The organism is Shewanella sp., from assembly GCF_041630135.1.
Taxonomy (GTDB): domain Bacteria; phylum Pseudomonadota; class Gammaproteobacteria; order Enterobacterales; family Shewanellaceae; genus Shewanella.
This window is the reverse complement of the sequence record NZ_JBFKLW010000015.1, coordinates 1-57,671: the sequence shown is the minus strand read 5'-3', so window position 1 is coordinate 57,671 and position 57,671 is coordinate 1. Positions and strand designations below refer to the sequence as shown.

Genomic DNA, 57,671 nt, shown 5'->3' with positions numbered 1-57,671 from the left:
TAAAAAGTGCATTGTCGAATCCAAGCATCTCGGCGGCCATGGCCTCCAGACGGTTGACCGTGGGATCATCACCATAAACATCATCCCCCAACGGTGCCTCAAACATAGCGCGGCGCATGGCCTCGGTTGGCTGAGTCACGGTATCACTTCTGAAATCCACTGGCATTGGTTATCCCCCGCTAAGTAAAATCAATGCCGATTATCAAGGCTAATGCCATGAAAGGCCAGCATCGCAAAACAGGCTGGCGGATGACCACTAATAAACTCCGAAATACGACAATCCATTTCATTACATAATCTAATGCAAACACAGAACTAATCTTGGTTGAAAAGGCCAAAGATTCAGGCAAAATGCAGCGCTTTTCACCCTATTGGAGCGCCACCGTGGCACAAACAGAATTCATTATGATCCTTTGGCTTATCGGCGTGCTCGCCGAGGCCATGACCGGCGCCCTTGCGGCCGGTCGCAAGCAGATGGATTTGTTTGGGGTGGTGATTATCGGTCTGGTCACCGCCGTGGGCGGCGGCACCCTGCGGGATATGCTGCTTGGCAACTACCCGCTTATCTGGATTGCCAACTGGCACTATTTGATTGCCATTGCGGCCGCATCGCTGTTGACCGTACTGATTGCCCCGCTGATGCGCTATCTGGGCAGGTTATTTCTGGCCATTGATGCACTGGGGCTGGCGGTATTTTCCATTACCGGTGCCCAGAAAACCCTGATGCTGGGCTTCAGCCCTGTGGTAGCTGTGGCCATGGGCGTTGTCACCGGCGTGTTTGGCGGCGTACTTCGTGACATTCTCTGTAACGAAATCCCGTTGATTTTCAGGCGCGAATTCTATGCGCTTGCGTCCGCATTGACGGCTTCTGCCTATGTCGTACTGGCGATAAGTGGCTTTGGTGGCTGGCCAAGCTTATTGGGCTGTCTGTTGCTTGGCTTTGGCCTGAGAATGTGCGCTATTCGCTTTCGCTGGTCCATGCCTACCTTTAATTATCAATGGGATCCCCATGCACATTAAGGTTCATCAGTATAAAAAACGCCGCTATTGCGGCGTTTTTGTTATTCATCACATCCAGTCAGCGACTACTGATATCAACAAGCGCCTTGAGCGCCGCATCATAATCAGGATGCTGGCTGACTTCTGCCACCAACTCGCTATACCTCAATACCCCGTCTGCGTCGACAATAAAGATACTGCGGGCAAGCAAACCCCGGTTTTCGATCAGCAGGCCATATTCTTTGGCAAAATTACGCCATACGGCATCTGAAAGCACCTGAATATTCTCAACTCCTTCTGTCTTACAAAACCGTTTTTGGGCAAAGGGCAAATCGGTACTCAGCGTCAGCATCACTACCGATTTTTCATCAAATTTACCCACTTCATCATTGAAGCGCTTGGTTTGCAGAGCACATACACCGGTATCGAGACTGGGCACCGCACTGATGAGTACGGTTTTCCCCTTAAAGTCACTGAGTGCGATGGGATTAAAACCACTGTCCACAACTCTGAACCCCGGCGCAGGCTGACCTATCTCAGGTAAACTGCCAGAAAGAGAGACAGGGTTCCCTCCCATGGTAACACTGGCGCGCTGCGCTGCGCCCGCATTGAGGGACAAAGCTACCAAAACTGTCATCAATAGGGTTCTTAACATAATGATGCTCCTAATCATAATCCCTGAGTGGGTGTGACATTTGAACCAATCTAAACCAGTATGCAGTGTTACAAAATCACATAACAACCGCCAGAGCAGAGCATGAAAAAGAGCCGGCTATTGCCGGCTCTTTAATGCACGATGTTACTTTGTGGCTGGCAGCTCTTTCACATGAATATCCATTTGTGGATAAGGAATGCCGATGTTATTCGCATCCAGCGCATTTTTGATCTGCTCTAAAAGCTCGAATTTTGCCGCCCAGTAATCACCACCTTTCACCCAGGGACGTACAACAAAATCGATAGAAGATGCACCTAACTCGGCCAAAGCCACAGTATAGGATGGGTCTTTCAACACAAACTGATTGTTGTCGAGAATGTCAGTGAGGACTTTTTTGGTCAGTGCGATGTCTGCATCGTAAGACACGCCGATCACCAAATCGACACGGCGCTTGTCCATGGCGGAGTAGTTGGTAATAGTGCCATTCATGATGGCTGAGTTGGGCGCGATGATAACTTTGTTGTCACCGGTACGCAGTTTGGTAGAAAAGATGGTAATTTCATCTACCACACCAGCAATACCTGCCGCTTCAATAAAGTCACCCACACGGCAGGGACGGAAGAGCACCATAAGCACACCGGCAGCAAAGTTTGACAGCGAACCTTGCAGCGCCAGACCGACGGCCAGACCGGCGGCACCGATTACTGCAACCAGAGAGGCAGTCTGCACACCTATTTGGCCCAGTGTGGCTATGATGGTAAATACAAACACCACCGCCCATGCCAGATTAGCCACAAAAGAAGTGACTGTCTGATCAATCTTGCGGTTGGTCATTACCTTGGTGGTAACTTTCTTCACCACGTTAGAGATGTATTTACCCACCAAAAAGATAATGATCGCAAAAACAACTTTGAGACCATAGGCCATCATAAGCTCGGGCGCCTGCTCGAGAAGTGCTTGGATATGTTCCATTAAATTACTCCCTTAAACTGTAGAAATACTTTTTACTCAACGATAATCAAAATGTCCACACGACGATTTTGTGCTCGGCCCAGCTCAGTGTCATTCGAGGCAACGGGTTCTGAATTCCCACAAGACTCCAGCATAATCCTCTCTCTGGCAATACCAAAATCCTGATTCAACACAGCTGCCACATTTTCAGCCCTGGCAAGGGATAGCTCTTTATTCAGATCATCCCTGCCAATTATGTCCGTATGCCCACGGAGCAGAACAGACACCTGCTTATCCTTTATATGTTCAACCAACTGCGCCAGCAAAGAAGAATCATCAAAGGGAACCAAAGCCGAACCGAACTCAAAATATATCGTGGGGATCTCTGCCTGCTCACAATCAGCCGGGTAAGGCTGCATGTCCAGTGTCAGCATACACACAGGTGGGGTTATGGGAAGCGGCACAATACATCCGTTTGCACCAACAAAACTACCGGCAGGTGTACCTGGACAAGCATCCTTATAATCAGGAACCCCGTCTGCGTCTTCATCGCCAACAGCCCAGACAGAGTGCACCGACAGACTCCCCAGCAGCAAACAATATTTTACCCACGGAACCATAGTGAAATCCCTGATGTATCATCTCAGACGCAGAATGATCCACGCCGATTCGGGCTCAATAGAGTCCATGATAAACAAAATATATTTTACTGTTTAATTTACAAAGAAAAAGTATTTTGTTTTACAGGAAATAAGGCTAGCAATTGCTGTGAGGAATTCAACCTAAGTCTTGCAGTCCTTCAACAGACAGGTCAAAACCTGCCTGAAGCCACCAGCCTCGCCATTGAGCCAGTCGGCAAAGTTCGGGGTCCGTATCAGCAGCAAGCGCTCGCATGCCACCGAGCAGCCGTGACAGCAGTAATTTATCTTCGTCCAGTCGGGAGTGAAACAGTGGCGCGTAAAAACCATAACGGCCACAAAGATCAAGCTGGGTATCAAAGCCACGGCGGATACCGCTGATACACAGGGCGCGCGCCTTAAATTGCCAGCGCTCAGGGCTTGGCAGCCCGAGCCGCTTTGGCACCAGAGTGAAGAGCAAAATCAGCGCCAGCATTCCGGGAGGAGTGGATTGCCAGTCATCCAGCTCGCCATTGGCGGCCTGTTGGATCAGTTCCCGCCAGTGGTTTGCCAGTGCGGCATCGGGCGCATCGCCCCCTTCCAAACTCTCAAACCAGGATGCCAAAAATGCCTGCATAGCTTACGCCTTCTGCTCTTAGCCTGTTCCGAAAAAGGTGGATTTCAGCGATATCTGAACATCGCTAAGGCCGGTGGTTGCGTAGTCCAGGCTTTAAAATCATCAGCCACCGGAAGCAAGCATAACAACCTGCCCTATGACGGGCTGCTCGACTTTGGTCGAGTGATACCAAGAAATCAATTAGCAGGTTTATTAGTTGTACGGTTGGCAACGACGCCAATATCGGCACTACGTCATTATCGAACCACAACTTGCCGCAGCGCTGTAAACCCAAAACGGTTTCCTTTTGATTAAATCTGTACAGCAAATCCATGACTGCGGCTTACAACCAAAGCATCTGGCGGATGCATGAATTTCGTCAAAGATTGATTCCAGGGCGGCCCATCCTTTTCAAACCCACAAAATGGCTGACCAATGTGAACATTAGGCTATGCAACCTGCTGATATCACCGCTGGGACAACATTTGCGGACAGCTCTGCGACTAAAATAACCTTGGCTATCAAGGGCATCAGCTACAAAAAAAGCGACCCCGGTCGCTTTTTGATTACTCAAGTATTGTATTAGCCTACAAAGGCTTACTGCTTTGCAGTTACTTGCCTTCAGGCTTGGGCGGATAATTCATCATCACACTGGAGACTGCTTCACGCACCTTGGCCTCGCGCTCCTGCGGGGTGTTTTTATCGCGAATGGTGTCAGCCACAGAGCCACGCCAAATCAGCTTTCCGGTTTTATTATCAATCAAATCAATGATGAGAGTTCCTACTTCATACTCACGCACAGTTGTTTGGGTCTGCACCTGGCCACCCCAACCCCAACCTGGGCCCCAGTATGGGTTGTAGCCGTAGTTGGTGTTGAAGGTATCTACATTGATTTTCTTATCAACCTTGGTGAGATAGTTCACCAGCAGATCAGCGCCGGCCTTGTCGGTTTTGGTAATGCCCTTTTGGTTAAGCTCGGATTCAATGGCATCCCGTACCCGCTGATCCATCAAACCATCCAGATGGTAACCGGCTTCATCGCCTTGTTTTTCAACCCAGGAATAGGTTTTGTACTGGTTAAAGCTGACACCTGGGTCGAAGTCCCAACTGGTATTCAGGCTGGAGCATGCACTCAGTGCCAGGGCAGCCGCTGCAATAATAAGTTTTTTCATAATAACTTCCCCGAAAAGCGATTCTTCTGCAGGGTAAGACAGAAGGACAGTAAATTGGTTTCAGCTTAACTGCCATTTTTGTGAGTAACAACTGAAAAATATCACGATTTTTAAGCAATGCTTGACCCTGACATAATGATAATTGATAATCATTATCAATCGCATTTTATAGGAGCTTGCTGATGTATTGGTTTATTGCTGCCATCGTAATTGGCTCGGGCATCTTCTTTTTTGCACCGGCTTCCAACAAAGTCAGTACCGAAATCAACACCCACAACCCCAGTCTCGCCAACCCTGGGCTGTTGCTGGTTTCTCTGCTGGTGACTAGTTGGCTGCTGCTCACCCAAATCACTCAGGAAAAGTTACTGCCTGCCAGTCTGGCTTTGGCAATGTTGGCACTGAGTGCCATTTTAACTGTGCCCAGCCTGCGCCGCTTTATGTTGCCTGCGCTGCTGCTGACCTCAGCACTGCTGCTGACCAATCTACTGCTGATGTTTTAAGCCCTGATTGTCAGACCTGATAGTAAGACAAGCCACCTGCGGGTGGCTTTTGTCATTTGTCCAGGAGCCAAATGCCCGTGCACTCTGGTAAACTGGCAAAAATGCCCCGTGGAAGAAGCATCGAAAAATGAGAATCGATCCGAACGTATTACTGGTCTACAGCACAGATAAAGGCAGAATCGATGAGCCCAAGGAACAGGCCGAAGTCCCCAAAGGGGATGGCGTAGTCCGTATTCACAAAGACAGCAAAGGCCGCAAAGGCAAAGGTGTCAGCGTGATTAAAGGCCTGGGGCTGGACGTTAGCGACCTTAAAGAGCTGGCGCAAAAACTGAAAAAGCAGTGCGGCTGCGGCGGTACGGTCAAAGACTTTGATATTGAAATCCAAACCGACAATCGCGAACAGCTTAAATCCCTGCTGGAAAAGCAAGGCTTTACGGTTAAACTCGCCGGAGGTTAGGCCTATGGACAGTCTTAAAAATCATTTGCTTATTGCCATGCCCAGCCTTAATGACGGTTTTTTCGACCGCAGCGTTATTTACCTGTGCGAGCACGATGCCAAGGGTGCCATGGGGCTTATTATCAACCGCCCAGTGGGCATGTCAGTCAGGGATTTGCTTGCCCAGCTTGAACTGTTACCTGATGAAGGTATTTTGCTCAGTGAGGCCCGCGATCAGGTGTTGGTTGGTGGCCCCGTGAATCCGGAACGCGGCTTCGTGCTGCACAGTACCCAAAGCGGTTGGACCAATTCCAGCCCGCTGACCGACGAGCTGATGCTCACTACCTCGCGGGATATTCTCTCTTCCCTTGGCACAGATAAGGCCCCACAAGACTTTGTTGTGGCATTGGGCTATGCCGGTTGGAGTGCCGGTCAGCTCGAACAGGAGCTTGCCGACAACAGCTGGCTTACAATTCCCGCCAGCGACGACATTCTGTTCGCCCTGCCCCATGAAGACAGATGGCAGCAAGCCAGCAAAGCCCTGGGGTTTGAGCTTTGGCAGGTGTCCAGCCAGACAGGACACGCCTGATGAGTACAGTGATGGGGTTTGATTTTGGTACCAAGAGCATAGGTATCGCCGTAGGCCAGTCAATTACCGGCAGCGCCAATCCGCTCACCTCGGTTAAGGCGCAGGATGGGATCCCCAATTGGGATGACATCGGCAAGCTGATTAACGAGTGGAAACCTGATTTACTGGTGATTGGTTTGCCACTGAATATGGATGGTACCGAGCAGGAAATGACCCAGCGGGCGCGCAAGTTTGCCAACCGCTTAAATGGCCGCTTCGGGGTGAAAATTGCCACCCAGGATGAGCGCCTGACCACGGCAGATGCCAAGGCCAGGCTGTTTGAACTTGGCGGTTTCAAGGCACTGACCAAAGGTCAGGTTGATGCTGTATCGGCGGTATTGATTGTAGAAAGCTACTTTGAAAATCAATATGGCGCCTGATGTCGCCATCAAAAAACGCCGCATCGCCGGCGTTTTTTTATTTCAGCCTGAACTCGCTCGTTAGAACTTAGAGCGCCTTGGGCAACACAGCTTCAATAGCTGCCTTAAGCTCCAGGCTGTCGGGCTTCACCCGTGAGTTGAAAGCCTTCACTTCGTTGCCATCGGCAGACACCAGATACTTATAGAAATTCCACTTGGGCGAACCGGCTTTATCCCCCAGATATTCAAACACAGGGTTGGCATCGCCGCCGCGCACAGCAGATGTGGCCAACATGGTAAAGGTTACCCCGTAATTGAGATAACACACCTTGGCCGTGTCTTTTTCATCGTTTTCTTCCTGAAAGAAATCATCGGAAGGGAAACCCACCAGCACCAGCCCCTTGGGGCCGTATTCCTTGTTTAACTGTTCCAGCGCCTTGAACTGCGGGGTAAAACCACAATTACTGGCGGTGTTGATAAAGAGCACCGGCTTGCCAGCGGCAATGTCGCACAGGTTGACCGATTCGCTGGAATGCAGCTTTCGAAACTCATGGTTGAGATACGCAGGGCAAGCAACCTGATCGCCCACTGTTTGCGCCGCGCCGCCCCGAGCTTCAGTGGCCTGTACTTCTGCCATTACCGGATAAACACCTGCAATCAACAGTAATGAAAACAATAAACTACGCATCCTGACTCCTGAGTATTGATGTCTTCAGTGACCTTTCCCGGCATTCGTTGTCCGATGGTGGAAAGCGCTTGGTATAGATGAGAGTACGCCACAAGCGGCCGCTGCGATCAAAAAACCAGGCATACGCCTGGTTTTTTTCATCATAAAGCGTCAGTCCATATCCAGGGTCACGCCCTCAAGGAAGCCAGAACCGGTACTTTCAGAGCCAGCCAGTTTAATCATCAAACGCAGATCGTTTGGCGAGTCTGCATGGTGCAGCGCATCGGCGTAGCTGATTTCACCTTCCTGATACAGTTTGAACAGCGCCTGGTCGAAGGTCTGCATTCCCTGCTCGTTGGACTTGGCCATGGTGTCTTTAAGCAGATGCAGCTCATTTTTCTGAATGATGCTGGACACCCGAGGGGTGTTAATCAGAATTTCAATGGCTGCACGGCGGCCGGTACCATCAGCCTTGGGCACCAACTGCTGAGCCACAATGCCCCGCAGGTTCAGCGACAAATCGAACAACAGCTGCTGGTGCTTACTCTCAGGCACCAGGTGCATGATACGGTCAAGCGCCTGGTTGGCGTTGTTGGCGTGCAGTGTTGCCATACACAGGTGGCCGGTTTCAGCGAACGACAGCGCAAATTCCATGGTTTCCTGGCTGCGGATCTCACCGATAAGGATTACGTCCGGCGCCTGACGCAGCGAGCTTTTCAGTGCCGCATCAAAAGATTCAGTATCTATGCCTACTTCCCGCTGAGTAATGATGCTCTTGCGGTGGTCGTGCACAAATTCCACCGGATCTTCGATGGTCAGAATATGGCCGCGCTCGTGGCCATTACGGTAACCCACCATGGCAGCGAGCGAGGTCGACTTACCTGTACCTGTACCACCCACCATGATGATAAGACCACGCTTACTCATCACCAGATCTTTCAGTACCGGCGGCAGTTTCAGATCTTCCATCTCAGGGATACGGGTCTCGATACGACGCATTACGCAGCCTGGCGATTCACGTTGCCAGAAAGCGCTCACACGGAAGCGCCCAAGATCTTTGGCGGCAAAGGCGAAGTTACATTCGCGGCTTTCGTGAAATTCTTTCTTCTGCGCATCGCTCATAAGCGATTCAACAAAATCCAGCGACTGCGCCGGGCTGAATGGATTTTCCGCCAGCGGCCGCAGCTCACCATCGATTTTGGCACTGGGAGGAAAGCCTGCGGTGATGAACAAATCCGAGGCTTTACGCTCGACCATCACCTTCAAAAAGGGACGTACATCCATGGTTAATCCTTAAAATGTCGCCTGCTTGTTGGAACTCTTGGCCATGGCATCTTCACGGGTGATGAGACCACGGTTCACCAGATTGGCCAGACATTGCTCGAGGGTCTGCATGCCATGGGCCATACCGGTTTGAATAGCCGAATACATCTGCGCCACCTTGTCCTCACGGATAAGGTTACGGATTGCCGGAGTCCCCATCATGATTTCGTGAGCAGCCACCCGGCCGCCGCCAATCTTCTTGATAAGCGTCTGGGAAATTACTGCCTGCAGCGATTCAGACAACATGGTACGCACCATGTCTTTTTCACCGGCGGGGAATACGTCAACCACACGGTCAATGGTCTTGGCTGCCGAGGTGGTGTGCAGAGTACCAAACACCAGGTGACCAGTTTCTGCGGCCGTCATGGCCAGACGAATGGTTTCAAGGTCGCGCATCTCACCCACCAGAATCACGTCGGGGTCTTCACGCAGCGCGCTTCGAAGGGCGGCGTTAAAGCTGTGGGTGTGGCGATGCACTTCACGCTGGTTAATCAGACACTGTTTGTTCTGATGCACAAATTCGATAGGGTCTTCGATGGTCAGGATGTGGTCGTGACGGTTTTCGTTAACGTAGTCAATCATACCCGCCAGGGTGGTACTCTTACCGGAACCTGTTGGGCCGGTTACCAGCACCAGACCACGGGGGAAACTGGCGATTTTTTTGAAAATTTCCGGCGCGCCCAGCTGCTCAAGGGTAAGAATTTGACTGGGAATGGTGCGGAACACCGCCGCTGCACCGCGGGACTGGTTAAAGGCGTTCACACGGAAACGGGCGAGATTGGGCACTTCAAAGGAAAAGTCGATTTCCAGGTGCTCTTCATAGTCTTTGCGCTGCTTGTCATTCATAATGTCGTACACCAAGGAGTGTACGCCGGCATGATCGAGTGCAGGCAGATTGATTTTACGCACTTCGCCATCCACACGGATCATCGGGGGAACCCCGGCAGACAGGTGTAGATCCGAGGCTTTATGTTTTACACTAAACGCCAGTAACTCTGTGATTTCCATGGTATGGGATATCCATTCAACCGATTGATTACATGATGACAACAATAGCAGACAGACTGGCTCTCGCCCAGCAGCGAATCACCCAAGCGGCGCAAAATTCTTCAAGAAACCCATCAGAAATCAAACTCCTTGCGGTCAGTAAAACTAAACCTGTTACGGATATTCAGGCAGCCTTTATTGCCGGGCAGAACAGCTTTGGTGAAAACTACGTTCAGGAAGGGGTTTCCAAGATAGAAGCCCTTGGCGACATTTGCCCCGGTATCGAGTGGCATTTCATCGGCCCGCTGCAATCCAACAAGAGCCGTCTGGTAGCCGAACACTTCGATTGGATGCATACCTTAAGCTCAGAAAAGCTGGCGACCCGACTGGCAAACCAGCGCCCGGGTAGTAAAAAGCCGCTTAACGTGCTGATTCAGGTGAATATCAGCGAAGAAGACAGTAAGTCCGGCATCGGCGGTAATGAGATTGCGGCCCTTGCCGACGTCATCTGCGCCCTGCCTCAATTGAAACTCAGAGGCCTGATGGCGATTCCGGCGGGCACCGAAGATGAAACCCGCGCCCGCGCCGAGCTTGGCGCCATGAAAACCCTGTTCGATGCCCTAAGACAAAGCCACGGGGAGCGGGCACAAATCGACACCCTGTCCATGGGCATGAGTAGCGATCTGGAACTTGCCATCGCCGCAGGCTCAACCATGGTGCGTATTGGCAGTGCCATTTTTGGCGAACGCGACTACGGCACTTCAACCTGAACTAACCATAAAACTTGGGCCGATTTCAGCAGGCTGATTTTTACCGATCGCATTGTTTTTGCAGCACCCGGCCCCCATATTGACCCTATGACACAGCCCAAGAGGCCCTGTAGATGCAACAAAAGAAAATCTGTTTTATCGGCGCCGGCAATATGAGCCGGGCCATCATCGGTGGACTGGTAAAAAGCGGCTACGACTCAACCTTAATAACCGCCACCAACCCGAGTGCCGCCAAACTTGAGGCGCTGGCAGCCGATTACGGCATCAATACCTCCCACGATAACCTCGAAAGCGCCAGCAATGCCGATGTAATTTTGCTGTCGGTGAAGCCCCAGCTGATGCAAGGGGTTTGCGAAGCGCTGGCCGAGGTTATCGACGGCAAGTTGCTTATCACCATAGCCGCGGGTATCCCCGAAAGCCGCTATCATGATTACTTCGGCAAGCAGGTCAAACTTATCCGCACCATGCCAAATACCCCTATGCAGCTGGGGCTGGGGATGACAGGCCTTTATGCCCCAGCGGGGATCTGCGATGATGACAAAGCTTTTGCCGAGCACCTGATGCGCGCCTGTGGCGATGTGGTGTGGGTCGCCGATGAGTCTGGAATCGATAAGGTAATTGCACTTGCAGGCAGTTCACCGGCCTATTTTTTTCTGTTTATTGAGGCCATGATAGAAGCCGGTGTGCAGATGGGTCTGCCACAAGCCGACGCCCGCACCCTGGCGCAACAGGCTGCCGTTGGCGCTGCGGCCATGGTCAAGCAAAATCCGGATCTCACCCCAGCTGAGCTCAGGGCCAATGTGACCTCCAAGGGCGGTACCACCGCCGAGGCGATTGCCACCTTCGAAGCCGGTGGACTTCGCAGCCTGGTTAAGGATGCCATGGGCAATTGCATCAGGCGCGCCGAGGAAATGGCCAAAAGCTTTTAACGATACGATTTTTGAGAACTGATTGTTTAAACCCGTTTTAGAAACTAAGGGCAAACTTCATGAATGCGATGGTTTTTTTGGTTAACACCCTGTTTGACCTCTATCTGATGGTGGTGATCTTAAGGATTTGGCTGCAGCTGACCAGAGCCGACTTTTACAACCCCTTCAGCCAATTTGTGGTAAAGGCCACTCATCCGGTGATTGCACCGCTGCGCCGCATTTTGCCTCCTATCGGCAAACTAGACACCGCCTCCGTGCTGCTGGCCATTACCGTTGTTGTAGTGAAAATGCTGGTGTTGACCCTGATAGCAGGGGCTGTCATCAACCTGCCCACCATACTTGCCTACTCAGTAGTGGCGGTGATTAAAAACGCCGGTGTGCTCTTCTTCTGGATGCTGCTTATCCGCGCCATCCTCAGCTGGTTCAATCAGGGTTATAACCCCTTTATCATGGTCATCGCCCAGCTGACCGAGCCTGTGCTGGCGCCGCTACGCCGTATCATTCCACCCATAGGTGGCCTGGATTTGTCGGTACTGGTGGTGTTTATCGCCCTTAACTTTATCAATATGCTGCTGTCGCAATACGTGCCCTTCTGGGCTTATATCTGATGCAAGCCATCAGATACGATAACGACGATCTGCTGCTGGCCTTGTACGTTCAGCCCAAGGCCAGCCGGGACGACCTGATGGGGCTGCACGGCGAGGAGCTTAAACTCGCCATCACAGCGCCACCGGTGGACGGCAAGGCCAATGCCCATATCTGCAAGCTGCTGGCCAAGCGCTTTAAAGTCGCCAAGGGCGATGTGGTCATTGAGCGCGGCGAACTTGGCCGCCACAAGCTCATCCGTATCAAAAGCCCCAGCCAAATCCCGGAAGATTTCAACGCGTTTTTATAAAACAGCCACCCCGGCGAAATGTCAGTCGCGTTTCGCCGGTTTATACTTATGCAATACGTCCATTTCAGGAGGACAGGATTATGTTGCGTCAACTCTGCGCAGTATTGGTACTGACCGCCAGCCTCTGTGGTCTGGCCAGCGCCGAACAAAAGGAACAGGTAGGTCAGTACGATATCCACTACATGGCTCTGCCGAGTACCTTCCTCACCCCCACCATAGCCAAAAACTATGGCATTGAGCGTTCCAGCTACAAGGGCATAGTCAATATTGCCGTGCTCGACACCGCCGAAGCGGGCAACCCAGCGGTGCCGGTCGAAATCAGCGGCGTCGCCAATAACCTGCTGGATGCCAAGGTGGAGCTCAAGTTCCGTGAAATCCGCGAAGGCGCGGCAATCTATTACATTGCCGAGGTGCCGGTTCGCAACGACGAGGAAATCAACTTCCAGATTGCGGTCAAAAGCGGTAACAAGCTAAATACCACGTTGAAATTCAAGCAGAAGTTCTACATAGACTGACAGATTTCACAGCCGATAAGCCTGCATTCGCAGGCTTTGTTTTTTCTGTCCTTTGAAGGTGTCCTTGGGTATCATGGCGCCACATTGACACGGCGCATAAAACCCTACTGGGGCGCGCCTTCCAGGCCTATTTGGGGGTTATGATGAAAAAGATGGTTCTTGCCAGTGGCAACAAAGGAAAACTGAAAGAGTTCAATGAAATGTTCTCTTCGTTTGACGTTGAGGTTGTAGCTCAAAGCGAGTTTCAGGTACCCGACGTTGAAGAAACCGGCACCACCTTTGTTGAAAACGCCATCATCAAGGCCCGCCACGCCGCCGCCATTACCGGTTTACCGGCCATAGCCGACGACTCAGGTCTGGAAGTTGACGCCCTCGAAGGTGCCCCCGGCATCTATTCCGCCCGCTATGCAGGCGTTGGCGCCAAAGACACCGACAACTGGCAAAAGCTGCTTGGCGCACTCGAACAAGAAACTGAGCGCCGTGCCCGCTTCCAGTGCGTGCTGGTATTTATGCGCCACGCCAAGGATCCAACCCCCATCATCTGCCAGGCCTCTTGGGAAGGACAGATAGGCTTTGAAGCCAGAGGCGATAATGGCCACGGCTACGACCCGATTTTCATCGCCCAGGGCGGCGAGCTGACCGCAGCAGAAATGTCGTCCGAAGCCAAAAACGCCGTGAGTCACCGCGGCAAGGCGCTGGCGCTGCTGCTGGCTGAGTTCAAGGCCAAAGGTATCATCTGAATTCTATGAGCCGAGCCGTGATCCAGGGCAGCCCTTCTTTGACGCTGCCACCGCTGAGCCTGTACGTACACATCCCCTGGTGCGTGCAAAAATGTCCCTATTGTGATTTCAACTCCCATGGCCAGCAGGGTGAGTTGCCGCAGGAAGAGTATGTCGACGATTTGCTGAAGGATCTGGATGCCGACCTTGGTTATGTTCAGGGCCGCAAACTGCACAGCATCTTTATCGGCGGTGGCACGCCATCGCTGTTTGATGCCAGCGCCATTGGCAGGCTGCTGGATGGCGTAAAGCAGCGCATCCCCTTTGAAGCCGATATCGAAATCACCATGGAGGCCAACCCCGGCACCCTGGAACATGACGATTTCAGCGCCTATCGCAGCGCCGGAGTCACCCGCCTGTCGGTTGGGGTGCAAAGCTTTTCCAAAGACAAGCTTAATCTGCTTGGCCGCATTCATGGCAAGGATGAAGCCACCCGCGCCGCCGAGCTTGCCAAAGCCGCTGGTTATCAAAGCTTTAACCTGGATTTGATGCACGGTCTGCCCAATCAGTCTTTCGAAGAGGCCATGGCCGATATCGATACTGCCGCCAGCCTGAACCCGCCGCATCTGTCCTGGTATCAGCTCACCATTGAGCCCAACACCCTGTTCCATTCGCGGCCGCCGCAATTGCCTGATGATGAAGATCTGTGGCGCATCTACGAACAGGGTCAGAAAAAACTGGCGGCGCTTGGCTATGAGCAATACGAAATTTCGGCCTATGCCAAACCGGGCTTCCAGTGTCGCCATAACCTCAATTACTGGCAGTTTGGCGACTACCTCGGCATCGGCTGCGGCGCCCATGGCAAACTGACTCTGGCGACAGAAAACCGCATTGTGCGCACGGTAAAGATTAAGCATCCCAAGGGTTATCTGGGTGCCAGCGACTTTATGTTCGAGTGCTCAGAGGTAGCTGAAGAAGACCGACCCCTCGAGTACCTGATGAACCGACTGCGGCTGATGAGCCCTATTCCCAAGGCCGAGTTTGAAGCACGCACAGGTATCAGTGCTGACACCATTGCCGGGGGCATGCTAAGCGCCGCCGAGCGCGGCCTGATAGAGATCAGTGACAGCCACTGGACCCTTACCCCCAAGGGCCATATGTTCGTCAACGATCTGCTGTCGCAGTTTTTATGATCTTTGAGTGCGCAAGGTTCACGGCTGACTGAAAAAGCCGTGATACCGCGCACATCGAAACATTTCCTAACACTAAACTCTGAAATTTAACACTGGCTTCTTTAGGATGATCCCATTGCAAATCAACCAAGCTAAAGCCAGCCAATGTTCTCAACTCATAAAAACAATAAAGCCTTTCTCACCCTCAGTCTGATGATAGCACTGGGCACGGTTCCTTCACTGGCCATTGCTGAACCCATCAAAACTGCTGCCGAGCAGCAGGCACTGTCTGCATCTGAGCAGGCCAACGCCCTGTTTGAAACCCTGTTTATGGAAAACGTGATGGCAAGCCCCATCAGCCAAACCATGCTGGGTATCAAGGGCGCCGACTATGGCAAATGGGATGAAATCAGTGAAGCGGCCAGCGAGCAGGAACTGGAGCGGGCCAAATCACAGCTTGCACGCCTGCAGGCCGTTAATTCAAGCGAGCTGGATGAGCAGACTGCCCTTAGCTTAACCCTGGCGATTCAGCGGCTGGAAAATCAGATTGCCGACCACAAATGGCGCCTGCACAACTATCCGGTAAACCAGATGTACGGCGTGCACTCACTCACTGCATCGATACTTATCAACCAACATATGGTCGACAATATCGACGATGCCAAGGCTTACATCAGCCGCCTCAATGGCGTACCACAGCGCTTTGCTCAGCTTAAAGATGCGCTTGAGCTTAGAGCCGCCAAAGGCATCATAGCGCCCAAGTTTGTATTCCCCCATGTAATCAACGACAGCAACAACATCATCAAGGGTGCCCCGTTTGAAAACGGCGCCGACAGCACCCTGTGGGCCGATTTCAAGCGTAAAGTGGAAAAGCTGGAGATCACCGATGCAGAGCGTGCTGAGCTGTTGTCCCAGGCCGAGGCGGCACTGAAAAACGCAGTTAAACCGGCCTACAGCGATCTGATAACGTATCTGGGCACCCTGGAAGCACGTGCCGATAACAAAGATGGCGTGTGGAAGCTGCCTGACGGCAATGCTTTCTATAACAATGCCCTCAAGCGCACCACCACCACCGACATGGATGCCATCGCCATCCACGAATTGGGGCTTAAGGAAGTGGAGCGCATTCACAATGAAATGCGCGACATCATGAAAGAAGTGGGCTTCAAAGGCAGCCTGAAAGACTTCTTTATCTTTATGCGCAACGATGAGCAGTTCTACTATCCGGAAACCGATGAAGGCAAGGCCGCCTATATCAACGATGCCAAGGCCCTGATTGACAACATGTCATCACGTCTCGATGAAGTCTTTGCGATCAAACCCAAGGCCGGGCTTATTGTGAAGCCGGTTGAGTCGTTCCGTGAAAAGAGCGCCGGTAAGGCCTTCTACAACCAGCCCTCTCCGGACGGCAGTCGCCCCGGCACCTACTATGCCAACCTGTACAGCATGAAGGCCATGCCCAAGTACCAGATGGAAGCCCTGGCCTACCACGAAGGCTTGCCCGGCCACCATATGCAGATTGCCATTGCCCAGGAACTGGAAGGTCTGCCCAAATTCCGCCGCTTCGGCAGCTACACCGCCTATGTTGAAGGCTGGGGTCTGTATACCGAATATTTTCCCCGTGAGATGGGCCTGTATCAGAATCCATATTCAAACTTCGGCCGTCTGGCAATGGAACTTTGGCGAGCCTGCCGCCTGGTAGTAGACACCGGCATCCACGCCAGGAAGTGGACCCGCGAGCAGGGAATTTCTTACTACGTAAATAATACACCCAACGCTGAATCTGATGCGGTGAAAATGGTTGAGCGCCATATTGTTATGCCTTCACAGGCGACAGCTTATAAAGTGGGGATGAACCGTATTCTGGATCTTCGGGCCTACGCTAAAAAGTCGCTTGGGGACAAGTTCGACATCCGCGAATTCCACACTTTGCTGCTTAAGAATGGGCCGCTCCCTTTAGATGTACTTGAAAGTCAAGTGCAAAACTGGGCGCAGGATACCAAGAAAAGCACCGCTAAATTGTAGTATTCAACCATAGGAGTCTGCACCCGCTGGCGCTATTTATTTCATTAAGAATATATCTCCTTGCCAAAGGACTGCAGGCTCCAAACAAAAAAACGCCACAACCTGAGTTGTGGCGTTTTTCTGCTTTGCTCCCCGAGTGCCGCTCATTCTGATTATTCGGCGGGTGGTAGGGTACAGGGCGCGAAATCTGTTCCGTCAGAAAACCAGTATGGTGAAAAAAAATCACCCCGGCATGACGTCCGGGGTAAACCAAATACTAGGATGATGGTTTCAAAGCCGGACCGTTTTAATCATAAACTCTGCCGGCATTGTCTTGAGACTGCGAATCGCATGATTTGCGCATCAACAGCAGAAGGGGTCATTTCCCTGTCGATACGGGCTCAAATCGCCCCAATCCAATTGCGTTCTATTGTATTTATTAACAAACAGAGTGCAAGTGACATATAAAAAAGTGCTTTAGCAAGCACTAAAAAACCGGCCTTGAAGCCGGTTTTCTGTCACTAGTTAGATCAATGATTTAATTACCATTTTCACACCAACAACGACAAAGATCACAACATTATCCCGAAATCGAAACAATGAATTTAGATATTCATCGACGCTCGGCGTATAAATCCTGATACGGCGCATCCCAATAAGGTGGTGTTCCTATATGATTCTTGATGAAGTCGATAAAGGAACTTACCTTGGGAGCCAAGTGCTTACGGCGCGGATAAACAGCCTGCAACGGCAGATGATGAGTCAACTGCCAATCACGCAGCAGCGGCACTAAAGTCCCCTTCTTCACTTCATCTTCCATCAAATAGCTTGCCAGGTACACTACCCCCAAACCACTTACGGCGGCAGATTTCAGTGCCGGGGCATTATCCACCCGGAAGTTACCCGACACACCAATCTCGCAGTAGTCGTCACCACGTTTGAACTGCCATACACTGTGTTCATGCCACTCACCGTGGTACACCAGACAGTTATGGTCAACCAGCTGCTCCGGACGGGTTGGCTCACCATGGCGGGCAATATAATCAGGAGAAGCCACCAGCAAAAACTGACACTTCATCAGTGGGCGGGCAACCATACCCAGCGGCAACTGCTCTGACATGGTCAGCAGCAAATCCAGCCCTTCACTGACCACATCTACCTTGTGATCAAGCAGACTTACCTGCAGCTCAAGCTCAGGATGACGGGTCATGAATTCGGGCAAGGCAGGAATAATATGCATGGTACCGAAGGACTGGGAAATCCCCACCTTGAGTACACCTCGGGTTGCATCATTAAGGTTATGCACACTGGCAACGGCCTGATCTGCATCCCGCAGCAGCTCTTCACCCTGCACATACAAAAGATGACCGGCCTCGGTCAGACTCAGGCTGCGGGTAGTACGCTGGATAAGTTGCACACCCAGCTTATGTTCGAGATCAGCCACCTGAGTGCTCACCTTTGACTTGGAGATTCCAAGTTTCCTTGCTGCAGCACTGAAACTTCCAGCCCGGGCAACATGGGTGAAAATGGCAATGGGTTCTAACAGTTCTAACATGAAGGTGGCCTTAAGCTATGTTCGGCGATCCAGGCTCGGGCGGCACCAGAACCAGGACAAACCAATGATAATCAATCAGATAACCAAAAAAGCACGTTAAGGTAGAGTCAGGGAGTCTCGGAATGAACCGAGTTTTTTGTTATTTTTTAGCAGTATAACAAAATTCCGCTTACTGTCTCCACTTCTGCCGTGCTGTAAGTGATTTCAGCTGAATAAAAAAAGGCCCCAGGGATGGGGCCAAACGTTCAAGGAATGAACCAAGGAAGTCTCTAACAATGTTTGCTGAACTATTTCACTGAACTCCTATATCTCACAACATACTTTCCTTACCGCTGTTACTCACGCAGAGCCTCAGGCTTAGAATCTGCCAGCTCAAGCTTTGACAAGGCTGGCACCTTGGTACGCAGCTCACTTTCAAGGGCGACCAGCGTCTCAAACTCATCACACATCTTGTTGGCACGCTCCTCCAGTGTTGACGCCTGAGCTTCCATTTCACGCTCGATCTGCTCGCCCATGGCTTCCATTTTCTTGCCAAAGGCTTCCATCTTGGCTTCGAAACTATCGCCTTCTGCAGACAGTATTTCGGTGCCGAGCCGCACCATCAGGGTGCCTACTGATTCCTGCACCAGATTTTCTATTTCCTGTTCGAACTCTTTGTCAAACACCTCATCGATGGAGCCGTCGGTCACGCCTATGTAGTAGCTGTCGCCATTTTTGTGCATCACCTCGCCCAGGCGTTCATTAACATTATCCATAAGCTCAGCAACCCGGCTGCCGGTATCCTCACCAAGCAAAGGCGTCAGAGCGGTATTAACCGCTTGGCTCGCCAGACCAACAGCATCACCCACCAAGGAAACAAATTCGGGTACCTGACGGGACACACTGTCGGCATAGCTGTCGACCAGCGCGCGCTGCTCAGCAGTCAGGACAACTTCTTTGCCTTCCACATACAATTTGCCGGGTTCGAAGCGATAAAACTCATCCCCTTTCTGGCTCAGCACCAGCTTTTTGGGTTCAAGAGAAATGTCATAATTCAGGTTTACATCGCAGCTGTCTTTATTGATTCCATGCGCCATGGCAGGTACCACAGCCGTCACCCCAATCAAAGTTGCCAAAGCCACGCCGGTAACAAGAGTCTTGGTTTTCATCGCATCTATCCTTGCCTTTGTAAGTTATATGGCTTGATATAGCGAAGGTCGTGCCAACTTTTACAATTCAATGATTAATAAGGAATTAATATAATTTCAATGAAGATGAGCTGAATCAAAGCAAAGACAGGCGTGAGCTAAATAACTAAAAAGTGATTTTTTTCACCAGTAACTAAGGAAGGTAACAAAAAGCGATCTCCTGCGATGGGGAGCCAAGTCCGCAAATCAGGAGTTCGCCTTTAAGATTCGTAGCTGTAATTGAGCGAGGGGCAAAAAACCTAAAAAGAAAGGCTCAGAAAATCGAGCGTCCCAGCTCCTGGGCTAGCAGCTCCAGCAAACGGGTGCCCGCCAGGCTATTGCCGCTGGCATCCAGCGCCGGAGACCAAACGCACACAGCCATATCTCCGGGAATGACCGCGATAATACCGCCGCCCACACCACTCTTGCCCGGCATACCAACACGGTAAGCAAACTCACCGGCGCCATCATAAAGGCCAGAGGTTGACAGCAGCGCATTCAGGCGCTTGGTCTCTGTGGGGCTCACAATCTCCCGCCCATCCAGAGTCATGCCCTTGTTGGCAAGATAAATCATCGCCCGGGACAAATCGGCGCAGCTCATCGACAGCGCGCAATAATGGAAATAACTGCGCAGCACCTTGTCCACGTCGTTGTGGAAGTTACCGAAAGACTTCATCAGATAGGCAATAGCGGCATTACGGGCGCTGTGCTGATATTCAGAGGCGGCAACCACCTTGTCATAGCACACAGAGTTGTTACAGCTCATCATGCGTACCACTTCCAGCATCCGCTGTTTGGGCGCACCCAGACGGCTTTGCAGCATATCGGCAATCACCAGCGCACCAGCATTGATGAAAGGATTTCGCGGAATACCCCGCTCAAGTTCAACCTGCACCAGGGAGTTAAACGAATGCCCTGATGGCTCTTTGCCTACCCGCGACCAAATTTCACGCTCTTCGTAGAGCATCATGGCACCGGTCAGGCTGAATACTTTGGAGATACTTTGAATAGAGAATGGCTCTTGCCAGTCACCGGCCCCAATGGTGGTACCATCGAGACTGGTAATGGCAATGCCCAGCTTATGGGGGGAAACCTGGGCAAGGGCCGGAATATAATCCGCCACCTTGCCCTGTCCGAGCAGCGGCCTGACTCTGGCTATCAGCTCATCAAGCAGTGCCTGCTCGGCCATCGATTAGCCCCACCAAAGATCGTAAAGCTCAGACACTTCCACAGCGGATACCGGCAGGCTATCGAAGAACGCCTTCACCGCAGCGCGGTCTTCATCGGTACACTTGCCCAGGGCCTGAGTGGCAATAATGCCTTCCCAATCTTTGTGGCCGCCGCCATGGAAACCCAGTTTGCGGGGCTCAATAACTTCATCAATAAACTTATCCACCAGCGCGTCAATGTCGGCTTCGCTGACACTGTCATTGAATACCCAGCGTACGTCAAAACCCAGTTCCTGGAACTCATCCACTCGCAGCTTTTTACGCAGACGGGCGCTACGGTTCTTGGCCATGTTTCTTTCCTCTTTGGTTGATGGAAATAATTGATTATTCAACGCGTTCGAACATGAGATCCCACACCCCATGGCCCAAACGGTGACCACGGTTTTCAAACTTGGTCAGTGGGCGATGATCCGGGCGTGGTACATAGTCGTTAGTTTCAGACTGGTTTTTGTAACCTTCGGCAACGCTCATCACTTCCAGCATATGCTCGGCATAGTTTTCCCAGTCTGTAGCCATGTGGAATACACCGCCGATTTTCAGCTTACGGCGCAGCAACTGCACAAATTCAGGCTGTACGATACGGCGCTTGTGGTGACGCTTTTTGTGCCATGGGTCTGGGAAGAACAGCTGCACTCTTGCCAAAGAGCCGTCGGCAATAGCGTTTTCCAGCACCTCCACTGCATCGTGGTGATACACACGCAGGTTGCTTAACCCAGCAGCACCGGCATCACCGAGGCAAGCACCCACGCCGGGCTTGTGCACTTCAATACCGATAAAGTTAAGCTCAGGGGCGTTGGCCGCCATCTCCACCAGAGAAGCGCCCATACCAAAACCGATTTCCACTACGGTATCAGCTTCACGGCCAAAGGCCTCGGCAAAATTCACAGGCTCGGGGCTGTATTCCAACCCCATGGTGGGCCAAAAACTTTCAAGGGCTTTGGCCTGGCCTGTGGTCAGGCGACCTTCACGCAGAACAAAGCTGCGTACCTTGCGAAGATAAACGCCATCCTCGTTAAATTCTGCGGTGGTTACTTCACTCATTCCTGCCTCGCATCTGCCCGCAATTCATTGCCCCATGGACGTTGAAATGCAGACACGTAAAACACTATTCAAAAAGGAAGGGGCATTATCCAAAGTTATCCTTTGAGCGCAAGCCCCGAAGCTGAAAAAGTATACCAGCAGCAGCGCTTGCTGACAGCCTGAAATCCCAGCCATTTTACCCGCACACCAGAACAAGGCACACAGCCCTGCTTGTCCCCTGAGCTCGGCAAGGCTACACTGCCCGCCAATTCTTAGCATCACGCTCAAGTATTCACAGGGTCCATGACAGCAACTCATTCCAGCGTCGCCTTTGGCGAGCGCATCATCAACTGGTACGACAAACACGGTCGCAAGAGTCTGCCGTGGCAGCAAAATAAGACGCCATATAAAGTGTGGGTGTCGGAAATCATGCTGCAACAAACTCAGGTTACAACTGTTATCCCCTACTTCGAGCGCTTTATGACAAGCTTCCCCACGGTAAGCGACTTGGCAAGCGCCCACGAAGATGAAGTGCTGCACCACTGGACCGGCCTTGGCTACTACGCCCGCGCCCGTAACCTGCATAAGGCCGCCCAAATTATCCGCGATAACCACGGCGGCGAGTTTCCCACTGACTTTGAAGCTGTGTTAGCCCTGCCCGGCATTGGCCGCTCCACCGCAGGTGCAGTGCTGTCGTTATCATTGGGACAGCATCACCCCATCCTCGATGGCAATGTTAAAAGAGTACTGGCTCGCCACGGCGCTATCGAAGGCTGGCCAGGCGAGAAACGCGTCGATACAGCCCTGTGGCAGCTTACCGAAGCGCTGACGCCAAAAGAAGATATTCAAAAGTACAATCAGGCAATGATGGATATGGGCGCTAATGTGTGCACCCGCAGCCGCCCCAGATGCGGCGATTGCCCTGTCGCCATCGACTGCAAAGCCCAGCTTGCAGGCCGCCAGACCGAGTTCCCCGGCAAAAAGCCGAAAAAAGCCATTCCCGCCCGTGAAGGCTGGATGCTTGTTCTGCAGCAGGAAGACACAGTGAAACTTATCAAGCGACCACCCAGCGGCATTTGGGGCGGGCTTTGGTGCTTTCCGCAGTTTGACAGCGAGGTGGCGCTCAATGACTTTGTTGAAGAACAGGGGTTCGATGCCAGTGAACTCACATTTTTAGATGGCTTTCGTCACACCTTCAGCCACTTTCACCTCGACATTCAGCCGGTAAAACTGCGCCTTGGCAGCACTAAGGCTGAAGCGCTAATCATGGAAGATAACCTGAGTCTCTGGTATAACCTCCTCCAAGGCGAAAATCTTGGGCTTGCCGCCGCTACCGAGCGCATTCTGGCAAGCCTGGTAAGCGAACTTAAGCAAGAATCCGGCGGCACTGCTGCCGCCAACAAGGAGTAAAACATGGCCCGTACCATTCAGTGTGTCTATCTGGGTAAAGAAGCCGAAGGCCTGGATTTCCAGCTCTACCCCGGTGAGCTTGGCAAGCGTATCTTCGACACCATCAGCAAAGAAGCCTGGGGCGAATGGCAGAAAAAGCAAACCATGCTTATCAATGAAAAAAAATTAAATATGATGAACATGGAGCATCGCAAACTGCTCGAGGAGCAGATGGAGCTGTTCCTGTTTGAAGGTAAAGACGTTGAAATTGAAGGCTACGTGCCACCAAAAGAAAGCTAAGCCACGCCGGGCAGTTCCGCCCAATATAAACGCTAAAAAAATGCTTGAATACCAATGTGTGGGGCAAGGCTGGCACCACACATTGGGTATTTGTTTTTGCCATATTCCAACTTTTAACTAGTCAGAATACCCCTTGCGCTCCAGGGAATAGCCAACAACGCACTTTGACGTTCCCTGACCATCCTGATAACGAAAAGCTACTTTCACATTGGGGTTATCCAAAGCGCGGTGAAGTGCGGCCACTTGGCTGTCATCCAAAACCCGACTTCCGCAAGCAGTACCGCCCCAGCGATATTCTTCGTACATCCCCGGCGCGACTTTGGTAAATGCCCGCCCATGATACTGCAAATAACTGTTTGTACTCGTGGTATTCACTTCCAGCCTGACCAATGGAAAGGCTTATGCTACATCTTCCACTGCATAGGCAGCGGTAATTGGCGCAGACAATAATGCCATTGCCAAACTGATTAGTGTTACAGTTTTCATCTTGCACCTCCTTCGTATATTGCTTCCAATCAGCATTAAAGGTAGGCGAAGGCTTTATCCAGTGATGAAAAGTGCAGGTTCCACGTCACCAAACGGACAATTGGCAATCACTCATAACTCAATCGCTGGCAGTGTCATTCGCCCGGCAATCACAAGTCAGCAGGGTTACACATGGTGTGAATGCAAATCTGCCATTACTTTATGCTCCCTAACCTCCCGTACCAAGAGCGATAAAACAAAAACGGCAACTCTCAGGCTGCCGTTTTTTTGTTAAAACATTACATTAGCTATTTGAATTAACCACAAAATTTACCAAGCCGCCTGGATCTCTGCCCTCAATCGACAACTCATAAACAGCACGATTTTTAAAGTAAGAATTGGCATGAAACTCCACCCGCTTCCCGAGCAGATAGGATGCAATACCGACATGCAAACGATTGGTTTTGATATGGTCGAACATGTTTACCTGTAACAGCAGGTTTTTAGCCGCTGTAAAATTTTCCTCACGGGTCTGGGTCCCCATGGAAAACAGTTTTGATAAGTCTTTATTATTTGGCGGAATTTCACGCCCACATGCCTCAACATCCAAGCGGAAAGCATTAAGCTCTGCAGTACCACATTTCTGCCGTAAAGCATCCATGGCCCGCTTTCTGAAATACAGCCGTAAACGCTTCCTTAAACCCAGTCCACTGTCAGGCTGTGCCAGCAGCAATGCCACATTCAGTGAAAACGCCATATCATGATGCAACAAGATTTCAGGGCCATTACACTGCTTCTGCACATGGGCAAGACTCATATTCTCGCGGCAAAAAATAGTGACATTGGAGCCCAACGATTGCAGCAATGTTTCATGACCTTCGACTGTGCACGGCAACAACACCAACTGCTTAACTTCGCGGTGAATGGCTTGGATCAGCGTTGAGGAATAAGTGTAATTGGAGGTAAAAGCGCCTCCGCCACCGAGCACAACTATCCGGCCTTTCAGTGCATCCAGACTCTTTCCTGCCCGGATTGCTTTTCGTAACTTGCGGGAGCTGTGGACTTCATAATTCAGACCCGCCACATCGAACACCTGGAAGGTTGCTGCATTAATCAGGGAGTCTCCGGCATTGCCCGGATTGGGAATAAACACAAAATCATTAATATTATGTGCGGCAAAATATTCGATAACTGACTGCATGGGACGCCCGGGAAAGTTTTTTGCGAATGCTACGCTATTTACCCACCCAGTTCAAACCCGACCCGGATTGAAAAGAGGCTGCTCACAATTGTATGAGCCGCCTCTATTCCAAGACATTTATCGGCCTACTAAAATCTCACCGTACAGTTCATTGCAGAAAAGATTCAGAAACAAGATGTTAAGCCTTCAAGAGTCTTGTGCAACTGTTTTGGCCATTACATCGGGCGTAAGCCGCAGCACTTCCGGCAGAACTGTTCCAACAGAAACCGAGGAGAAAGTACCGGTGATGATGCCCACTGCCATGGCAGTTGAAAAACCCTCCAGTGAGACTCCCCCAAGCAGCCACAGGGCGCCGACCGTCATCAGCGTGGTGCCCGAAGTGATCATGGTGCGGGAAAAGGTTTGCACCACAGCGGCGTTATTGATATCAGCCAGCTTGTCATGGGGACGGGCAATCATCAGCTCGCGCATCCTGTCGGCAATAATGATGGAGTCGTTGAGCGAATAACCAAGCACCGCCAGCACAGCAGCAAGCACTGTGAGGTTAAACTCCATTCCGGTAACGGCAAACACCCCTAGCACCAATACCACATCGTGCAGCAGCGCCAGCAGGGCGCCACTGGCAAGACGCCACTCAAAGCGCAGCGACAGATAGCCGAGGATACACATCAGCGCCACCAACAGCGCAAGCCCGCCCTGTTCAAACAGCTCCTCACCCACCTGCGGCGAAACTGAGTCACTGTCGAGTGTCCTGGCATCGGCATCGATGGAGGTCAGCGCCTGATTGAACGCCGGACGGGATACCTCATCCAAGGGATCACCGGTCCTTATCAGGAAGCGGCCGGGCTCGGTGGCCACCACTGATATTTGGGGCCCCATCACAGGGGTCAACGCCTGCTCGAGGCTACGGGGCGAAGTGTCAGGGGCCATAACGACCTCGACATAGGCGCCGCCGGTAAAATCGAGCCCCAGATTAAACCCCTTGAAGCCTACCAGCAGCATTGAGACTAAAAGCAGCAACACAGAAATGCCGCTCATCAGATACCGAATCCGGCTTAATGTTTGATTTTTCATGTTTAAACCCTCACTGCCTTGCGGTCATCGCGGCCATATACCCAGTTGATAATCACCCGGGATAAGAAAATGCCGGTGATCATGGAAGTCACCAATCCCAGCCCCAGAGTCAGAGCAAAGCCCTGCACCGGACCATTACCGATGGCATACAGCACCAACGCGGTGATCATGGTGGTGAGGTTGGCATCGAGAATGGTGCCAAAGGCAGAAGAGAAGCCGCGGTCGATGGCTAGCGCCAAACTGCGTCCCTCTTTCATCTTGTCGCGAATACGCTCGAATATCAGCACATTGGTATCGACAGCCATACCGACGGTGAGCACCAAGCCGGCGATGCCCGGCAAGGTGAGCACAGCGCCGGGGATAAGGGCTATCAGCCCAAGTAGCATTGTCATATTGGCCAGCAGTGCCACATTAGCCACCCAGCCAAGGCGGCGATACCAGAGCGCCATAAACAGCAAGGTGGCTCCCAGCCCCAGAGTGAGCGCGGCAAATCCATTGTGAATGTTTTCCACTCCCAGGCTTGGGCCTATGGTGCGTTCTTTTTTTATGGTCACCGGCGCTGTCATTGAGCCTGCCCGCAGCAACATGGCCAGTTCCTGCGCTTCTTGATGACTGCCAAGCCCTGTGATTGAAAAGCGATTCCCCAGCTGACTGGTGATGGTAGCCACCGAAATTATCCGGCTGTCCTTGCGGCTGCCCTGCTCGGTGGCCTGATATTCACTGTAACTGGTGGCCATGGGCTTACCAATGTGAGTTCGGGAAAAATCCGCCATGCGGCGGCCACCTTCGGTATCCAGCGCAATATTCACTGAAGGACGTCCCATTTCATCACTGCCGGCACGGGCATCCTTAATATGCTCACCGCCAAGTACGCTTTGACGGGCAATGCCGATACGCCCTTCGCCGAAGGGCATTTGCTGAGCGCCCGGGTTGTCGCTGAGCTCAAAAAAGGCCAGGCTGGCGGTCGCACCCAGCACCCTCTTGGCGGCAACCGGATCCTGCACCCCGGGCAGCTCCACCAGAATGCGGCTGTCGCCCTGTCGCTGCACCACAGCTTCGGTGATCCCAAGCTCACCAATACGGCCACGCATAATGCGCACGTTTTCACCCATGGTTTGCTGGCGGATAAGCTGACGTTCGTTATCGGTCAGGCGCAAATGCAGCGCGCCGTCTTTGGTGCTGATATACCACTGTGGGTAGCTGCGTTGCAGCCAAACTTTAAGCTGCGACAAGCCTGCTTCATCGCCCGCAACGCGGATGGCGTCAGGCGCTTCGCCGCTGGTATCGTCTTTGTAAAGGGCAACGCCGCGGCTGCCTTGGGCACGCAGCTGTTCACGGATAGCCGACGACAAGGCATCGCCCTGGGCGGCATACACGGGCTCCAGATCCACCTGCATCAAAAACTGCACGCCGCCACGCAAATCCAGCCCAAGTTTTACCGGCGAAAGCCCGAACTGACTGAGCCACTCGGGCGCGGCAGGCACCATAGACAGGGTAATGGCTGAGGCTTCCCTGGCTGTTGGCAGCAACAGCGCCCGGGCCGGCATTTGCTGCTGCGGCTCGGCAAGCACCACCAGCACGTTATCACCGTCGCGGCTGATGTGCTTAACAGCAATATTGGCAGCGCCAAGCTGCTCACGGATGGTCTCGGGCCCAAGCCAGGCATCTTTGCCCACCACCAGTGCAGCATCTTCACCAAAGAAGCTCGGCAAGGCCGACAATGCCAGTAAAATCAGTCCAATAAGCAGGCTTAGCACCTGCCAGGGGGAATTACGGTTAAGGCTTTTACGCGCAGACGACTTTTGCCGCCCACGCAGGAGGATAGAATCGGTAATCATGATGTTCTCTCACAAAATCTGTGTCCAAGCCGCGACGAAATCGCGCGGCCCCAGACAGGCAAAAGGCCTGATTAAGCGAGAGAAAAGTCGGCTTGTTGGATAAAGCGGAATTGCAGATTGGTGTCTTTCCAGCCACCGGGGCGCAAGCTGCCACCGGTTTGCGGCCCAAGCACCCACTGTACCTGAGGCGGCTTGGGTTCTATCCGTCCCGGCTCAAGTTCGGGGGAGCTTGGCATCGCCGGTTCGAACAAGAGTTGGTATTCGGGGGCAAAATCGCGCTGCCACTGACTTTGCAGCACCTGCCATCGAAACGAGCGGGGAATATTAAGATCTTTGCCAAGTGGCGATGAAGTGTCTGCGCTGTGGTGGGCAATACCACTGACATCTGATTCAGCTGTGAAAACAGCAGCCGTAAGGGAGCCACGCTCCAAAGCTTCTTGTGGCGTCCAATCCAATGCTAATTCACCGAAAAGTGATGACGCCTGAGTTTCACCCCCAGTCAAAAACGACTGCGATGCATCCGCCCCGCTACTAAACAGCAGGCTCATAATAAAAACCAGGACGGCGAAAACGTATTTACAGGCGTTCATAAACCACTAAATGGGGGCTGAAAATTTCAATTCAAGGCCACTGAGGTACGGAAATTACAGCATCACGCAGGTTACAAAAGTCCTTGCTCAAGCGCAGTAAAAAACAAGTCTTCATCTTCAGCTACCTTGGCCTTTATGGGAGCTCGCAACTCTCTCACAGCTTCAGCTTCTGGATCCATTCCCCTGCAAAGCACCTGAAAACGCTTCAGGCTGCCGAGGGTCATGGGTTGTTCAAGCAATTGTTTGGCTTCAGACAGTTTATCGATACTCATGGTGACTCCGCTTTTCGGTGCTGCACTGGCGCTACATACTGCCGGTGAAACACAATCAATAAGGGCCGTCGCTTTTTGTGAATTACTACATTAGTTTAAGCACTGCCTGCGGCCAGGAGTCTTGTTGATAACATGCCCACAGCAAAGCGCCAAGCACAACAGCACCAGAAACAAAAAGGCCAGACCAGAGCATTTAGTCTTGGTCTGGCATCAGAGAACTCAACATGCCGGCTGGAGACTACTGTCGCCCTTATAGTTTAAATCGACCAACTATCGCTGTAAGTTTGCGGGAGATGCTGCTGATACCATCGGCAGAGCTCTGTATCTGCTCACTGCCTTCGGCATTTTTCCGTGCCAGTACGCTTATTTCCTCCACACTCAAATTAATTGAGTTAACCACAGTAGACTGCTGTTCGGCAGCAACGGCTATCTGATGGTTCATATCGCGAATGGCCATGATAGAATCCGCGATGGCGCCGAGCGCAGCTATGGCTCTATTGGCTTTTTCGGACGTTTGGGTCGCCTCAGACACATTGACCCGCATTGACTCTACCGAGCGGCGTGATTCCCCCTGAAGCCTGCCAATCAACACCTGGATCTCTTCAGTACTCTTTTGGGTGCGACTGGCAAGATTTCGAACTTCATCGGCCACTACGGCAAAGCCGCGCCCTTGCTCGCCGGCACGGGCAGCCTCAATGGCGGCATTGAGTGCCAACAGATTGGTTTGCTCAGCAATACCCCGAATCGTATCGAGGATTGAGCCTACATTTTCTGTTTCCTTCTCAAGATTCCCAATGATGCCACTCACATCGGTAATCTTGTCTACCAGCTCCATAATGCTGCGGCGGGTATCCTCCACCACGCCCATTCCTTCCTGGGCGTGATGATCCGCTTCAGAGGCCATTGCTGACGCCCGCTGGGCATTTTGGGCAATATCATCAACCGTATGGGTCATCTCCTGCATTGCCGACGCTGTTTGTGCCAGTTGATCGGCCTGAGCGCCTGAATTAACCTTACTTTTTTCAGTCACCCCAAGCATTGCACTTGAAGAATCGCCCAAGGTGCGGGACGCTTCGGTCAATTCACTTATAATGCGCCGCAGATTTTCATTCATTTCGGCCATAGCCGCGTAAATACCGGTACTGCCTTCGGCGTTGAACTGCTGCTTTAAATTTCCGGCGGCTATCCCACGGGCAACAGATGCTATCTCCCCGGGTTCCCCCCCTACAGGCCGCCTAATCGCTCGAACTACCGTTATAGCAAGTACAAATGCAATCAGTAATGCGGCAATGGACACCACAACAACGGTATTCATAGCGCTTTCACTTTGCTGCTGAGCTTGGGGTCCCAATTCATCCTGCTGCTGTTGTATAGAATCGTTGTAATCTTTAAGCAGCCCAGCGACCTTGGGGCCTATGACATTAAGCCCTTCAGAAATGCGCTTGTTACGAGCCTGAATGATGCCATACGCCTCTTTCAACGCATCACGGTATCTGACCCGCCCCTCTGCTACTCCCTGTATTTTATCGGTCACAATATCTGCAGTAGCGGTGCTCTGAAGCCCGGATACGGTGCCATCTAGCGCAGACAATTCCTGCAAAGCCCGTTGATAATCATCCTCATTGTTTGATATCAGAAACCTGGAGGCATAGAGCCGGGCGAGCATCAGTTTTTCCTGGCTTCGAGCCGCGACAAAGAGTCCTTCGGCATCGCCCTCCTGGTACATGGCAGTGATAATATCGGTAACTTTTTCACGCATGCCAAGCCCTGTGGGATCCAACACCTCATCCACCACCTTATTCCGAGCTGCGAAATCCTGGGTGACAGTTTCAAAGGTAGTAACATAGCTTTGAACAAATTCATCAGCCTGGGCCAACAATTGTTGACGGGCGGCATCGAATTCCATTTCCTTTGCCTTGGCCAAGCCACGCCTGAGCTCTGCCATATTCTTTTGAAATGACTGATAACTTTGAGTGTCGGGTGTTTTCAGATACTTAAGTACATCTATCCTGACCCGAAGCAAGGCGGCCTCAGCATCACCAGCCGCATTTGAGCTTCGGGCCAAATGACGGTACTGAGTAAAATTCTCAAAACCACTGGAAAGGCCACGATAGCCAGCTGTGGTGACAACCAACAGCAACAGGATGAGGGTACCGAACGAGTAATAAAGTTGCTGCGAGAGTCTGAGGTTAGAAAACATCAACGTATCTCCTGATTTGGAGTTTTGGACTCCGAACCTCCCTCCCTGGTTGTCGGATTGATTCATCACTGCACTACAATGGACACCCTAACGCAATTATCTTTCGCAGCTAAAATGCCCAACGCTTATCAATAATTGGACATTCACAAATAAAAATCAATCAGGTAACCCAAAACCAGCACCCAGAGATACATCAAAATAAGCAAACAAAAAGCCACCCCATTGGGTGGCTTTTTTATCTAGCGTGTTGGCTTGGTGGCCAATCAGCCCTTGGCGTTTTTCACGCGCTCGTGCAGTTCCTGCACCGAAGCAACCTTGTTACGGTCGTCGGCGTTGTGAGCCACACAGTTGGCGAAGGCGGCGTTCAGGGTGGTGGTGTAGTTCACCTTGTAACGCAGTGCAGCGCGGCGCAGCTGGCGTGAATCTTCGATAGCCTGACGGCCTTCGGTGGTGTTGACGATATAGGCGTATTCACCGTTCTTGATGCGGTCAAGAATGTGTGGACGGCCTTCATGCACCTTGTTCACCAGACGCGGGTTGATACCGGCTTCACCCAGTACCACGGCGGTACCGTGGGTGGCGTCCAGCTCATAGCCCAGCTCCAGCAGCTTGGCGGCCAGGTCGGCAACCTTCTTCTTGTCGCTGTTACGCACAGACAAGAGGGCGCGGCCTGAGCGTGGAACGTCCTTGATAGAGGCCAGCTCAGACTTGGCATAGGCTTCGGCGAAGGTATCGCCCACACCCATTACCTCACCGGTAGAGCGCATTTCAGGGCCGAGCAGCGGGTCAACGCCAGGGAACTTGTTAAACGGCAGCACCACTTCTTTCACTGAGTAGAAAGGCGGGATAACTTCCTTGGTAAAGTTCTGCTCTTTCAGGCTCTGACCTGCCATCACACGGGCGGCAATCTTGGCCAGTGGCACACCGGTGGCCTTGGACACGAATGGCACAGTACGGGCAGCACGTGGGTTAACTTCAATCATGTAGATTTCGTTATCCTTCACGGCGAACTGTACGTTCATCAGGCCCACTACGCCCAACTCGAAGGCCAGCTTGGTCACCTGCTCACGCATCTCGTCCTGAATCGCCTTGGACAGGGTGTAAGGAGGCAGCGAACAGGCAGAGTCACCGGAGTGAACACCGGCTTGTTCGATGTGCTCCATGATGGCACCGATAACCACGGTTTCGCCATCACACACAGCATCGATATCCACCTCGGTGGCATCGTCCAGGAAGCGGTCCAGCAGTACTGGCGAGGCGTTGGATACGCTCACCGCTTCGTTAAAGTAGCGGCGCAGATCCTGCTCGTCATACACGATTTCCATCGCACGGCCACCCAGTACGTAGGATGGGCGAACCACCAGTGGGTAACCAATACGCTCGGCGGCAATCACGGCACCTTCAACTGTGGTCACGGTATCGTTTTCAGGCTGCTTCATATTCAGGCGCTTGATGGCCTGCTGGAAACGCTCACGGTCTTCGGCACGGTCGATGGCATCAGGGCTGGTACCGATAATTGGTACACCGGCAGCTTCGAGGGCACGGGCCAGTTTCAGTGGCGTCTGGCCACCGTAGTGCACGATAACGCCTTTTGGCTGCTCGATACGCACGATTTCCAGCACGTCTTCCAGAGTCACTGGCTCAAAGTACAGACGGTCTGAGGTGTCGTAGTCGGTAGAAACGGTTTCAGGGTTACAGTTAACCATGATGGTTTCATAACCGTCTTCACGCAGCGCCAGCGCGGCGTGTACACAGCAGTAGTCGAACTCGATGCCCTGACCGATACGGTTTGGACCACCGCCCAGTACCATGATCTTGTCTTTGTCGGACGGATTGGCTTCGCACTCTTCCTCGTAGGTGGAGTACATGTAAGCGGTGTCGGTGGCAAATTCGGCCGCACAGGTATCCACGCGCTTGTATACCGGGAACACGTTAAAGCGCTCACGCAGCTTGCGGATTTCGCCTTCGCTGATGCCAAGCAGTGCACTCATACGCGCATCGGAGAAGCCCTTACGCTTGAGTTTACGCAGGAAGTCGGCATCGATACCGGTAACACCCAGCTCTTTCACCTTGGCTTCCAGCTGGATGATTTCTTCAATCTGCACCAGGAACCAACGGTCGATGTTGGTCAGGGCGAAGATATCGTCCACAGACAGACCGGCGCGGAAGGCATCGCCAATGTACCAAATGCGGTCAGCGCCCGGCTCTTTGAGCTCATGGCGAATTTTCTGCATGGCATCGGCATCGCTCAGGTCGACGATAGGGTCGAAACCGTTGCGGCTTACTTCAAGACCACGCAGAGCCTTCTGTACTGACTCCTGGAAAGTACGGCCGATGGCCATCACTTCACCCACAGATTTCATCTGAGTGGTCAGACGGTCGTTGGAACCGGCGAATTTCTCGAAGTTAAAGCGTGGCACCTTGGTAACCACGTAGTCGATGGACGGCTCGAAGGACGCAGGGGTGCGGCCGCCGGTAATGTCGTTCATCAGCTCATCGAGGGTAAAGCCCACGGCCAGCTTGGCAGCCACTTTGGCAATCGGGAAACCGGTTGCTTTAGAGGCCAGCGCAGATGAGCGCGACACACGGGGGTTCATCTCGATAACAACCATACGGCCGGTAGTAGGGCTGACACCAAACTGTACGTTGGAGCCACCGGTTTCCACACCGATTTCACGCAGTACCGCCATGGAGGCGTTACGCATGATTTGGTATTCCTTATCGGTGAGGGTCTGAGCGGGTGCCACAGTGATGGAGTCACCTGTGTGCACGCCCATGGCGTCGAAGTTTTCGATGGCGCAGACGATGATGCAGTTGTCGTTGCGGTCACGCACCACTTCCATCTCGTACTCTTTCCAACCGATCAGCGACTCGTCAATCAGCAGTTCATTGGTAGGAGACAGTTCGAGACCCTGAGAACAGATTTCTTCGAACTCTTCCTTGTTATAGGCGATACCGCCGCCCGAGCCACCCATGGTGAAGGATGGACGGATAATACAAGGGAAGCCAACCTGGTCGAGAACGCCGTAGGCTTCTTCCATGCTGTGGGCGATACCGGCGCGTGGACACTCGAGGCCAATCTTCTTCATGGCCTTGTCGAAACGGGCGCGGTCTTCAGCCTTGTCGATGGCGTCGGCGGTGGCGCCAATCATCTCAACGTTGAATTCCTTAAGAACGCCTTTGGCTTCCAGCTCCAGCGCACAGTTCAGTGCAGTCTGGCCACCCATGGTAGGCAGAATGGCGTCCGGACGCTCTTTGGCGATGATGTTGCGTACCACTTCCCAGTGGATGGGCTCGATGTAAGTGGCATCGGCCATCTCCGGGTCGGTCATGATGGTGGCTGGGTTGGAGTTCACCAGGATGACACGGTAGCCTTCCTCACGCAGGGCTTTACAGGCCTGGGCGCCGGAGTAGTCGAATTCACAGGCCTGGCCGATAACAATCGGGCCAGCACCCAGGATAAGAATACTTTTTATGTCTGTACGTTTTGGCATTGCTTCAATCTTCTCCAGCTCGGCTTACTTGGCGTTCTTGCGATACTCTTCAATCAGTTCGATGAAATGGTCGAACAGCGGGGCGCAATCGTGTGGACCCGGGCTGGCTTCAGGGTGACCCTGGAAGCTGAAGGCCGGCTTGTCGGTGCGGTGAATGCCCTGCAGCGAACCATCGAACAGCGACTTGTGGGTCACCTTGAGGTTGGCTGGCAGTGTTGCCTCATCCACGGCAAAACCGTGGTTCTGGCTGGTGATCATCACAGTGCCCTTTTCCACATCACCCACTGGGTGGTTGGCACCATGGTGACCGAATTTCATCTTCAGGGTCTGGGCGCCGCTGGCCAGGCCAAGCAACTGGTGACCCAAACAGATCCCGAATACCGGGATATCGGTCTTGAGGATGTCCTGAATTGCTGCAATGGCGTAATCACATGGCTCTGGATCGCCTGGGCCGTTTGACAGGAACACACCGTCCGGATTCATCGCCAGCACTTCGCTGGCTGAAGTCTTGGCAGGTACCACGGTTACGTCACAGCCACGGTCAACCAGCATACGCAGGATGTTGGTCTTCACGCCGTAATCGTATGCCACAACCTTGTATTTAAGCTCGCTTTCCGGCGTGTCTGAAGGCAGACCACCTTCCAGACGCCAGCTCCCCTGACGCCACTGATAGCGCTCGGCTGTCGTTACTTCCTTGGCCAGATCCATGCCTTTGAGGCCTGGGAAGGCTTTGGCCGCCGCCAGTGCCTTATCGCTGTCCCGTTCATCACCCACCAGGATACAACCGGCCTGAGCACCTTTTTCACGCAGAATACGGGTCAGCTTGCGGGTATCGATATCGGCAATACCAACGACGTTGTTGGCTTTGAGATAATCACTGAGGGATTGGGTAGAACGGAAGTTACTGGCGATAAGAGGAAGATCGCGAATGATGAGACCACAGGCATGAACCCCATTGGATTCTGTGTCTTCATCGTTGGTTCCGGTATTTCCGATGTGAGGGTAAGTCAGGGTAACTATCTGTCGAGAATAAGAAGGATCCGTCAATATCTCTTGATAGCCTGTCATTGAAGTGTTAAAAACAACCTCTCCGACAGCAATTCCATCTGCACCTATTGCAGTGCCTGAGAACAGGGTTCCATCTTCGAGTACGAGTAAGGCAGACTTTGTCAACGCGACCTCCGAAAGAGCCAAGTTATTGTTATTTGAAGAATAATTAAGATTAAATTACCAAGTTTCCGCGAAAAGACGAAATTTTGACAAATTCCAAGGATTATATCTGGAAAGCTCAGCCTCGTCTATAAAGTGCGGTCACAGATCACAAAAAAACCGCCGATAGGCGGTTTTTTAATCAATTCAGACCCAATACCTGCTGCATGTCGTAGAGACCCGACTTCTGATCGGCCAACCACTTGGCAGCGCGCATGGCACCATTGGCAAAGGTCATACGACTGGATGCTTTATGAGTAATTTCCAGACGCTCGCCGATATCGGCAAACATGGCGGTGTGCTCACCTACCAGATCGCCGGCGCGCACTGTGGCAAAGCCGATGGTCTGACGATCGCGCTCACCTGTGATGCCCTCACGGCCGTACACGGCCACTTTTTCCAGGTCACGCCCCAATGTTTGAGCAATCACTTCGCCCATCTTGAGTGCGGTGCCGGAAGGCGCATCTTTCTTGTGCCTGTGGTGACCTTCGATGATTTCGATATCTGTGTACTCACCCATTACCCTGGCGGCCACTTCCAACAGCTTCCACATCAGGTTAACGCCAACAGACATATTGGGGGCCATCACCACCGGGGTTTCTTCCGCCAGCGCGACTATTTGTTCTTTCTGGGCATGGTTAAAGCCGGTAGTACCAATCACAATGGCCTTGCCGTGCTTAACACACCAGTCAAGGTTTTGCAGCGTCGACTCCGGTGAGGTGAAGTCGATAAGGACGTCAAACTGCTCGGTTACCGCATCCAGGCTATCTACCAGGCTTACGCCCAGTTTACCCAGACCGGCCATTTCACCGGCATCAACACCAATCAAGGTTGAACCCGGACGCTCAACGGCAGCGCCGAGCACTATGCCTTCGTGGTTACCCGCAGCTTCCAGCAGTGCCCGCCCCATACGGCCACTGGCACCAATGACTGCGACCCTTACATGTGCTGTCATTTCTTGCTCCCTGAATCATAAAAAAACGCCCGAGCATTGCTCAGGCGTTTAACATCAAACAATATCCAGAAGCTCAACTTCAAATACGAGAGTTGAGTATGGCGGGATGGATGAACCCGCACCACGCTCGCCATAGGCCAGGTGGAATGGCACGTACAGCTTGTACTTGGCGCCAACGTTCATCAGTTGCAGTGCTTCAGTCCAACCGGCGATAACGCCAGAAACCGGGAACTCAGCTGGCTGACCACGGACAACTGAACTGTCGAACACTTTACCGTCGATGAATGAACCGTGGTAATGAGTGCGCACAGTGGACTCGTAGGTAGGCTTGTCGCCATTGCCTTCGCTCAGCACTTCGTATTGCAGACCGGATTCAGTCACGAATACACCGTCACGCTTGGCGTTTTCAGCCAGGAAACTTTCACCTTCAGCAATTGAAGCCTCTGCGGCTTGCTCCTGAGCCTGTTGCAGGCGGCGGCTGATTTCGGTAAAGGCAATCTGCAGATCCTGCATAGAAACGGCGCTTTCTTTACCGTCAAATGCGTCGGCCAAACCGGCCTGAACGGCAGGGATGTCCAGACCTTCAAAGGAATTGGCGGCCAGTTGCTCGCCCAGCTGACGGCCTACGCCGTAGCTAGCCTGCAGTTCAACAGTGCTGAATTTATCAGACATAATTCGGGTTCTCTCGAATGTACATGAAAATAACGGCAGGCATTCTATCACAAAATAGGCAGCCGCGGCGAAAAAGCTCTGCCTTATTTAGTAATTTGACAGTTCTTCACCCCGGCCGCTTTTGCCGCCTCATACAAGGGCAATACTTTTTGCTCAAGCTTGCTGAGTTCACTGATACGTGTACTGTGGGATGGGTGAGTCGACAGCAATTCCGGCCCCTGCTCGCCGCCCACTTTGGCCATATTTTGCCACAGCTTGGTCCCGGCTCTGGGGTCAAAACCGGCGCGGGCCATCAGTTCAAGCCCCATCACATCAGCTTCGGTTTCCTGTTCTCTGCCAAAGGGCAGAATGTAACCTACCTGAGCACCAAGCCCCAGTGCTGCCATATAGAGGTCTCGATTGGCCACGCCGCCAGCACCCAATGCCACATTGGCCAGCTGTAAGCCAGTGCCTGTCAGTTGGGCACGGGACACCTGCTCATTGCTGTGCTGTGCCAGCACATGGGCCACCTCATGGCCAAGCACTACCGCCAGTTGGTCTTGATTTTCAGCCACTTTCAAAAGGCCTGTGTATACACCAATATGGCCACCTGGCAGCGCAAAGGCGTTTACCTGGGGTGAATCAAACACCACGACTTCCCAATGCTCATTGTTATTTGGCAGCGCCGCTGTGACCCGATTTGCCACACAGGCTACATAAGCATTGATTTTACTGTCTTTACTTATCTTTTGTTGCTTCTTCATTTCTTCAAACGAGGAAGCTCCCAACTGGTTCATTTCAGCAGTCGAGAACAGCAGGGTTTGCCCCCGACCTGTGGGCGATTGGTGAGTGGCGCAGCCGCCAAGAAGTGCCAGCAGTGCCAGCGAACAGAAGAGGTTTTTCATTGAATTAGTCCTTTAATGCCCATCAACTAGGGCTCCACCGACCACATTCTATCCCGAGTCATGCCTCAGGCCAACACGTCAGTCCACGCCCTGGTCATACCAAAACGGCGGCAGGGTTGCTCTGTGTCCCCGGTATATTTCTCGAACGGACGCCAAAGTGAACCGGATGTGGCACCCTTGGCGAGGGATTAAAAATGAACGTATTTATCCCGAATCTATAAAGCTGAATATTCCCAGACTCACCTGAGCCATGCCGGGAAAAGCCAACGTGCACAGCAGATTCTGGCCAAAGGACTACTGCCTTGCGGCTAATTGTTGGAAAGCGGGCTCAGTCTGGCATATATCCACAACAGTGTTAGGCTGCTGATACACAAGATGACAGGACTCCCGGTAATAGCGGAGTTGCGACAGTATTTACAACCTTGCCTCGACAGGCCGGCGCTAGCGACCATGGTCGAACAAGGCAATCTGACCTATGCGCCATAGCACCACAAACCCAAAAAAAAGCCCGGCATATTGCCGGGCTTTTTATCGTTTGTGGTTCTGGATCAACTGTTCAGATCCTGAAAGAACTTCTTCACACCATCGAAAAAGCCTTCAGCCTTGGGGCTGTGCTTTTTCGACTCACCGGTGAGGCTGGCCTCAAACTCGCGCAGCAGTTCTTTTTGACGCTCAGACAGGTTAACCGGCGTCTCCATGACTACCTTACATAACAGGTCACCCACTGCATGGCTGCGAACCGACTTCACGCCCTTGCCACGCAGACGGAACATGCGCCCGGTCTGGGTTTCGGTCGGAATTTTCAGGCTCACCTTGCCATCCAGGGTCGGCACTTCGATTTCACCGCCAAGGGCTGCCTTGGCAAAGGAAATTGGCACCTCACAGTAAAGATTGTTACCGTCGCGCACGAAGATGGGATGCTCGCGCACCGTCACCTGTACGTACAAGTCGCCCGGCGGTGCACCGAATTCGCCGGCCTCACCTTCACCGGCCAGACGGATACGGTCACCGGTATCGACGCCAGCGGGAATTTTCACCGACAGTGTCTTGGTCTTCTCAACACGGCCATTGCCATGACACTTGTTACAAGGATCCTTGATTATCTTGCCGCGGCCATGACAGGTAGGACAGGTCTGCTGCACGGCAAAGAAGCCCTGGCGCATCTGCACCTGGCCCATGCCATGACAGGTACCACAGGTAGTGGCAGACGAACCTTTCTTGGCACCAGAGCCATCACAGCTGTCACAGCCAACCAGTGTAGGCACTTTCAGCTCTTTGGTCAGGCCGCGTACCGCTTCTTCCAGCGACAGCTCCAGGTTGTAGCGCAGATCGGAACCGCGCGCCGCCTGACGCTGACCACCACCACGGCGACCACCACCGAAGATATCGCCGAATACATCGCCGAAGATATCACCGAAATCACCACCGCCACCGAAACCACCGCCACCGCGGTTAGGGTCGACACCGGCATGACCAAACTGATCGTAAGCGGCCTTTTTGTCAGCATCGGTCAGGATTTCATAGGCTTCCTTAACCTCTTTAAAGCTGGCTTCGGCCTCTTTGTCGCCGGGGTTACGGTCGGGGTGAAACTTCATCGCCAGGCGCTTGTAGGCCTTCTTGATGTCCCGCTCGCTGGCGTCACGGCCTACGCCGAGTACCTCGTAATAATCTCGCTTTGACATATGCTCACGCTTTCATTGCTTGGCTTGGACAAACGGGCGTGAGGGTTGCCCCTAACGCCCGCTACCGAGGTAATAAGCCGGGCTTATTACTTCTTGTCGTCTTTCACTTCTTCAAACTCGGCGTCAACCACATCGTCGCCACCGGCATTACTGGAAGACTGCCCCTGGGCACTGCCCTCGGCGCTCTGGGCCTTGGCCTGAGCAATTTCCACCAGCTTGGCAGAAGCTTCAATCAGCGCCTGAGTGGCCTTGTCGATAGCTTCTTTGTCGTTGCCTTTTACTGCCTTTTCAACGTCAGCAACGGCTGCATCAATCTTGGCCTTGTCATCGCTGCCCAGCGCTTCGCCGGCTTCTTCAACCTGCTTCTTGGTCGCGTGCACCAGACCATCAGCCTGGTTACGGGCCTGAGCCAGCTCTTCGAATTTCTTGTCTTCGTCGGCATGGGCTTCGGCGTCACGCACCATTTTTTCAACTTCTTCGTCAGACAGACCAGAAGAAGCCTTGATGGTGATCTTCTGCTCTTTACCGGTCTTCTTGTCTTTGGCAGACACGTGCAGAATACCGTCGGCGTCGATGTCGAAGGTGACTTCAATCTGTGGCATGCCGCGTGGTGCGGGCTCAATGCCTTCCAGGTTGAACTGACCCAGTGACTTGTTGGCGCTGGCCTGCTTACGCTCACCCTGCAGCACGTGAATGGTCACGGCGCTCTGGTTGTCATCGGCAGTAGAGAACACCTGGCTTGCCTTGGTAGGAATGGTGGTGTTCTTTTCAATCAGCTTGGTCATCACGCTGCCCATGGTCTCAATACCCAGAGACAGCGGGGTCACGTCCAGCAGCAGTACGTCTTTCACGTCACCGGCCAGTACGCCCGCCTGCACGGCAGCACCCACGGCTACGGCTTCGTCAGGGTTTACGTCCTTACGAGGCTCTTTGCCGAAGAAGTTGGTAACCGCTTCCTGCACCTTTGGCATACGGGTTTGACCGCCCACCAGAATCACTTCGTTGATGTCAGACACAGACAGGTCGGCATCGGCCAGAGCCACTTTCAGAGGCTCCAGTGAGCGCTGAATGAGATCTTCAACCAGTGACTCCAGTTTGGCACGGGTCACTTTTACCACCAGGTGCTTGGGACCTGTGGCATCGGCAGTGATGTACGGCAGGTTCACTTCGGTCTGATTGGTGCTGGACAGTTCAATCTTGGCTTTTTCAGCGGCTTCTTTCAGACGCTGCATGGCCAGTGGATCGTTACGCAGATCCAGACCCTGCTCTTTCTTGAACTCGTCAGCCAGATAGTTGATCAGACGGTTGTCGAAGTCTTCACCACCGAGGTGAGTGTCACCGTTGGTTGCCAGAACTTCGAAGGTCTGGTCGCCATCGTTGTTGTCGATTTCAATGATGGAGATATCGAACGTACCACCACCGAGGTCATACACGGCAACGATGTTGTCGCCCTGTTTCTTGTCAATACCATAGGCCAGTGCCGCGGCAGTTGGCTCGTTGATGATACGCTTCACATCCAGACCAGCGATACGGCCGGCGTCTTTGGTGGCCTGACGCTGCGCATCGTTGAAGTAAGCAGGTACTGTGATAACCGCTTCAGTCACTTCTTCACCGAGGAAGTCTTCTGCAGTTTTCTTCATCTTTTTCAGCACTTCGGCAGACACCTGAGGCGGTGCCATCTTCTTGCCACGGCTTTCCACCCAGGCATCACCGTTATCAGCCTGAATGATTTTGAACGGCATGATGTTCACGTCGCGCTGTACTTCGTCGTCTTTGAAACGACGACCAATCAAACGCTTAATAGCGAAGAAGGTGTTGGTTGGGTTGGTCACGGCCTGACGTTTTGCAGGCTGACCTACCAGCGTTTCGTCTTCAGTAAACGCAATGATGGAGGGCGTAGTGCGATCGCCTTCAGCGTTTTCAATCACTCGCGCCTTGCCGCCATCGAGCACAGCTACACACGAGTTGGTTGTGCCGAGGTCGATACCGATAATCTTACCCATGGAGTCCTCCAAAAAATCTTTTATATGCAGTAATTCGTTGCTTGGTTTGGATATGGGGCCACGGTTTCGACTTTTCAAGTCCCGCAGTTTGCTCACCACATCTCGTCCTTAACGCCTATATTGGGTCGGTCTTTTCGATTACAAGGGGCGAATAAAAAATTTTGATCCTTTTTGCAAAATTGCCTGCTTAAAAGCGTATAATGCATGCAATCGAAGGGTCAGCTGCCTCATTGCTGACAACGCAGTCTCGGTTCACAGGAACACTATCGTTGAAAAAATCACGTTTGGCCTACGTTTACGGTATGGCTGCCGTACTGCTTTGGTCCACGGTTGCCACTGCATTTAAGTTGGCACTGGCGGAGTATTCGCCGTTGCAACTGCTGTTTATAGCCGTACTGAGCTCTATCTGCGCCCTTGGCGTAATTCTGGGATATCAGGGCAAACTCACATTACTCAAGCACCAGTTCAAAGCACGGCCACTGTTTTATCTGCAAACCGGGCTGCTCAATCCCTTTTTATATTATCTGGTGCTGTTTAAGGCCTACGACCTGCTGCCAGCCCAGCAAGCCCTGTCACTCAATTACACCTGGGCAATTTTATTACCGCTGCTGGCCGTGCCGCTGCTTGGGCAAAAACTGCGAAAGACAGATTTGCTGGCGGCGCTGGTGGCCTACGGAGGTGTGTTCGTGATTGCCACCGGCGGCAGTCTTGGTGGCTTCTCCATGGACAATCCAACCGGAATTGTGATGGTACTCACCAGTACAGTGCTCTGGTGTCTGTATTGGATAGTCAATACCCGCGACAAAGGCGACCCTGTGGTGAGTTTACTGCTCAGCTTTATGGTGGGACTGCCCTTTGTGTTGCTGGCGATGCTTGCCACTCAGGGATGGCCCACTTTCAATGCCAAAGGCATGGTTGCTGCGGTATATGTTGGCCTGTTTGAAATGGGAGTGACCTTTGTGCTGTGGCTGATGGCGTTGAAAACGGCCGAGCGCACGGCCAGCATCAGCACCCTGGTGTTCCTCTCGCCGGTACTGTCGATTGGCTTTATAGCCCTTATTCTGGGTGAAACCATTAAGGCCTCAACCTTTATAGGGCTGGCACTCATTTTATTCGCCCTGGCATTGCAACAACTTCTGCCACGACTTAAAAGCGCAATCAAAGCACCACTGAGTCACTGAGTTCCACGGTTCCCATTCAAGAAAAAAGCCCCTCGATGGGGCTTTTTTCTTTATAACGAGCGCTTACAGCTTGTTGATGTCGACTTCGCCTACACCTACGTCAACAGCCAGACGCCCCTGACCACCGGCATTGGCCTGATAACTGGCGCTCACCATGGCGCGCTGTACTTCAACGCTTTGGCCATTATGGCTGAAGCTCACATCACCCACACCTGAGTGCAGTGAGATGTCACCATAGTCATGGCTGTGATTCACTTCCACTTCGCCAACGCCCAGGTCGATTTCCACGCTGTTATCCAGTCCATTGGTTTCGATGCGGCCCACGCCCATATCGACATTAACCGCTGCGGAAGCTGGAATGGCAATTCGCCAGTGCTCTTTCACATCGTCGTTGTCATTCAGGCGCAGGACGAGTTTTTTGCCTTCAGTGAGTTTGGCTTGCAAATCAACATCAGTTACATCCTTACGGCCACCAAAGAACAGGAAACCATCGTCGGAAGGCTCAACCCTCACCTCAATCTGGATCTGCTGGATATCTGCGGCCACAATCTCCACTTCACCCACGCCTACATCCAGAGACAGGGCTTCTCCCTGATAGTTGAAGGTCTGGGTCAGGGTTTTATCTGCAGCAAATGCAGAGCCGGCTAACAAAAGTACGGTCAGGGTAGTGGCGGTCAGTGCTGTTTTCATGTTGATTCTCCTTGAAACGCTGAATTCTTAAAGTGTCTGACAGAGTTAAAGCAAAGAGAATGCCAAAAATTAATTCGCCTTAAATTCAATAAATTAACTCAAACCCAAAGATTCACATCAATCAATGACCACGCGTAATAGTGAATTTCACCAACAACTTGGCAAACCAGACCATGCGAGGTTGAAAACCGCCGCTAACAGGTTTATAACTTTAAGTCTCTAGTGCAAAGGAGCGCGCAAGAGTATGAGTCTGATCATCGACGGAAACCCCATCTTTCATCTATCCCCCAAAGGCGAAAAACGTTTTCGACTCACAGCGTTGGTCTTTTGCATCTTTATGATCCTGGTCGATCATTATTACGGTAATGTGTTTACCACCACTGCCGTACTCCTGTATTCAATGTTTCTGTTCCCATCAATTTACCTAAACCGCAATGTGCAGCTTAAATTTTTTTCCCATGCACAAGACCCAATTATTGCCTTTCGTATCATGTCGGTCGCCATCATTATCGCCATGGTATTGGTGTGGAGCATTGCGATAGTGGACTACGCAATCAACCCGCCGGAATTCCCAAAAGAAGAGAGACTTAAAGAATTAATGGGCGAAAACTACGTGCCTCAAAAAACTGCAGGACAATGAAAAATAGATAAAAAGCCGCTAATGCGGCTTTGGGGTGGAATGCCAGTGAACTGGCTTTGCCTTGGTTTAAGGCAATCAACGACAGCTATAATCCCCTATCGCAAGCCATTTGTAAGTGGTCAATGCCTCCAATCCCATCGGCCCCCTGGCATGCAATTTCTGGGTGCTGACCGCCACCTCAGCGCCAAGCCCAAACTGGCCACCATCGGTAAAACGGGTGGAAGCATTCACATACACTGCAGCAGAATTCACTTCATTCATAAAGTAAGTCGCCGCTGTGAGGTTGTCGGTGAGGATAGCTTCTGAATGTCCCGAAGAGTAGGTTCGAATATGGGCGATGGCTGCATCTATATCTCTGACGACCTGAATGCCCAGCGTAAGCGACAGCCACTCAGTGGCAAAACTCTCTTCCGTTGCCATATCGGCAGCAATACCGGCGTTTAAAAGCCGCTGACGACTTTGCTCACAAGCCACCAGCCTGACCCCTTTTTCCTTCAATGCCTCAGCAACTTTTGGCAACCAATCCAATTTATCCTGATGAATCAGCAGGGTATCGAGCGCATTACACACGGTTGGGCGCTGCACCTTGGCGTTGATAATCACATCGGCTGCACGGCTGGTGTCGGCATCCTTATCCAGATACAGATGACAGATACCAATGCCACCCAGAATAACCGGTATGGTGGCCTGCTCGGCGCAAAGGCGCTGTAAGCCCTGACCACCGCGGGGCACTATCATATCAACGTACTTATCAAGCTTTAACAGTCCGTTGACCAAAGCACGGTCCGGATTATCTATCAATTGGACACAGTCCGCAGGCAAGCCTTCTTTATCCAGAGCCCGGCGGATGGCCGCCGCCAGCGCCACATTCGACTCCCGGGTTTCTTTGCCGCCGCGAAGGATAACCGCATTACCGGTTTTCAGCGCCAGCACAGCAATTTCCACGGTGACATTGGGACGCGCTTCATAAATCACCCCAATCACCCCCAGCGGCACCCGGCGACGGCTGAGCCGAATACCATTATCCAGGAGGCGGTTATCAAACTCTTCACCCACAGGGTCGGCAAGGGCAATCACATTGTCTATATCGGCAATAATGGCACTCAGGCGTGCGTCATCCAGTTGCAGTCTGTCTATCATGGCGTCATTCAGCCCTGCTTTTTGAGCGGCTGTCACATCACGGCAATTGGCCGCCAAAATAGTGCTACGATCGGCATCAAGCTCTGTAGCAATAGCAGCAAGCAATTGATTTTTAGCTTTAATGCCCAGGTTTGCCAATGCAAAGCCTGACGTTTTGGCCGCTTGACCCAATTGTTCCAAATACGCTTGTTGCCCGTTCATCAACGCTCACCTCCCGTCAGCACCACCATATCATTGCGATGCACGGCAGCATCGCCGTAGTCATAGCCAAGTAAGGGTTCAATATCATCGGAGTGCTTTCCGGCAATAGCTGCAAGCGCTTTTGCCTGATAGCGGGCAATACCTCTGGCAACCACCCGCCCATCTGGATTCATCAACTCCAGCGTATCGCCACGTTCAAACTCCCCTTCTACCGCAACTATCCCTTTGGCCAACAAGCTACGCCCTTTGTTGGTTACCGCAGCCACTGCACCAGCATCCAGATGCAACCGACCTCTGGCCTTGGGTCCGGCCAGAATCCACTGCTTGCGACTCTCGAGCGGACTTTCGATAGCGAGAAAACGGGTGCCAACGGACTCGCGACCAGCCGACTTTTTAATCACTTCCGGATGATGTCCCGAAGCGATAATCACCTCAATACCTGCACGGCGCGCAATATCGGCCGCCTCAAGCTTGGTGGCCATACCGCCGGTGCCGAGGCCGGAAACAGAGCCCCCCGCGAGCAAGCGCAGGCTATCATCAATGTGCTGCACTTCGGGTATAAGTCGGGCATTGGGATCTTTGCGCGGATCCGCATCAAACAGGCCCTTCTGGTCGGTGAGCAGGATAAGAAGATCAGCATCACACAGGAGTGCCGCTCTGGCCGACAGATTATCGTTATCACCTACCTTAATTTCAGTAGTAGCCACCGCATCATTTTCATTAATGATAGGGATAATTCCCCTGGCCAGCAGCGCATTGAGAGTATCGCGGGCGTTCAGATAACGCTCCCTGTCGTGCAGATCCGCCCGGGTCAGCAGCAGTTGCCCTACATGCAGCCCATAGATACTGAACAGTTGTGACCAGGCGAGAATGAGCTGGCTTTGCCCGACAGCGGCCAACAATTGCTTATTGGCCATAGTGTCGGGCAATACCGGGTACCCCAGATGTTCACGACCTGCGGCAATGGCACCCGAGGTCACCAACACCACTTCCACACCTGATTTCATCAACGCTGCCATCTGTCTGGCAAGCTCAACCATATGCGCCTTATCCAGCGACTTGCTGCCGGAGGTGAGCACACTGGTCCCCAGTTTAACCACTACCCGACGGTAGCCTTGCTCATTCGAGTTCATCTTAATCCAGTAAAAAAAGCCGAACTCACCTTATACCCAAAGCGACAGCCCTTGCACAACGGGGTCAAACAATATTTGCCACAAAAAGCACTCATGTTGAAAAAACACACAAAAAAAAGGGCCATACATTGTATGACCCTTAATGCGTTATACCGGTCAGGCACTATCAGGCAAAGGCAAACTTGGCCACAAACAACAGTGCCAGAACCACCACCCCAACGTTAAGGTCGCGGAAGCGACCACTCAGAGCCTTGATGGCCGCATAAGAAATAAAGCCAAAAGCAATGCCTGAGGCGATAGAGAAAGTCAGTGGCATTAAAAGACACACCACCACCACGGGGGCAGCTTCAGTAATATCTTCCCACTCAACATGCACCAGACCTGACATCATCAGAATCGCCACATAAAACAGGGTGCCTGCAGTGGCGTAAGCCGGAACCATTCCTGCCAGTGGGGAAATAAACAGCGCCGCAAGGAACAGCAGTCCGACCACCACGGCCGTGAGCCCCGTCCGGCCACCGGCACTCACTCCAGCGGTACTTTCGATATAACTGGTTGTTGTGGAAGTACCCAAACCGGCACCCACAATAGTGGCCACACTGTCCGCAGTCAGCGCACGATTCAAACGAGGCAGGCGCCCCTTGTCATCCAGAAATCCACCGCGCTGTGCCACAGCAACCAGGGTACCTGAGGTATCAAACAGGTCAACGAACAGGAAGGCAAATACCACCGACAGCATACTGACTTCCAGCACCGCAGAGAGATCCATCTTCATAAAGGTTGGCGCAATCGAAGGCGGTGCAGAAACCAGACCATTGTATTGTACGTCGCCAAACAACATCCCCAGGCCGGTAATTGCCAGAATACTCAGAATAACCGCTGATTTCATACCACGGTTTACCATAGCGATAATCAGGAAAAAGCCCAATACCGCCATTACCGCAGGGAAGGCCTTAATATCGCCCATGGTCACCAGAGTCGCCGGGCTTGCCACTACAATGCCAGCACTCTTTAGGCCGATCAGCGCCAGAAACAGACCGATACCGGCAGCAATGCCAAGACGCAGCGACATCGGAATGGAGTTCACAATCCACTCACGAATACGCACCAGCGACAGGATCAGGAAGCAGATACCGGACATAAATACAGCGCCCAGTGCAGTTTCCCAGCTGTACCCCATCTCACCAACAACTGTGTAGGTAAAGAAGGCGTTAAGGCCCATGCCAGGTGCCAGCGCGATGGGATAGTTGGCCATCAGGCCCATAATCAAACAACCGATAGCCGCAGCAAGACAGGTCGCCACAAATACAGCGCCGTGATCCATACCAGCATCGGCAAGCATCATTGGGTTGACGAAAATAATGTACGCCATTGTCAGGAATGTGGTTAACCCCGCAACAACCTCCTGCTTGAGAGTTGTTTGATTTTCTTTCAGTTTAAAGATTTTTTCTAACATGGAACCGGGTTCCTTTGCTCTTGTTTTAATGATGGGTATCAGAGGGAGTGTAAAAATGTCTTAACATTTTTAATCCGCGGCAGATTATAGGAGCTTTGACCTGGTCAGGCCAGAATAAAACACCAAAGCGAGGTAGGCCCCGGCATGCAATCGAATGCGCAAATTGGCAGGTGGGTTTGCAATGGATAAAAAAAAGCCTGCTCAATGAGCAGGCAAAGACATGTTTCAAGCGTCCCGGATAGGAAAAGCATTACCGCGCCAGCGGAAAAACCTGGTATGTCGACAGATGCGTATCAACATACAACTTGAGTCTGAAAATCACCCCAGAGGGGTAACACAAAGGTTGATGGATGATGGAAACTACTTGGGGAAGGGGTAGTTAAGCCCTTGAATCGCCATTGAGGGGACAATTAACCCTTAACATTCATGGTGTACAGACCACCGCGCAGCAAAGTCACGTTGAACCAGGTGTTTTGCCAAACGTAAGTATTTTTACCAGTGTAAGACATAGTCATAAGCTCCAAAATTAACAAGTTAGTAAGTACTCTAGCAAAGCTTGGCTCGGTTCCCTGGAGCTAGAGATTCTCATTTCCGTGGAGACAACTTGTCACTCGGTTCCCTGGAGAGGTATCCATCCTGGATTGACTAGAGGTGACGGGCATCTTGCCCTGTCAACGAGAGCCAGTATAGCCATCTGTAGTTTTATTACAAGTATTATTTGATAATTTTTTTATTTCGGCGGTTTTGTGTAATTTTATTACACATGAATTCTGGGGTTATTTGTGATCTTGTTCCAAAAAAATAGCGAGGCGAACAAGCGCCATCGCTATTTTTCAATAACTTACAATGAGTGTAATTATTTTGTAATATAGTGGCACATCACAGCCAATGGTGATGCTGTGGGTTTTCCATACAAGGGATCACCCTCAGTGGCGCTGCCGGCTATATCCAGGTGCACATAAGGCAAGGGTGTATTGCTGCCAATACCATGTGCCTCAAGCCCCGATGCACGGATCAAAAATGCCGCCGGATATTGGTGACCACGAGCGGTTACCGAAGAAGGCGCATTGTTGGATGACAACATATCCGAGGCGCCTGATACGTCTTTAATCTTGTCGAAGTCTTCCCGTCGCAGTCTGGAGACCTCAAATGGCTCGCCAAAACTCTCGCCCAGCGAAGCAATCAGTGCGGCTACGCTGCCCTGATGTGCCACAGAGTTGGCCACCGCCGCCGGATAACCGCCGTAGGCGCGAACCACATGGCCGGTCAGGGTCGCTACCGAAAAAAGCTCAGGATTCACAGCTGCAACCGCCTTTTGACGCAGATGGCTCAACAAGTCCGCCAGCACCAGACGACCTTCGGCATCCGTGTTACCAATCCGCACCCGCACCCCGGCGTGGCTTGGGATGATTTCATCGGTCACAAAAGCCTCTGAGCCAATGCTGTTACGCACCAGCCCAAGTTCAGCAATCACCCGTATGCCTTTGGGTTTGAGTAGCGACAGAGTTTTCATCAGGCCAGCTACAGCAGCGGCACCGCCTTTATCACGGCTCATACCAGCCATGGCGCCGCCAATTTTCAAATCGGCACCGCCCGTGTCGTACACCACACCTTTACCGGCAAAGAGGAAAGTGCGCTCTATCTCACCCTCACCCACGTATTCGAGTTTCACAACGCGCGGCTGATGACGCGCAACCGCAAAAGAAGCGCGGCCAACGGCGCTCAAAAGCGGATAGTCGCGTTCCAGCTCATCACGGCCTTCTATTACCCGGGTGTGAATATCAGTGCCAGCAAAGGCTTTGAGGCAATAATCAGCAAACGCGGGCGCCGACATACGCTCAGGCTCGGTGCCGCACAGATCTCGGGCAAGATTGCGACCGGTTTCAAGGGCGCTGGCGAGTTGGGCGAGCGATTCATCGGCACCATACAGGCCAATGGTTTCAATGCTGCAAAGGGCAGCGCCCTGCTCACGGGCTTCAAGGCTCATCCATAATTCCTGACCACAACCAAGGGCGGCGGCGAGCATAGCTTCAACCTTATCGTCACGGCCAAACACCGCCAGCAGTGGCCGGGTAGCACCGGCATCTCTTGCCATGGCAATGGCGCTGCGGGCTGCCTGGGTGACAGAGCGCACGTCGTCATAGTCGCCATAGCTGCTGCCGATGGGGGCGTAGATCAAGCGGCCACCGGCGAGGCCCGGTGCCAGCAGTAAAGTGGTGGTCTTTCCCACCCGCTTGTCAATACTGGCGGCGTGACCTGCCAGCAGACGTACTTCATCGAGGGAAACTGCATCCAATGAAGGGCTCAGCACCAAGAGGGCATCAAAGCCCTCGCCGGCGAAGATGCCATTTTCATCCTGTTCAACAACAAATTGTGCCTGAAACATGACCCGTCCTATTGTTTTGATTGTGTATTGCAAGGCTGGGCTGATTATTCCTGCAAACAGCATCATTTGCCACCCGCGGCAAGCCCTTTCGCTGGAAACTTTGGCTTCCACAACCCAGATGTTTGCCCATCCACCCGGAGCGCACACTGTGTTAAACTCGGCGCAATCAGGGGCGCTTAGAAAGGTGCGGGGACTTGTTCTCACTTTTCCCGAGCCGCCCAGTCATGACCAAAAAGCCGGGAGTATTCCGTGACTGCTATTAATCAGCTCTACCCTCAGCCTCTGTGGCAGTGGTTCGAACAAATCTGTGCCATTCCCCATCCTTCCAAACACGAAGCGGCCCTGAGCCAGCACATTCAGGCATGGGCCCGCGATAAAGGCCTGCCTGTGGTGGAAGATAAAGTCGGCAACCTGATTATCCGTAAAGCCGCCACTCCCGGCATGGAAAACCGCAAGACTGTGGTTATTCAGGCGCACATTGACATGGTGCCGCAGAAGAACAACGACAAGGTACACGACTTTACCAAGGACCCCATTGAAGCCTATGTGGATGGTGAGTGGGTAAAAGCCCGTGGCACTACCCTTGGCTCAGATAACGGCATTGGTATGGCGTCGGCCCTTGCCATTCTTGGCAGCAATGACATTCCCCACGGCCCACTGGAAGTACTGCTGACCATCGACGAAGAAGCAGGTATGACCGGTGCCTTCGGCCTGGAAGCCGGTTATCTGGATGCCGAAATCCTGATTAACACCGACTCCGAGCAGGAAGGCGAAATTTACATGGGCTGCGCCGGTGGCGTAGACGCCGAAATCACCCTGCCCATGGTATGGGAAGCCCCGGCCGAAGATTACAAGAGCTTCGCGCTGAACCTGTCTGGTCTCAAGGGTGGTCACTCAGGGGTGAACATTCACCTTGGCCGTGGCAACGCCAACAAGCTGCTGGCCCGCTTCCTGTTTGAAAACGTCGAAGCCCTGCAACTGGAGCTGGCCGATTTCAACGGCGGCTCGCTGCGTAACGCCATTCCCCGCGAAGCCGGCCTGACCCTGATGGTACCGGCCGAGCACGAGCAAGGCTTGAAAGACGCCGTCAGTGCCTTCGAAGCTTTGGTGCGTGAAGAGCTGGCCATTGCCGATCCCGGCGCCGTACTGACCCTGACTGAAGTGGCCAAGCCTAAGCGGGTGATGAGCGAGCACAGCCAGAACACCTTTATCGACCTGCTGAACGCCTGCCCCAACGGCGTGATGCGCATGAGTGATGAAGTAGCCGGTGTCACCGAAACTTCGCTCAACGTGGGCGTTATCACCACCAGCGAGCAGGATGTGAAAATCCTCTGCCTTATCCGCTCACTGATTGACTCTGGCCGCACCCAGGTTGAAGGCATGCTGATTGCGCTGTCTAACCTCGCTGGCGCAGAAATCGAGCTCTCCGGCGCTTACCCCGGTTGGAAGCCGGACAACAGCTCGCCTGTGATGGCCATCGTCCGTGAAACCTACCAGGACATCTACAACAAGGAGCCGGTGATCATGGTTATCCACGCCGGTCTCGAATGTGGCCTGTTCAAGAAGCCCTACCCCGAGATGGACATGGTTTCCATTGGCCCCACCATCCGCTTCCCACACAGCCCCGATGAGATGGTGAACATCGAAACCGTGGGTCAGTACTGGCAGCTGCTGCTGGCAGTGCTTGAGCGTATTCCTGAAAAAGCTTGAGCGCATTCCTGAAAAGGCCTGAGCCTTGAATTAATCCAGTTAAAAGGGCGACTCTTCAGTCGCCCTCTTCTTTATTTATCAGCAAAGCGTTGGCGCTAAATGGCCTAGCCACTCACCAATGCCTTCATCAAACTGCGAAGCCAAATCAGCGCCGGATGCCCGCCAAGCGCAGGGTGCCAGACGCAGTTCAGGTGATAACCAGGCACATCCTCGGGCAGCTGTAACCGCTTCAACGGCCAGTGTTCGGCCAGCAAATCTGCCACCTTTTTGGGCAGCACCAATACATAGTCGCTTCGACACACAATCGCCGCCGCCGACATATAGCTTTGGCTGTTCACCGAAATGCGCCGCGATAAGCCCTGGCTCCCGAGCCAGCTATCGAGCCGGGCTTCTGAGGTGCCAAGGGGCGAGTGAAACACATGGGCCATGCCGATAAGTTCGCTAAGCGCCATCTGCTCGCCAACGCCGGGTAAGTCTTTTCGCACCAAACCTGCCAGCGGCTCGGTGAGCCAGGTTTCTTTGCCAAGATAGGCCGGTACCTGCATATATTCATCAAAGCCCAGCACCAAATCGATTTCGCCAGAGGCAAGCTCCGCCTCCGGCAGCCTATCCCGCAGAATACGAATTTCGATGCTCACCCCGGGAGCCAGCTCGTTGAGGCGCTGCATCAAAGGCGGCATCAGCACACACTCCACATAGTCGGTGGTGCACAGCACAAAGCGGCGCTGCGAGTTTTCGGGCTCGAAGGCTTCTTCTTCGCTGAGCTGCTGCTCCAAAAGCCTAAGCGCCTGACGTACGCCACTGTGCAGATGCTGGGCCCGGGGCGTGGGCACCATCCCCTGCGGAGTGCGCACCAACAGCGGATCGCCAAAGGCGGTGCGCAGTCTGCCCAGGGCATGACTCATGGCGGGCTGACTGATAAACAGCGACTCGGCTGCGCGGGTCACACTGCCCTGGGTCATCAGGGCATCAAAGGCAAGCAGCAGATTGAGGTCGAGTTGATGCAGTTTCATGACCATTATTCACAGTGTTTATGTGTGCATATATCTTATTCATTTGTTGTATAGCCGCGCAACTTCTTACACTGTCTCTAGTTAATCGTCGCCAAAAAAGCTGGCGCTTTTTTGGGATGTTCGAGACTAAGATAAAAACCATTACACTGCTGCTTAACCATCCAGTGGTGTAACCTGACGGCTTAAACCCGTTTTCTCCATGACCGGCCCTGTGGTGCACCATGTCAGCACGGGGATATAAGGACTTTGCGATGAGCATCAATACCCTAAATTCGACCCCGGCCGCCGATGGCTTCATCATGCCAGCCGAATGGGCACACCAGCAGGCTGTTTGGATGATCTGGCCCTACCGCCCCGACAACTGGCGCGAAGCCGGTCGTTTTGCCCAGACCACCTTTGCCAAGGTGGCCGATGCCATTGGCGGCGCCACGCCTGTGTTTATGGGGGTTCCTGCCGAGTTTATGGATAAGGCCCGCGCCATCATGCCTGCCCACGTGACGCTGGTTGAGATGAACAGCGACGACTGCTGGGCCCGCGATACAGGCCCGACGGTAGTGACCAATGCCGCTGGCGAGTGCCGCGGCATTGACTGGGGCTTTAATGCCTGGGGCGGCCACAAGGGCGGCCTCTACTTCCCATGGGACCAGGATGAAAAAGTTGCAGCCCAGATGCTGGCCCAGCACGGCATGGACAGATACGCCGCGCCGCTTATCCTCGAAGGTGGCTCAATCCACGTGGACGGCGAAGGCACCTGTATGACCACCGCCGAGTGCCTTTTGAATGAAAACCGCAACCCGCATCTCACCAAAGAGCAAATCGAAGCCTATCTTCGCGACTACCTTGGTGTAACCAGCTTTATCTGGCTGGGTGACGGCGTTTACATGGACGAGACCGACGGCCACATCGACAACATCTGCTGTTTTGTCCGCCCCGGCGAAGTGGCCCTGCACTGGACCGACGATGTGAACGACCCACAATACGAGCGCTCTGTGGCTGCGCTTAAGGTGCTGGAAGCTGCCGTGGATGCCAAGGGACGCAAACTGAAGGTGTGGAAGCTGCCGCAGCCAGGCCCGCTGTACTGCACAGAGGAAGAGTCTGCCGGCGTTGAGAGCGGCACCGGTGTGCCCCGTGAGGCCGAAGGTCGTCTGGCGGGTTCCTACGTGAACTTCCTTATCACCAACGACCGTATCGTCTACCCGCTTTTGGACGAAGCCACCGACGGTGAAGCGCAGCGCATTCTGGAAGAAATCTTCCCTGAGCATAAGGTTATCGGCGTGCCAGCCCGTGAGATCCTGCTTGGCGGTGGTAACATCCACTGCATTACCCAGCAGATCCCATCCGGCAAATAATCGGCCTGTTTATTCACCTTTTCGGAGTTACCCGTATGTTCGAAGTAACCGAAGTATCCATTGCCGAGCTGCGCAGCGCGCTCGAATCCGGCCGCACCACGGCGGTTGAACTGGTTAACGCGTATCTTGCCCGTATCAAAGCCTATGATGGCGCCGATACCGACACCAAACTCAATGCGGTGGTGGTGCACAATCCCGATGCACTGAAAGAAGCGGAAGCGTCCGATGCGCGCCGCGCCCGTGGCGAAACATTGGGGCCACTCGATGGCATCCCCTACACCGCCAAAGACAGTTATCTGGTGAAAGGGCTGACCGCCGCCTCCGGCAGCCCGGCCTTTAAAGATTTGGTTGCCCAGCGCGATGCCTTCACCGTGGAGCGCCTACGCGCCAATGGCGCCATCTGCCTTGGCAAAACCAATATGCCGCCCATGGCCAATGGCGGCATGCAGCGCGGTGTCTATGGCCGCGCCGAAAGCCCCTACAATGCAGCTTATCTCACTGCGCCCTTCGCCTCCGGCTCATCCAATGGCGCCGGCAGTGCCACCGCAGCCAGCTTTTGCGCCTTTGGTCTGGCCGAAGAAACCTGGTCCAGCGGCCGCGGCCCGGCTTCCAACAATGGTTTGTGTGCTTACACCCCATCCCGCGGCGTGATTTCGGTGCGCGGTAACTGGCCACTGACCCCCACCATGGACGTGGTCGTGCCCTACGCCCGCACCATGGCCGATTTGCTTGAGGTGCTGGATGTGGTAGTCGCCGACGATAGTGAAACCCGCGGCGATCTGTGGCGTATGCAGCCCTGGGTAAGCATCCCCAAGGCTTCCGAAGTACGCCCCGAGTCTTATCTCGCCCTCGCCTGCAGCGCAGAAAGCCTTAAAGGCAAGCGCTTTGGTGTGCCCAAGATGTTTATCAATAAAGATGAACTCGCCGGCAGCAGCGAAAACCCGGGTATTGGCGGCCCCACCGGTCAGCGCATTCATACCCGTGACTCTGTAATTGCCCTGTGGGAGCAAGCCCGAGCAGCGCTGGAAGCCGCCGGCGCAGAAGTGATAGAAGTAGACTTCCCGCTGGTGTCCAACTGCGAAGGCGACAGACCCGGCGCGCCGACCGTGTTCAATCGCGGCATAGTCACCCCTGAGTTCCTCCACGACGAGCTGTGGGAGCTCTCCGGCTGGGCCTTCGATGACTTCCTGCGTGCCAATGGTGACCCCAAGCTCAATAAGCTTGAGGACGTGGATGGACCACAGATTTTCCCCCACGACCCGGGCACACTGCCAAACCGCGAGGGCGACCTTGCCGCCGGTATGGATGAGTACGTCAACATGGCCAAGCGCGGTATCAAGCCGTGGAATGAAATTGCCACTGTGCCGGATGGCCTGCGTGGGCTTGAGCAAACCCGTAAGCTTGACCTCGAAGACTGGATGGATGCGCTTAAGCTTGATGCAGTGCTTTTCCCCACCGTGGCCGACGTGGGCCCTGCCGATGCCGATGTGAATCCGGCCTCTGCCGATATCGCATGGAGCAACGGCGTTTGGGTAGCCAATGGTAACCTCGCCATCCGTCATCTGGGCGTACCCACTGTGACTGTGCCCATGGGCATCATGGCCGATATCGGCATGCCCGTGGGTCTGACGTTTGCTGGTCGTGCCTATGATGACAACGCGCTCTTAAGCCTGGCCTCGGCATTTGAGTCCACAGGCAATAAGCGCAAGGTGCCCACCCGCACCCCACATCTGGCATAACTCACTCAGCAAACAACAGGTTTGCCGGAAACACGCTAAAGCCACCTTGAGGTGGCTTTTTTATTGCCACAGAATTAGCTTTGATATTTGGGGTGTTATGCCTTGCAGGGGATAATATCTTACTTACCACATGGCATCACGGCGAAGCCGGGGCAGACAGGGAAGCAACTATGACAGACATTCTATTAGGTGGAAACGGCAAGTCGCAGGTTTCACTCGATCCGGCCATGGCCAACCGCCACGGGCTGATAGCGGGCGCCACAGGTACAGGCAAAACCATCAGCCTGCAGGTATTAGCCGAATCTTTCTCCAATCTGGGCGTACCCTGCTTTCTGGCCGATGTAAAAGGAGATCTAAGCGGGCTTGCCACGGCAGGTAAAACCAACGACAAGCTGCAACGTCGCTGCCAGCAGATTGGCATGGAGATGCCCGCCTTCGCCGCTTGCCCCGCCCTCTTTTGGGACATCTTCGGCAAGCTGGGCCTGGGGGCCCGCACCACCATCAGCGAGATGGGGCCATTGCTGCTCTCGAGTCTGCTGGAACTTAACGACACCCAAACCGGCGTGCTGTACGGCTGTTTCGACTATGCCGACGAGCAGGGGCTGTTGCTGCTCGATTTAAAAGATCTGCGCGCCCTGCTCTCTTTTATGGCCGATAACGCCAAGAGCCTGTCTGGTCAGTACGGCAATATCAGCGCCGCGTCAGTGGGCGCTATCCAGCGCCGCCTGTTGGTATTGGAAGAACAAGGAGCCGAAAACTTCTTTGCCGAACCGGCGCTGCAGCTTGCCGATTTGATGCAGACCGATTTCTCCGGCAAAGGCGTGGTAAGCATTCTTGATGTCACCACCCTTATCCACCAGTCACCCAAGCTCTACGCCACCTTCCTGTTCTGGCTACTCTCAGAGCTGTTCGAGACCCTGC

Annotated in this window: 55 protein-coding genes (1 of these 55 running past the window's edge); 21 read left to right on the top strand and 34 right to left on the bottom strand. The window is 53.0% G+C overall.

Features of this window, described 5'->3' with window-relative positions; genetic code table 11:
* Positions 1–166 carry the start of a low-specificity L-threonine aldolase gene (gene ltaE, locus ABYK60_RS06190; protein WP_372871071.1) on the bottom strand. It extends 848 nt beyond the left edge of the window, so 166 of the gene's 1,014 nt are visible here — the first part of the coding sequence; the start codon lies at positions 164–166; its stop codon lies off the left edge, out of view.
* A 218-nt stretch (positions 167–384) separates the two neighbouring features.
* Here ltaE and ABYK60_RS06185 point away from each other — a divergent pair, with 218 nt between their 5' ends.
* Positions 385–1,020 carry a trimeric intracellular cation channel family protein gene (locus ABYK60_RS06185; RefSeq protein WP_372871089.1) on the top strand — a complete coding sequence of 212 codons (636 nt, stop codon included), beginning with the start codon at positions 385–387 and terminating at the stop codon, positions 1,018–1,020.
* Positions 1,021–1,078: 58 nt separating this feature from the next.
* Here ABYK60_RS06185 and tpx read toward each other — a convergent pair whose 3' ends face one another.
* The 5 genes from tpx to ABYK60_RS06160 form a co-directional block, all read right to left on the bottom strand.
* Positions 1,079–1,654, bottom strand: coding sequence for a thiol peroxidase (gene tpx, locus ABYK60_RS06180; RefSeq protein WP_372871070.1), 576 nt, complete (start codon positions 1,652–1,654; stop codon positions 1,079–1,081).
* Positions 1,655–1,798: 144 nt separating this feature from the next.
* The gene (locus ABYK60_RS06175) at positions 1,799–2,626 is read right to left on the bottom strand and encodes a mechanosensitive ion channel family protein (RefSeq protein ID WP_372871069.1); all 828 of its coding nucleotides are present in this window, start codon (positions 2,624–2,626) and stop codon (positions 1,799–1,801) included.
* Positions 2,627–2,658: 32 nt separating this feature from the next.
* Positions 2,659–3,225, bottom strand: a complete 567-nt coding sequence (locus ABYK60_RS06170) for an OmpA family protein (protein ID WP_372871068.1) — start codon at positions 3,223–3,225, stop codon at positions 2,659–2,661.
* A 157-nt stretch (positions 3,226–3,382) separates the two neighbouring features.
* A complete protein-coding gene (locus tag ABYK60_RS06165) occupies positions 3,383–3,859 on the bottom strand; it encodes a DUF924 family protein (RefSeq protein WP_372871067.1) in 477 nt (158 codons plus the stop codon).
* A gap of 590 nt (positions 3,860–4,449) precedes the next feature.
* The gene (locus ABYK60_RS06160; RefSeq protein ID WP_372871066.1) at positions 4,450–5,010 is read right to left on the bottom strand and encodes a DUF4136 domain-containing protein; all 561 of its coding nucleotides are present in this window, start codon (positions 5,008–5,010) and stop codon (positions 4,450–4,452) included.
* A gap of 182 nt (positions 5,011–5,192) precedes the next feature.
* Here ABYK60_RS06160 and ABYK60_RS06155 point away from each other — a divergent pair, with 182 nt between their 5' ends.
* The 4 genes from ABYK60_RS06155 to ruvX all read left to right on the top strand — a co-directional run bounded on the left by ABYK60_RS06155 (position 5,193) and on the right by ruvX (position 6,954).
* Entirely contained in the window at positions 5,193–5,510 is a 318-nt protein-coding gene (locus ABYK60_RS06155; protein ID WP_372871065.1) for a hypothetical protein, read from the top strand.
* 127 nt (positions 5,511–5,637) lie between these two features.
* Positions 5,638–5,967, top strand: a complete 330-nt coding sequence (gene yciH / locus ABYK60_RS06150; RefSeq protein WP_372871064.1) for a stress response translation initiation inhibitor YciH — start codon at positions 5,638–5,640, stop codon at positions 5,965–5,967.
* Between the two features lie 4 nt (positions 5,968–5,971).
* Positions 5,972–6,535, top strand: coding sequence for a YqgE/AlgH family protein (locus tag ABYK60_RS06145; RefSeq protein WP_372871063.1), 564 nt, complete (start codon positions 5,972–5,974; stop codon positions 6,533–6,535).
* Entirely contained in the window at positions 6,535–6,954 is a 420-nt protein-coding gene (gene ruvX, locus ABYK60_RS06140) for a Holliday junction resolvase RuvX (protein WP_372871062.1), read from the top strand. The genes ABYK60_RS06145 and ruvX overlap by 1 nt, the downstream gene beginning before the upstream one ends.
* Before the next feature lie 67 nt (positions 6,955–7,021).
* On the opposite strand, the gene ABYK60_RS06135 is transcribed toward ruvX, so the two are convergent.
* From ABYK60_RS06135 to ABYK60_RS06125, 3 genes are all read right to left on the bottom strand, one after another.
* A complete protein-coding gene (locus ABYK60_RS06135) occupies positions 7,022–7,570 on the bottom strand; it encodes a glutathione peroxidase (protein ID WP_372871088.1) in 549 nt (182 codons plus the stop codon).
* 201 nt (positions 7,571–7,771) lie between these two features.
* Entirely contained in the window at positions 7,772–8,884 is a 1,113-nt protein-coding gene (locus tag ABYK60_RS06130) for a PilT/PilU family type 4a pilus ATPase (RefSeq protein ID WP_372871061.1), read from the bottom strand.
* Between the two features lie 9 nt (positions 8,885–8,893).
* Positions 8,894–9,931: a type IV pilus twitching motility protein PilT gene (locus ABYK60_RS06125; RefSeq protein WP_126167633.1), complete on the bottom strand. Its 1,038-nt coding sequence runs from the start codon at positions 9,929–9,931 to the stop codon at positions 8,894–8,896.
* Between the two features lie 35 nt (positions 9,932–9,966).
* Between ABYK60_RS06125 and ABYK60_RS06120 the strand changes: the two genes are divergently transcribed.
* From ABYK60_RS06120 to ABYK60_RS06085, 8 genes are all read left to right on the top strand, one after another.
* Positions 9,967–10,680: a YggS family pyridoxal phosphate-dependent enzyme gene (locus ABYK60_RS06120; RefSeq protein WP_372871087.1), complete on the top strand. Its 714-nt coding sequence runs from the start codon at positions 9,967–9,969 to the stop codon at positions 10,678–10,680.
* Positions 10,681–10,793: 113 nt separating this feature from the next.
* Complete coding sequence (proC, locus tag ABYK60_RS06115; protein ID WP_372871060.1) at positions 10,794–11,609, top strand: pyrroline-5-carboxylate reductase; 816 nt, start codon at positions 10,794–10,796, stop codon at positions 11,607–11,609.
* Positions 11,610–11,668: 59 nt separating this feature from the next.
* Positions 11,669–12,217, top strand: a complete 549-nt coding sequence (locus tag ABYK60_RS06110; protein ID WP_372871059.1) for a YggT family protein — start codon at positions 11,669–11,671, stop codon at positions 12,215–12,217.
* Positions 12,217–12,504 carry a DUF167 family protein YggU gene (yggU, locus tag ABYK60_RS06105; protein ID WP_372871058.1) on the top strand — a complete coding sequence of 96 codons (288 nt, stop codon included), beginning with the start codon at positions 12,217–12,219 and terminating at the stop codon, positions 12,502–12,504. The genes ABYK60_RS06110 and yggU overlap by 1 nt, the downstream gene beginning before the upstream one ends.
* Positions 12,505–12,584: 80 nt before the next feature.
* On the top strand, positions 12,585–13,019 hold the full coding sequence (locus tag ABYK60_RS06100; RefSeq protein ID WP_126167638.1) for a DUF4426 domain-containing protein: 435 nt from the start codon (positions 12,585–12,587) through the stop codon (positions 13,017–13,019).
* Positions 13,020–13,162: 143 nt separating this feature from the next.
* On the top strand, positions 13,163–13,759 hold the full coding sequence (rdgB, locus tag ABYK60_RS06095; RefSeq protein ID WP_372871057.1) for an RdgB/HAM1 family non-canonical purine NTP pyrophosphatase: 597 nt from the start codon (positions 13,163–13,165) through the stop codon (positions 13,757–13,759).
* A 5-nt stretch (positions 13,760–13,764) separates the two neighbouring features.
* Entirely contained in the window at positions 13,765–14,931 is a 1,167-nt protein-coding gene (hemW, locus tag ABYK60_RS06090; protein WP_372871056.1) for a radical SAM family heme chaperone HemW, read from the top strand.
* Between the two features lie 144 nt (positions 14,932–15,075).
* Complete coding sequence (locus ABYK60_RS06085) at positions 15,076–16,935, top strand: DUF885 family protein (RefSeq protein ID WP_372871055.1); 1,860 nt, start codon at positions 15,076–15,078, stop codon at positions 16,933–16,935.
* A gap of 592 nt (positions 16,936–17,527) precedes the next feature.
* Here ABYK60_RS06085 and ABYK60_RS06080 read toward each other — a convergent pair.
* The 5 genes from ABYK60_RS06080 to trmB form a co-directional block, all read right to left on the bottom strand.
* Positions 17,528–18,469, bottom strand: a complete 942-nt coding sequence (locus ABYK60_RS06080) for a LysR family transcriptional regulator (RefSeq protein WP_372871054.1) — start codon at positions 18,467–18,469, stop codon at positions 17,528–17,530.
* 335 nt (positions 18,470–18,804) lie between these two features.
* Positions 18,805–19,617, bottom strand: a complete 813-nt coding sequence (locus tag ABYK60_RS06075; protein WP_372871053.1) for a YggN family protein — start codon at positions 19,615–19,617, stop codon at positions 18,805–18,807.
* A gap of 292 nt (positions 19,618–19,909) precedes the next feature.
* A complete protein-coding gene (gene glsB / locus ABYK60_RS06070; protein WP_372871052.1) occupies positions 19,910–20,824 on the bottom strand; it encodes a glutaminase B in 915 nt (304 codons plus the stop codon).
* A 3-nt stretch (positions 20,825–20,827) separates the two neighbouring features.
* Positions 20,828–21,154: a YggL family protein gene (locus ABYK60_RS06065; RefSeq protein WP_372871051.1), complete on the bottom strand. Its 327-nt coding sequence runs from the start codon at positions 21,152–21,154 to the stop codon at positions 20,828–20,830.
* A gap of 34 nt (positions 21,155–21,188) precedes the next feature.
* A complete protein-coding gene (gene trmB / locus ABYK60_RS06060) occupies positions 21,189–21,905 on the bottom strand; it encodes a tRNA (guanosine(46)-N7)-methyltransferase TrmB (RefSeq protein WP_372871050.1) in 717 nt (238 codons plus the stop codon).
* A gap of 282 nt (positions 21,906–22,187) precedes the next feature.
* On the opposite strand from trmB, the gene mutY reads away from it, so the two are divergent.
* Together mutY and ABYK60_RS06050 are read left to right on the top strand one after the other, a co-directional pair.
* Positions 22,188–23,294: an A/G-specific adenine glycosylase gene (gene mutY / locus ABYK60_RS06055; RefSeq protein ID WP_372871049.1), complete on the top strand. Its 1,107-nt coding sequence runs from the start codon at positions 22,188–22,190 to the stop codon at positions 23,292–23,294.
* A 3-nt stretch (positions 23,295–23,297) separates the two neighbouring features.
* Positions 23,298–23,573, top strand: a complete 276-nt coding sequence (locus ABYK60_RS06050; protein ID WP_372871048.1) for an oxidative damage protection protein — start codon at positions 23,298–23,300, stop codon at positions 23,571–23,573.
* Between the two features lie 117 nt (positions 23,574–23,690).
* Here the strand turns inward: ABYK60_RS06050 and ABYK60_RS06045 are convergent, their stop codons facing one another.
* The 14 genes from ABYK60_RS06045 to dnaK all read right to left on the bottom strand — a co-directional run bounded on the left by ABYK60_RS06045 (position 23,691) and on the right by dnaK (position 42,112).
* Positions 23,691–23,831 (bottom strand): hypothetical protein, encoded by a 141-nt coding sequence (locus tag ABYK60_RS06045; protein ID WP_372871047.1) that lies wholly within the window; start codon positions 23,829–23,831, stop codon positions 23,691–23,693.
* 511 nt (positions 23,832–24,342) lie between these two features.
* Positions 24,343–25,239 carry a polysaccharide pyruvyl transferase family protein gene (locus ABYK60_RS06040; RefSeq protein ID WP_372871046.1) on the bottom strand — a complete coding sequence of 299 codons (897 nt, stop codon included), beginning with the start codon at positions 25,237–25,239 and terminating at the stop codon, positions 24,343–24,345.
* 186 nt (positions 25,240–25,425) lie between these two features.
* Positions 25,426–26,313 (bottom strand): protein translocase subunit SecF, encoded by an 888-nt coding sequence (gene secF, locus ABYK60_RS06035; protein ID WP_372871045.1) that lies wholly within the window; start codon positions 26,311–26,313, stop codon positions 25,426–25,428.
* Between the two features lie 2 nt (positions 26,314–26,315).
* Positions 26,316–28,151 carry a protein translocase subunit SecD gene (gene secD / locus ABYK60_RS06030; protein WP_372871043.1) on the bottom strand — a complete coding sequence of 612 codons (1,836 nt, stop codon included), beginning with the start codon at positions 28,149–28,151 and terminating at the stop codon, positions 26,316–26,318.
* A 71-nt stretch (positions 28,152–28,222) separates the two neighbouring features.
* Positions 28,223–28,699 carry a hypothetical protein gene (locus ABYK60_RS06025; protein ID WP_372871042.1) on the bottom strand — a complete coding sequence of 159 codons (477 nt, stop codon included), beginning with the start codon at positions 28,697–28,699 and terminating at the stop codon, positions 28,223–28,225.
* A gap of 113 nt (positions 28,700–28,812) precedes the next feature.
* Positions 28,813–29,013: a hypothetical protein gene (locus ABYK60_RS06020; protein WP_372871041.1), complete on the bottom strand. Its 201-nt coding sequence runs from the start codon at positions 29,011–29,013 to the stop codon at positions 28,813–28,815.
* Between the two features lie 250 nt (positions 29,014–29,263).
* On the bottom strand, positions 29,264–31,213 hold the full coding sequence (locus tag ABYK60_RS06015) for a methyl-accepting chemotaxis protein (protein WP_372871039.1): 1,950 nt from the start codon (positions 31,211–31,213) through the stop codon (positions 29,264–29,266).
* A 263-nt stretch (positions 31,214–31,476) separates the two neighbouring features.
* Complete coding sequence (gene carB / locus ABYK60_RS06010; RefSeq protein ID WP_372871038.1) at positions 31,477–34,707, bottom strand: carbamoyl-phosphate synthase large subunit; 3,231 nt, start codon at positions 34,705–34,707, stop codon at positions 31,477–31,479.
* Between the two features lie 24 nt (positions 34,708–34,731).
* Complete coding sequence (gene carA, locus ABYK60_RS06005) at positions 34,732–35,880, bottom strand: glutamine-hydrolyzing carbamoyl-phosphate synthase small subunit (RefSeq protein WP_372871037.1); 1,149 nt, start codon at positions 35,878–35,880, stop codon at positions 34,732–34,734.
* Positions 35,881–36,058: 178 nt separating this feature from the next.
* Positions 36,059–36,871, bottom strand: a complete 813-nt coding sequence (gene dapB / locus ABYK60_RS06000; RefSeq protein ID WP_372871035.1) for a 4-hydroxy-tetrahydrodipicolinate reductase — start codon at positions 36,869–36,871, stop codon at positions 36,059–36,061.
* A gap of 54 nt (positions 36,872–36,925) precedes the next feature.
* Positions 36,926–37,543 (bottom strand): FKBP-type peptidyl-prolyl cis-trans isomerase, encoded by a 618-nt coding sequence (locus ABYK60_RS05995; RefSeq protein ID WP_372871034.1) that lies wholly within the window; start codon positions 37,541–37,543, stop codon positions 36,926–36,928.
* Between the two features lie 83 nt (positions 37,544–37,626).
* A complete protein-coding gene (locus ABYK60_RS05990; RefSeq protein ID WP_372871033.1) occupies positions 37,627–38,427 on the bottom strand; it encodes a M48 family metallopeptidase in 801 nt (266 codons plus the stop codon).
* Positions 38,428–38,975: 548 nt separating this feature from the next.
* Positions 38,976–40,109, bottom strand: coding sequence for a molecular chaperone DnaJ (gene dnaJ, locus ABYK60_RS05985; RefSeq protein WP_372871032.1), 1,134 nt, complete (start codon positions 40,107–40,109; stop codon positions 38,976–38,978).
* A gap of 86 nt (positions 40,110–40,195) precedes the next feature.
* Complete coding sequence (dnaK, locus tag ABYK60_RS05980; protein ID WP_372871031.1) at positions 40,196–42,112, bottom strand: molecular chaperone DnaK; 1,917 nt, start codon at positions 42,110–42,112, stop codon at positions 40,196–40,198.
* A gap of 269 nt (positions 42,113–42,381) precedes the next feature.
* On the opposite strand from dnaK, the gene ABYK60_RS05975 reads away from it, so the two are divergent.
* The gene (locus tag ABYK60_RS05975; protein WP_372871030.1) at positions 42,382–43,293 is read left to right on the top strand and encodes a DMT family transporter; all 912 of its coding nucleotides are present in this window, start codon (positions 42,382–42,384) and stop codon (positions 43,291–43,293) included.
* Between the two features lie 63 nt (positions 43,294–43,356).
* Here ABYK60_RS05975 and ABYK60_RS05970 read toward each other — a convergent pair whose 3' ends face one another.
* Positions 43,357–43,983 (bottom strand): hypothetical protein, encoded by a 627-nt coding sequence (locus ABYK60_RS05970; protein ID WP_372871029.1) that lies wholly within the window; start codon positions 43,981–43,983, stop codon positions 43,357–43,359.
* 244 nt (positions 43,984–44,227) lie between these two features.
* Between ABYK60_RS05970 and ABYK60_RS05965 the strand changes: the two genes are divergently transcribed.
* Positions 44,228–44,623 carry a hypothetical protein gene (locus ABYK60_RS05965; RefSeq protein ID WP_372871028.1) on the top strand — a complete coding sequence of 132 codons (396 nt, stop codon included), beginning with the start codon at positions 44,228–44,230 and terminating at the stop codon, positions 44,621–44,623.
* A 75-nt stretch (positions 44,624–44,698) separates the two neighbouring features.
* Here ABYK60_RS05965 and ABYK60_RS05960 read toward each other — a convergent pair whose 3' ends face one another.
* The 4 genes from ABYK60_RS05960 to ABYK60_RS05945 form a co-directional block, all read right to left on the bottom strand.
* Entirely contained in the window at positions 44,699–45,964 is a 1,266-nt protein-coding gene (locus tag ABYK60_RS05960) for a glutamate-5-semialdehyde dehydrogenase (protein ID WP_372871027.1), read from the bottom strand.
* Entirely contained in the window at positions 45,964–47,097 is a 1,134-nt protein-coding gene (gene proB / locus ABYK60_RS05955; protein ID WP_372871026.1) for a glutamate 5-kinase, read from the bottom strand. Before proB ends, ABYK60_RS05960 begins: the two co-directional genes overlap by 1 nt.
* Before the next feature lie 166 nt (positions 47,098–47,263).
* Positions 47,264–48,553 (bottom strand): NCS2 family permease, encoded by a 1,290-nt coding sequence (locus tag ABYK60_RS05950; RefSeq protein WP_372871025.1) that lies wholly within the window; start codon positions 48,551–48,553, stop codon positions 47,264–47,266.
* Positions 48,554–49,409: 856 nt separating this feature from the next.
* Positions 49,410–50,939, bottom strand: coding sequence for a leucyl aminopeptidase family protein (locus ABYK60_RS05945; protein WP_372871023.1), 1,530 nt, complete (start codon positions 50,937–50,939; stop codon positions 49,410–49,412).
* Positions 50,940–51,188: 249 nt separating this feature from the next.
* On the opposite strand from ABYK60_RS05945, the gene ABYK60_RS05940 reads away from it, so the two are divergent.
* A complete protein-coding gene (locus ABYK60_RS05940; protein WP_372871022.1) occupies positions 51,189–52,649 on the top strand; it encodes an aminoacyl-histidine dipeptidase in 1,461 nt (486 codons plus the stop codon).
* 104 nt (positions 52,650–52,753) lie between these two features.
* On the opposite strand, the gene ABYK60_RS05935 is transcribed toward ABYK60_RS05940, so the two are convergent.
* Positions 52,754–53,662: a LysR family transcriptional regulator gene (locus ABYK60_RS05935; protein ID WP_372871021.1), complete on the bottom strand. Its 909-nt coding sequence runs from the start codon at positions 53,660–53,662 to the stop codon at positions 52,754–52,756.
* 251 nt (positions 53,663–53,913) lie between these two features.
* Between ABYK60_RS05935 and aguA the strand changes: the two genes are divergently transcribed.
* The 3 genes from aguA to ABYK60_RS05920 form a co-directional block, all read left to right on the top strand.
* Positions 53,914–55,011: an agmatine deiminase gene (aguA, locus tag ABYK60_RS05930; protein WP_372871020.1), complete on the top strand. Its 1,098-nt coding sequence runs from the start codon at positions 53,914–53,916 to the stop codon at positions 55,009–55,011.
* Positions 55,012–55,046: 35 nt separating this feature from the next.
* Complete coding sequence (locus ABYK60_RS05925; RefSeq protein WP_372871019.1) at positions 55,047–56,750, top strand: amidase; 1,704 nt, start codon at positions 55,047–55,049, stop codon at positions 56,748–56,750.
* Between the two features lie 170 nt (positions 56,751–56,920).
* Positions 56,921–57,671 (top strand): helicase HerA-like domain-containing protein (locus ABYK60_RS05920; RefSeq protein ID WP_372871018.1); only part of this gene is annotated, 751 nt, incomplete at its 3' end.

Bases quoted from the DNA above. Each gene is read 5' to 3' on its own strand.
- ABYK60_RS06160 (WP_372871066.1), bottom strand. From the start codon at position 5,010: ATGAAAAAACTTATTATTGCAGCGGCTGCCCTGGCACTGAGTGCATGC.
- ABYK60_RS06175 (WP_372871069.1), bottom strand. From the start codon at position 2,626: ATGGAACATATCCAAGCACTTCTCGAGCAGGCGCCCGAGCTTATGATG.
- ABYK60_RS06015 (WP_372871039.1), bottom strand. From the start codon at position 31,213: ATGTTTTCTAACCTCAGACTCTCGCAGCAACTTTATTACTCGTTCGGT.
- ABYK60_RS06040 (WP_372871046.1), bottom strand. From the start codon at position 25,239: ATGCAGTCAGTTATCGAATATTTTGCCGCACATAATATTAATGATTTT.
- ABYK60_RS05945 (WP_372871023.1), bottom strand. From the start codon at position 50,939: ATGTTTCAGGCACAATTTGTTGTTGAACAGGATGAAAATGGCATCTTC.
- carB (WP_372871038.1), bottom strand. From the start codon at position 34,707: ATGCCAAAACGTACAGACATAAAAAGTATTCTTATCCTGGGTGCTGGC.
- ABYK60_RS06020 (WP_372871041.1), bottom strand. From the start codon at position 29,013: ATGAGTATCGATAAACTGTCTGAAGCCAAACAATTGCTTGAACAACCC.
- tpx (WP_372871070.1), bottom strand. From the start codon at position 1,654: ATGTTAAGAACCCTATTGATGACAGTTTTGGTAGCTTTGTCCCTCAAT.
- ABYK60_RS06145 (WP_372871063.1), top strand. From the start codon at position 5,972: ATGGACAGTCTTAAAAATCATTTGCTTATTGCCATGCCCAGCCTTAAT.
- ABYK60_RS06130 (WP_372871061.1), bottom strand. From the start codon at position 8,884: ATGGATGTACGTCCCTTTTTGAAGGTGATGGTCGAGCGTAAAGCCTCG.
- ABYK60_RS05925 (WP_372871019.1), top strand. From the start codon at position 55,047: ATGTTCGAAGTAACCGAAGTATCCATTGCCGAGCTGCGCAGCGCGCTC.
- ABYK60_RS06120 (WP_372871087.1), top strand. From the start codon at position 9,967: ATGACAACAATAGCAGACAGACTGGCTCTCGCCCAGCAGCGAATCACC.
- ABYK60_RS06135 (WP_372871088.1), bottom strand. From the start codon at position 7,570: ATGGCAGAAGTACAGGCCACTGAAGCTCGGGGCGGCGCGGCGCAAACA.
- ABYK60_RS06110 (WP_372871059.1), top strand. From the start codon at position 11,669: ATGAATGCGATGGTTTTTTTGGTTAACACCCTGTTTGACCTCTATCTG.
- ABYK60_RS05950 (WP_372871025.1), bottom strand. From the start codon at position 48,553: ATGTTAGAAAAAATCTTTAAACTGAAAGAAAATCAAACAACTCTCAAG.
- ABYK60_RS06050 (WP_372871048.1), top strand. From the start codon at position 23,298: ATGGCCCGTACCATTCAGTGTGTCTATCTGGGTAAAGAAGCCGAAGGC.
- ABYK60_RS06085 (WP_372871055.1), top strand. From the start codon at position 15,076: ATGTTCTCAACTCATAAAAACAATAAAGCCTTTCTCACCCTCAGTCTG.
- mutY (WP_372871049.1), top strand. From the start codon at position 22,188: ATGACAGCAACTCATTCCAGCGTCGCCTTTGGCGAGCGCATCATCAAC.
- ABYK60_RS06080 (WP_372871054.1), bottom strand. From the start codon at position 18,469: ATGTTAGAACTGTTAGAACCCATTGCCATTTTCACCCATGTTGCCCGG.
- dapB (WP_372871035.1), bottom strand. From the start codon at position 36,871: ATGACAGCACATGTAAGGGTCGCAGTCATTGGTGCCAGTGGCCGTATG.
- ABYK60_RS05990 (WP_372871033.1), bottom strand. From the start codon at position 38,427: ATGAAAAACCTCTTCTGTTCGCTGGCACTGCTGGCACTTCTTGGCGGC.
- secF (WP_372871045.1), bottom strand. From the start codon at position 26,313: ATGAAAAATCAAACATTAAGCCGGATTCGGTATCTGATGAGCGGCATT.
- proB (WP_372871026.1), bottom strand. From the start codon at position 47,097: ATGAACTCGAATGAGCAAGGCTACCGTCGGGTAGTGGTTAAACTGGGG.
- ruvX (WP_372871062.1), top strand. From the start codon at position 6,535: ATGAGTACAGTGATGGGGTTTGATTTTGGTACCAAGAGCATAGGTATC.
- hemW (WP_372871056.1), top strand. From the start codon at position 13,765: ATGAGCCGAGCCGTGATCCAGGGCAGCCCTTCTTTGACGCTGCCACCG.
- ABYK60_RS06065 (WP_372871051.1), bottom strand. From the start codon at position 21,154: ATGGCCAAGAACCGTAGCGCCCGTCTGCGTAAAAAGCTGCGAGTGGAT.
- dnaJ (WP_372871032.1), bottom strand. From the start codon at position 40,109: ATGTCAAAGCGAGATTATTACGAGGTACTCGGCGTAGGCCGTGACGCC.
- ABYK60_RS05960 (WP_372871027.1), bottom strand. From the start codon at position 45,964: ATGAACGGGCAACAAGCGTATTTGGAACAATTGGGTCAAGCGGCCAAA.
- dnaK (WP_372871031.1), bottom strand. From the start codon at position 42,112: ATGGGTAAGATTATCGGTATCGACCTCGGCACAACCAACTCGTGTGTA.
- secD (WP_372871043.1), bottom strand. From the start codon at position 28,151: ATGATTACCGATTCTATCCTCCTGCGTGGGCGGCAAAAGTCGTCTGCG.
- ABYK60_RS05970 (WP_372871029.1), bottom strand. From the start codon at position 43,983: ATGAAAACAGCACTGACCGCCACTACCCTGACCGTACTTTTGTTAGCC.
- yciH (WP_372871064.1), top strand. From the start codon at position 5,638: ATGAGAATCGATCCGAACGTATTACTGGTCTACAGCACAGATAAAGGC.
- yggU (WP_372871058.1), top strand. From the start codon at position 12,217: ATGCAAGCCATCAGATACGATAACGACGATCTGCTGCTGGCCTTGTAC.
- rdgB (WP_372871057.1), top strand. From the start codon at position 13,163: ATGAAAAAGATGGTTCTTGCCAGTGGCAACAAAGGAAAACTGAAAGAG.
- ABYK60_RS06170 (WP_372871068.1), bottom strand. From the start codon at position 3,225: ATGGTTCCGTGGGTAAAATATTGTTTGCTGCTGGGGAGTCTGTCGGTG.
- glsB (WP_372871052.1), bottom strand. From the start codon at position 20,824: ATGGCCGAGCAGGCACTGCTTGATGAGCTGATAGCCAGAGTCAGGCCG.
- ABYK60_RS06165 (WP_372871067.1), bottom strand. From the start codon at position 3,859: ATGCAGGCATTTTTGGCATCCTGGTTTGAGAGTTTGGAAGGGGGCGAT.
- ABYK60_RS06155 (WP_372871065.1), top strand. From the start codon at position 5,193: ATGTATTGGTTTATTGCTGCCATCGTAATTGGCTCGGGCATCTTCTTT.
- proC (WP_372871060.1), top strand. From the start codon at position 10,794: ATGCAACAAAAGAAAATCTGTTTTATCGGCGCCGGCAATATGAGCCGG.
- ABYK60_RS05995 (WP_372871034.1), bottom strand. From the start codon at position 37,543: ATGTCTGATAAATTCAGCACTGTTGAACTGCAGGCTAGCTACGGCGTA.
- ABYK60_RS06025 (WP_372871042.1), bottom strand. From the start codon at position 28,699: ATGAGCCTGCTGTTTAGTAGCGGGGCGGATGCATCGCAGTCGTTTTTG.
- ABYK60_RS05965 (WP_372871028.1), top strand. From the start codon at position 44,228: ATGAGTCTGATCATCGACGGAAACCCCATCTTTCATCTATCCCCCAAA.
- ABYK60_RS06075 (WP_372871053.1), bottom strand. From the start codon at position 19,617: ATGAAAACCAAGACTCTTGTTACCGGCGTGGCTTTGGCAACTTTGATT.
- trmB (WP_372871050.1), bottom strand. From the start codon at position 21,905: ATGAGTGAAGTAACCACCGCAGAATTTAACGAGGATGGCGTTTATCTT.
- aguA (WP_372871020.1), top strand. From the start codon at position 53,914: ATGAGCATCAATACCCTAAATTCGACCCCGGCCGCCGATGGCTTCATC.
- ABYK60_RS06100 (WP_126167638.1), top strand. From the start codon at position 12,585: ATGTTGCGTCAACTCTGCGCAGTATTGGTACTGACCGCCAGCCTCTGT.
- ABYK60_RS05935 (WP_372871021.1), bottom strand. From the start codon at position 53,662: ATGAAACTGCATCAACTCGACCTCAATCTGCTGCTTGCCTTTGATGCC.
- ABYK60_RS06125 (WP_126167633.1), bottom strand. From the start codon at position 9,931: ATGGAAATCACAGAGTTACTGGCGTTTAGTGTAAAACATAAAGCCTCG.